59 protein-coding genes and 5 tRNA genes (1 of these 64 running past the window's edge) are annotated in these 57671 nt (G+C 39.5%); 18 read left to right on the top strand and 46 right to left on the bottom strand.

What is annotated here, in order from left to right:
* Window positions 1-140: 140 nt before the first annotated feature.
* The 7 genes from LW139_RS01470 to rlmE form a co-directional block, all read right to left on the bottom strand.
* Window positions 141-217, bottom strand: a tRNA-Met gene (locus LW139_RS01470).
* 60 nt (window positions 218-277) lie between these two features.
* Window positions 278-367 (bottom strand) — tRNA-Leu (locus LW139_RS01465).
* A 59-nt stretch (window positions 368-426) separates the two neighbouring features.
* Window positions 427-771, bottom strand: coding sequence for a preprotein translocase subunit SecG (gene secG, locus LW139_RS01460; RefSeq protein WP_036914692.1), 345 nt, complete (start codon window positions 769-771; stop codon window positions 427-429).
* Window positions 772-936: 165 nt separating this feature from the next.
* Window positions 937-2274 carry a phosphoglucosamine mutase gene (glmM, locus tag LW139_RS01455; protein ID WP_109408500.1) on the bottom strand — a complete coding sequence of 446 codons (1338 nt, stop codon included), beginning with the start codon at window positions 2272-2274 and terminating at the stop codon, window positions 937-939.
* Window positions 2271-3113, bottom strand: coding sequence for a dihydropteroate synthase (gene folP / locus LW139_RS01450; RefSeq protein ID WP_166540298.1), 843 nt, complete (start codon window positions 3111-3113; stop codon window positions 2271-2273). The genes glmM and folP overlap by 4 nt, the downstream gene beginning before the upstream one ends.
* 82 nt (window positions 3114-3195) lie before the next feature.
* A complete protein-coding gene (gene ftsH / locus LW139_RS01445; RefSeq protein ID WP_109408498.1) occupies window positions 3196-5142 on the bottom strand; it encodes an ATP-dependent zinc metalloprotease FtsH in 1947 nt (648 codons plus the stop codon).
* A gap of 47 nt (window positions 5143-5189) precedes the next feature.
* Window positions 5190-5819 carry a 23S rRNA (uridine(2552)-2'-O)-methyltransferase RlmE gene (gene rlmE / locus LW139_RS01440; protein WP_036939360.1) on the bottom strand — a complete coding sequence of 210 codons (630 nt, stop codon included), beginning with the start codon at window positions 5817-5819 and terminating at the stop codon, window positions 5190-5192.
* Window positions 5820-5964: 145 nt separating this feature from the next.
* Between rlmE and yhbY the strand changes: the two genes are divergently transcribed.
* The gene (gene yhbY / locus LW139_RS01435) at window positions 5965-6258 is read left to right on the top strand and encodes a ribosome assembly RNA-binding protein YhbY (protein WP_036914752.1); all 294 of its coding nucleotides are present in this window, start codon (window positions 5965-5967) and stop codon (window positions 6256-6258) included.
* A gap of 121 nt (window positions 6259-6379) precedes the next feature.
* Here yhbY and greA read toward each other — a convergent pair whose 3' ends face one another.
* The gene (greA, locus tag LW139_RS01430; protein ID WP_072069572.1) at window positions 6380-6856 is read right to left on the bottom strand and encodes a transcription elongation factor GreA; all 477 of its coding nucleotides are present in this window, start codon (window positions 6854-6856) and stop codon (window positions 6380-6382) included.
* A 408-nt stretch (window positions 6857-7264) separates the two neighbouring features.
* Between greA and dacB the strand changes: the two genes are divergently transcribed.
* The gene (gene dacB / locus LW139_RS01425) at window positions 7265-8707 is read left to right on the top strand and encodes a serine-type D-Ala-D-Ala carboxypeptidase (protein ID WP_247850520.1); all 1443 of its coding nucleotides are present in this window, start codon (window positions 7265-7267) and stop codon (window positions 8705-8707) included.
* Window positions 8708-8781: 74 nt separating this feature from the next.
* On the opposite strand, the gene cgtA is transcribed toward dacB, so the two are convergent.
* From cgtA to rplU, 3 genes are all read right to left on the bottom strand, one after another.
* On the bottom strand, window positions 8782-9954 hold the full coding sequence (cgtA, locus tag LW139_RS01420) for an Obg family GTPase CgtA (protein WP_166540297.1): 1173 nt from the start codon (window positions 9952-9954) through the stop codon (window positions 8782-8784).
* A 130-nt stretch (window positions 9955-10084) separates the two neighbouring features.
* Window positions 10085-10342, bottom strand: a complete 258-nt coding sequence (gene rpmA, locus LW139_RS01415; RefSeq protein WP_006535706.1) for a 50S ribosomal protein L27 — start codon at window positions 10340-10342, stop codon at window positions 10085-10087.
* A 19-nt stretch (window positions 10343-10361) separates the two neighbouring features.
* Window positions 10362-10670 (bottom strand): 50S ribosomal protein L21, encoded by a 309-nt coding sequence (rplU, locus tag LW139_RS01410; RefSeq protein WP_036939370.1) that lies wholly within the window; start codon window positions 10668-10670, stop codon window positions 10362-10364.
* Window positions 10671-10933: 263 nt separating this feature from the next.
* On the opposite strand from rplU, the gene ispB reads away from it, so the two are divergent.
* Window positions 10934-11905, top strand: coding sequence for an octaprenyl diphosphate synthase (ispB, locus tag LW139_RS01405; RefSeq protein ID WP_109408495.1), 972 nt, complete (start codon window positions 10934-10936; stop codon window positions 11903-11905).
* A 49-nt stretch (window positions 11906-11954) separates the two neighbouring features.
* Here the strand turns inward: ispB and LW139_RS01400 are convergent, their stop codons facing one another.
* Together LW139_RS01400 and LW139_RS01395 are read right to left on the bottom strand one after the other, a co-directional pair.
* Window positions 11955-12371 carry a DNA-binding protein gene (locus LW139_RS01400; RefSeq protein ID WP_036939375.1) on the bottom strand — a complete coding sequence of 139 codons (417 nt, stop codon included), beginning with the start codon at window positions 12369-12371 and terminating at the stop codon, window positions 11955-11957.
* Window positions 12372-12453: 82 nt separating this feature from the next.
* Window positions 12454-12804 carry a DNA-binding protein gene (locus LW139_RS01395; protein ID WP_072069576.1) on the bottom strand — a complete coding sequence of 117 codons (351 nt, stop codon included), beginning with the start codon at window positions 12802-12804 and terminating at the stop codon, window positions 12454-12456.
* A gap of 186 nt (window positions 12805-12990) precedes the next feature.
* On the opposite strand from LW139_RS01395, the gene LW139_RS01390 reads away from it, so the two are divergent.
* Window positions 12991-13257 carry a helix-turn-helix domain-containing protein gene (locus LW139_RS01390; protein ID WP_072069577.1) on the top strand — a complete coding sequence of 89 codons (267 nt, stop codon included), beginning with the start codon at window positions 12991-12993 and terminating at the stop codon, window positions 13255-13257.
* A 102-nt stretch (window positions 13258-13359) separates the two neighbouring features.
* On the opposite strand, the gene mdh is transcribed toward LW139_RS01390, so the two are convergent.
* Complete coding sequence (mdh, locus tag LW139_RS01385; protein ID WP_166540296.1) at window positions 13360-14298, bottom strand: malate dehydrogenase; 939 nt, start codon at window positions 14296-14298, stop codon at window positions 13360-13362.
* A 445-nt stretch (window positions 14299-14743) separates the two neighbouring features.
* Here mdh and argR point away from each other — a divergent pair, with 445 nt between their 5' ends.
* Window positions 14744-15214: a transcriptional regulator ArgR gene (gene argR / locus LW139_RS01380; RefSeq protein WP_006535714.1), complete on the top strand. Its 471-nt coding sequence runs from the start codon at window positions 14744-14746 to the stop codon at window positions 15212-15214.
* A 63-nt stretch (window positions 15215-15277) separates the two neighbouring features.
* On the opposite strand, the gene mpl is transcribed toward argR, so the two are convergent.
* Entirely contained in the window at window positions 15278-16657 is a 1380-nt protein-coding gene (gene mpl, locus LW139_RS01375; RefSeq protein ID WP_166540295.1) for a UDP-N-acetylmuramate:L-alanyl-gamma-D-glutamyl-meso-diaminopimelate ligase, read from the bottom strand.
* 164 nt (window positions 16658-16821) lie between these two features.
* Here mpl and fbp point away from each other — a divergent pair, with 164 nt between their 5' ends.
* Together fbp and ppa are read left to right on the top strand one after the other, a co-directional pair.
* On the top strand, window positions 16822-17829 hold the full coding sequence (gene fbp, locus LW139_RS01370) for a class 1 fructose-bisphosphatase (RefSeq protein ID WP_023583589.1): 1008 nt from the start codon (window positions 16822-16824) through the stop codon (window positions 17827-17829).
* Window positions 17830-18028: 199 nt separating this feature from the next.
* On the top strand, window positions 18029-18556 hold the full coding sequence (gene ppa, locus LW139_RS01365; RefSeq protein WP_166540294.1) for an inorganic diphosphatase: 528 nt from the start codon (window positions 18029-18031) through the stop codon (window positions 18554-18556).
* A 324-nt stretch (window positions 18557-18880) separates the two neighbouring features.
* On the opposite strand, the gene LW139_RS01360 is transcribed toward ppa, so the two are convergent.
* Genes LW139_RS01360 through tamA form a run of 3 tightly spaced genes read right to left on the bottom strand, consistent with a single transcriptional unit; the run spans window position 18881 to window position 24797 of the window.
* Complete coding sequence (locus LW139_RS01360) at window positions 18881-19228, bottom strand: gamma-glutamylcyclotransferase family protein (protein WP_023583593.1); 348 nt, start codon at window positions 19226-19228, stop codon at window positions 18881-18883.
* A gap of 5 nt (window positions 19229-19233) precedes the next feature.
* A complete protein-coding gene (gene tamB / locus LW139_RS01355) occupies window positions 19234-23058 on the bottom strand; it encodes an autotransporter assembly complex protein TamB (protein WP_432652199.1) in 3825 nt (1274 codons plus the stop codon).
* Window positions 23055-24797, bottom strand: coding sequence for an autotransporter assembly complex protein TamA (tamA, locus tag LW139_RS01350; protein WP_166540293.1), 1743 nt, complete (start codon window positions 24795-24797; stop codon window positions 23055-23057). The genes tamB and tamA overlap by 4 nt, the downstream gene beginning before the upstream one ends.
* Window positions 24798-24923: 126 nt before the next feature.
* Between tamA and msrA the strand changes: the two genes are divergently transcribed.
* Window positions 24924-25562, top strand: coding sequence for a peptide-methionine (S)-S-oxide reductase MsrA (msrA, locus tag LW139_RS01345; RefSeq protein WP_166540292.1), 639 nt, complete (start codon window positions 24924-24926; stop codon window positions 25560-25562).
* A gap of 150 nt (window positions 25563-25712) precedes the next feature.
* The gene (locus LW139_RS01340; RefSeq protein WP_166540291.1) at window positions 25713-27095 is read left to right on the top strand and encodes a hemolysin family protein; all 1383 of its coding nucleotides are present in this window, start codon (window positions 25713-25715) and stop codon (window positions 27093-27095) included.
* A 75-nt stretch (window positions 27096-27170) separates the two neighbouring features.
* Here the strand turns inward: LW139_RS01340 and LW139_RS01335 are convergent, their stop codons facing one another.
* Window positions 27171-27377, bottom strand: a complete 207-nt coding sequence (locus tag LW139_RS01335; protein ID WP_036939412.1) for a DUF1107 domain-containing protein — start codon at window positions 27375-27377, stop codon at window positions 27171-27173.
* A gap of 282 nt (window positions 27378-27659) precedes the next feature.
* Here LW139_RS01335 and LW139_RS01330 point away from each other — a divergent pair, with 282 nt between their 5' ends.
* Window positions 27660-28220 carry a YtfJ family protein gene (locus tag LW139_RS01330; protein WP_247850519.1) on the top strand — a complete coding sequence of 187 codons (561 nt, stop codon included), beginning with the start codon at window positions 27660-27662 and terminating at the stop codon, window positions 28218-28220.
* Between the two features lie 54 nt (window positions 28221-28274).
* Here the strand turns inward: LW139_RS01330 and cysQ are convergent, their stop codons facing one another.
* Both cysQ and LW139_RS01320 read right to left on the bottom strand, forming a co-directional pair.
* Window positions 28275-29015, bottom strand: a complete 741-nt coding sequence (gene cysQ, locus LW139_RS01325; RefSeq protein WP_166540290.1) for a 3'(2'),5'-bisphosphate nucleotidase CysQ — start codon at window positions 29013-29015, stop codon at window positions 28275-28277.
* Window positions 29016-29157: 142 nt separating this feature from the next.
* Window positions 29158-29778: a peptidylprolyl isomerase gene (locus LW139_RS01320; RefSeq protein ID WP_036939421.1), complete on the bottom strand. Its 621-nt coding sequence runs from the start codon at window positions 29776-29778 to the stop codon at window positions 29158-29160.
* 260 nt (window positions 29779-30038) lie between these two features.
* Between LW139_RS01320 and LW139_RS01315 the strand changes: the two genes are divergently transcribed.
* From LW139_RS01315 to LW139_RS01295, 5 genes are all read left to right on the top strand, one after another.
* A complete protein-coding gene (locus LW139_RS01315; protein ID WP_247850518.1) occupies window positions 30039-31487 on the top strand; it encodes an NAD-dependent succinate-semialdehyde dehydrogenase in 1449 nt (482 codons plus the stop codon).
* Window positions 31488-31864: 377 nt separating this feature from the next.
* Window positions 31865-32701, top strand: coding sequence for a hypothetical protein (locus LW139_RS01310; RefSeq protein ID WP_193015654.1), 837 nt, complete (start codon window positions 31865-31867; stop codon window positions 32699-32701).
* A gap of 100 nt (window positions 32702-32801) precedes the next feature.
* Window positions 32802-33095 (top strand): DUF1240 domain-containing protein, encoded by a 294-nt coding sequence (locus LW139_RS01305; protein ID WP_166540367.1) that lies wholly within the window; start codon window positions 32802-32804, stop codon window positions 33093-33095.
* A 136-nt stretch (window positions 33096-33231) separates the two neighbouring features.
* Entirely contained in the window at window positions 33232-33393 is a 162-nt protein-coding gene (locus LW139_RS01300; protein WP_208105164.1) for a hypothetical protein, read from the top strand.
* 115 nt (window positions 33394-33508) lie between these two features.
* Window positions 33509-33799 carry a DUF1240 domain-containing protein gene (locus LW139_RS01295; RefSeq protein WP_247851196.1) on the top strand — a complete coding sequence of 97 codons (291 nt, stop codon included), beginning with the start codon at window positions 33509-33511 and terminating at the stop codon, window positions 33797-33799.
* Between the two features lie 35 nt (window positions 33800-33834).
* Here LW139_RS01295 and LW139_RS01290 read toward each other — a convergent pair whose 3' ends face one another.
* From LW139_RS01290 to LW139_RS01275, 4 genes are all read right to left on the bottom strand, one after another.
* On the bottom strand, window positions 33835-34311 hold the full coding sequence (locus tag LW139_RS01290; RefSeq protein ID WP_109408484.1) for an Hcp family type VI secretion system effector: 477 nt from the start codon (window positions 34309-34311) through the stop codon (window positions 33835-33837).
* 242 nt (window positions 34312-34553) lie between these two features.
* Entirely contained in the window at window positions 34554-35201 is a 648-nt protein-coding gene (gene zinT / locus LW139_RS01285) for a metal-binding protein ZinT (protein ID WP_247850517.1), read from the bottom strand.
* Between the two features lie 4 nt (window positions 35202-35205).
* A complete protein-coding gene (ykgO, locus tag LW139_RS01280) occupies window positions 35206-35331 on the bottom strand; it encodes a type B 50S ribosomal protein L36 (RefSeq protein ID WP_006535739.1) in 126 nt (41 codons plus the stop codon).
* A 10-nt stretch (window positions 35332-35341) separates the two neighbouring features.
* A complete protein-coding gene (locus LW139_RS01275; RefSeq protein WP_023583603.1) occupies window positions 35342-35590 on the bottom strand; it encodes a type B 50S ribosomal protein L31 in 249 nt (82 codons plus the stop codon).
* 236 nt (window positions 35591-35826) lie between these two features.
* On the opposite strand from LW139_RS01275, the gene LW139_RS01270 reads away from it, so the two are divergent.
* Window positions 35827-37521, top strand: a complete 1695-nt coding sequence (locus LW139_RS01270) for a hypothetical protein (RefSeq protein WP_109408481.1) — start codon at window positions 35827-35829, stop codon at window positions 37519-37521.
* Window positions 37522-37574: 53 nt separating this feature from the next.
* Window positions 37575-38243 carry a LysM-like peptidoglycan-binding domain-containing protein gene (locus LW139_RS01265; RefSeq protein WP_247850516.1) on the top strand — a complete coding sequence of 223 codons (669 nt, stop codon included), beginning with the start codon at window positions 37575-37577 and terminating at the stop codon, window positions 38241-38243.
* Between the two features lie 89 nt (window positions 38244-38332).
* Here the strand turns inward: LW139_RS01265 and rplI are convergent, their stop codons facing one another.
* The 17 genes from rplI to tsaE all read right to left on the bottom strand — a co-directional run bounded on the left by rplI (window position 38333) and on the right by tsaE (window position 54807).
* Window positions 38333-38782 (bottom strand): 50S ribosomal protein L9, encoded by a 450-nt coding sequence (rplI, locus tag LW139_RS01260; protein ID WP_023583606.1) that lies wholly within the window; start codon window positions 38780-38782, stop codon window positions 38333-38335.
* Between the two features lie 40 nt (window positions 38783-38822).
* On the bottom strand, window positions 38823-39050 hold the full coding sequence (gene rpsR, locus LW139_RS01255) for a 30S ribosomal protein S18 (protein WP_000135199.1): 228 nt from the start codon (window positions 39048-39050) through the stop codon (window positions 38823-38825).
* 4 nt (window positions 39051-39054) lie between these two features.
* A complete protein-coding gene (gene priB, locus LW139_RS01250) occupies window positions 39055-39375 on the bottom strand; it encodes a primosomal replication protein N (RefSeq protein WP_166540286.1) in 321 nt (106 codons plus the stop codon).
* Between the two features lie 8 nt (window positions 39376-39383).
* Complete coding sequence (gene rpsF / locus LW139_RS01245) at window positions 39384-39782, bottom strand: 30S ribosomal protein S6 (RefSeq protein WP_072069598.1); 399 nt, start codon at window positions 39780-39782, stop codon at window positions 39384-39386.
* Between the two features lie 163 nt (window positions 39783-39945).
* Window positions 39946-40689 carry a 23S rRNA (guanosine(2251)-2'-O)-methyltransferase RlmB gene (rlmB, locus tag LW139_RS01240; protein WP_166540285.1) on the bottom strand — a complete coding sequence of 248 codons (744 nt, stop codon included), beginning with the start codon at window positions 40687-40689 and terminating at the stop codon, window positions 39946-39948.
* 90 nt (window positions 40690-40779) lie between these two features.
* Complete coding sequence (rnr, locus tag LW139_RS01235) at window positions 40780-43269, bottom strand: ribonuclease R (protein WP_166540284.1); 2490 nt, start codon at window positions 43267-43269, stop codon at window positions 40780-40782.
* Window positions 43270-43308: 39 nt separating this feature from the next.
* Window positions 43309-43737 carry a nitric oxide-sensing transcriptional repressor NsrR gene (gene nsrR / locus LW139_RS01230; protein ID WP_166540283.1) on the bottom strand — a complete coding sequence of 143 codons (429 nt, stop codon included), beginning with the start codon at window positions 43735-43737 and terminating at the stop codon, window positions 43309-43311.
* A 426-nt stretch (window positions 43738-44163) separates the two neighbouring features.
* Window positions 44164-45462 (bottom strand): adenylosuccinate synthase, encoded by a 1299-nt coding sequence (locus tag LW139_RS01225; protein WP_109408525.1) that lies wholly within the window; start codon window positions 45460-45462, stop codon window positions 44164-44166.
* A 102-nt stretch (window positions 45463-45564) separates the two neighbouring features.
* Window positions 45565-45735, bottom strand: a complete 171-nt coding sequence (locus LW139_RS01220; protein WP_164525857.1) for a hypothetical protein — start codon at window positions 45733-45735, stop codon at window positions 45565-45567.
* A gap of 182 nt (window positions 45736-45917) precedes the next feature.
* On the bottom strand, window positions 45918-46922 hold the full coding sequence (gene hflC, locus LW139_RS01215; RefSeq protein ID WP_166540282.1) for a protease modulator HflC: 1005 nt from the start codon (window positions 46920-46922) through the stop codon (window positions 45918-45920).
* Window positions 46923-46924: 2 nt separating this feature from the next.
* Window positions 46925-48199, bottom strand: coding sequence for an FtsH protease activity modulator HflK (gene hflK, locus LW139_RS01210; RefSeq protein WP_166540281.1), 1275 nt, complete (start codon window positions 48197-48199; stop codon window positions 46925-46927).
* Window positions 48200-48291: 92 nt separating this feature from the next.
* Entirely contained in the window at window positions 48292-49575 is a 1284-nt protein-coding gene (gene hflX, locus LW139_RS01205) for a ribosome rescue GTPase HflX (RefSeq protein WP_109408475.1), read from the bottom strand.
* Window positions 49576-49669: 94 nt separating this feature from the next.
* Window positions 49670-49957, bottom strand: a complete 288-nt coding sequence (gene hfq / locus LW139_RS01200; RefSeq protein WP_072069604.1) for an RNA chaperone Hfq — start codon at window positions 49955-49957, stop codon at window positions 49670-49672.
* Between the two features lie 109 nt (window positions 49958-50066).
* On the bottom strand, window positions 50067-51008 hold the full coding sequence (gene miaA / locus LW139_RS01195) for a tRNA (adenosine(37)-N6)-dimethylallyltransferase MiaA (RefSeq protein WP_247850515.1): 942 nt from the start codon (window positions 51006-51008) through the stop codon (window positions 50067-50069).
* Window positions 51001-52977 carry a DNA mismatch repair endonuclease MutL gene (mutL, locus tag LW139_RS01190; RefSeq protein WP_247850514.1) on the bottom strand — a complete coding sequence of 659 codons (1977 nt, stop codon included), beginning with the start codon at window positions 52975-52977 and terminating at the stop codon, window positions 51001-51003. Before mutL ends, miaA begins: the two co-directional genes overlap by 8 nt.
* 23 nt (window positions 52978-53000) lie before the next feature.
* Entirely contained in the window at window positions 53001-54326 is a 1326-nt protein-coding gene (locus LW139_RS01185; protein ID WP_247850513.1) for an N-acetylmuramoyl-L-alanine amidase, read from the bottom strand.
* 13 nt (window positions 54327-54339) lie between these two features.
* Window positions 54340-54807, bottom strand: a complete 468-nt coding sequence (tsaE, locus tag LW139_RS01180; protein WP_072069608.1) for a tRNA (adenosine(37)-N6)-threonylcarbamoyltransferase complex ATPase subunit type 1 TsaE — start codon at window positions 54805-54807, stop codon at window positions 54340-54342.
* 224 nt (window positions 54808-55031) lie between these two features.
* Here tsaE and queG point away from each other — a divergent pair, with 224 nt between their 5' ends.
* Window positions 55032-56186, top strand: coding sequence for a tRNA epoxyqueuosine(34) reductase QueG (gene queG, locus LW139_RS01175; RefSeq protein WP_109408470.1), 1155 nt, complete (start codon window positions 55032-55034; stop codon window positions 56184-56186).
* Between the two features lie 719 nt (window positions 56187-56905).
* On the opposite strand, the gene LW139_RS01170 is transcribed toward queG, so the two are convergent.
* The 4 genes from LW139_RS01170 to orn form a co-directional block, all read right to left on the bottom strand.
* Window positions 56906-56981 (bottom strand) — tRNA-Gly (locus LW139_RS01170).
* A 35-nt stretch (window positions 56982-57016) separates the two neighbouring features.
* A tRNA-Gly gene (locus LW139_RS01165) sits at window positions 57017-57092 on the bottom strand.
* A 36-nt stretch (window positions 57093-57128) separates the two neighbouring features.
* Window positions 57129-57204: transfer RNA gene (locus tag LW139_RS01160), tRNA-Gly, on the bottom strand.
* 166 nt (window positions 57205-57370) lie between these two features.
* Window positions 57371-57671: the 3' portion of an oligoribonuclease gene (gene orn, locus LW139_RS01155; RefSeq protein ID WP_166540276.1), read on the bottom strand. The gene runs 245 nt beyond the window's last position; 301 of the gene's 546 nt are visible here — the last part of the coding sequence; its start codon lies off the right edge, out of view — the gene reads right to left on this strand; it ends in the stop codon at window positions 57371-57373.

Raw genomic sequence — 57671 nt, 5'->3', positions numbered from 1 at the left:
AACCCCGAAATTCGGGGCTTTATGCAACTGGACCCTGTAACTTGCCATTCGAGAATAACCTCTTCTTACGGCACATTCCACTCAGGATCATAATCGGTTCAAAAAGATGATTAATGAGAAAAGTGCTGTATTGTTAGAAGTGGTTGCGGGGGCCGGATTTGAACCGACGACCTTCGGGTTATGAGCCCGACGAGCTACCAAGCTGCTCCACCCCGCGTTCGAAAAACGTGGCAAATTTTACGCTGATAACAAGCAAAACGCAAGCTATCTGGAATAATGGTGCCGAGAACGGGACTTGAACCCGTACGCCCGTTTTATAGGCACTACCACCTCAAGGTAGCGTGTATACCAATTTCACCACCTCGGCACTTTAATGAGACTGTTATTGCGTAAATATTAACAATCTCATTTAAATCTTTACTTAGTTTACTGCGGAATATCTGTATTTGCTGGCGCTACAGGCGCTGCTAATTGCTCAGCTTTTTTTGCTTCTTCTGTAGTCTGCTCGATAGACATCCATTTGCTGTCTTCACGCACAGTTTTATTGGCACTTAGATTACCTAAAATAAGGGCAAGTACAATAAAAGCTGTTGCTAAAACAGCGGTCATACGGGTCATAAAGTTAGCTGAACCGCTTGAACCAAATACTGTACCGGAAGCACCTGCACCAAAAGAAGCGCCCATATCAGCACCTTTACCCTGCTGTAACAGGATCAGACCAACTAGCCCTGTTGCTACAATGATAAGAATAACAATGAGTGCCGTATACATTTGCGTTACCTTTTCTATGGAACTTATCGTCTTAACGATAACCTTCGATTGCTTCACCCGCTTTAGTTCAAGACCTTACTAAGCGGGTGTGAATACTAACCAAAGCTGAACTGACAAGCAAGGTTATTTTGCGACAAAGTGATTGATTGAAGAAAAAAGCATCAATTAACCTACGTGCTTCACAGCGTCAGCAATACGATTAGCCATCGCTGTAACTTGTTCTTCATTTTCGCCTTCAACCATCACTCGAATTAAAGGCTCTGTGCCTGATTTACGTAACAGTACACGCCCTTTACCTGCAAGTTCTTCTTCAACCGCTTTAGCGACTTTCTGAACTTCAGGCGTTTGTAATGGATCATGACTTCCTGTGAAGCGAACATTCACTAAAATTTGAGGTAATAGTTTCATGCCACTGCATAAATCATGCAAACTCATATGATTACGAACCATTGCACTTAAAACTTGTAAGCCTGCAACAATGCCATCACCAGTGGTTGTTTTATCTAATAAAATAATGTGGCCTGAGTTTTCAGCACCTAAACGCCAGCCTTTCTCTTGTAATTTTTCAAGCACATAGCGGTCACCCACTTTAGCTCGTACAAAAGGAATACCTAGTTGCTTAAGTGCAATTTCCAATCCCATATTACTCATCAGTGTACCAACAGCACCACCACGTAATTGCCCTTGGCGCAACGCTTCTCTCGCAATAATATAGAGAATCTGGTCACCATCAACTTTTAAGCCTTGATGGTCAACCATAATAATACGGTCACCGTCACCATCGAATGCTAAACCAACGTCTGCACCTTCTTCAAGTACACGTTGTTGCAACATACGAACATCGGTTGCGCCACATTCAGCATTTATATTAATCCCCGTTGGTTCACAACCAATCGTAATAACTTCCGCGCCTAATTCACGAAATACATTAGGTGCAATGTGGTATGTTGCACCATGTGCACAATCAACAACCACTTTTAAGCCATTAAGATTGTTTTCGTTAGGGAATGTGCCTTTACAAAATTCAATATAACGACCTGCTGCATCCACGATACGATTTGCTCGACCCAGCTCTGCTGATTCAACACAAGTAATCGGCTTTTCCATTTCTGCTTCAATGGCTTCTTCTACTTCATCTGGTAATTTTGTACCGTCAATAGAGAAAAATTTGATCCCATTATCGTAATAAGGGTTATGAGAAGCTGAAATCACAATCCCTGCTTCAGCGCGAAATGTGCGAGTTAAATAAGCAACCGCAGGTGTTGGCATTGGCCCTGTAAATGAGGCTGATAATCCCGCAGCCGCTAAACCGGCTTCTAATGCAGACTCCAGCATATAGCCTGAAATTCGTGTGTCTTTACCAATAATGATTTTACGAGAGCCATGACGTGCTAATACTTTGCCCGCAGCCCAACCCAGTTTTAATACAAAATCAGGTGTAATTGGACTATCACCTACTTTTCCACGGATACCATCTGTTCCAAAGTATTTACGTTCGCTCATTCATTATTTTCCTTTGCAGAAAGAGTCGCTTGTACGACTTTCATCGCATCAACTGTCTCTTTAACATCGTGTACACGAATAATTTGTGCGCCTTGCATTGCCGCAATGACAGCACAGGCCACGCTACCAGCAACACGCTCTTGTGGTGGCACATTCAATAGTTGTCCAACCATTGATTTGCGTGACATCCCAGCAAGTATAGGTAGACCAAAGTGATGAAGTTCACTTAAGTGCGCTAATAATTGGTAATTATGCGCTAAATTTTTACCAAAGCCGAACCCTGGATCAAGAATAATTTGATTTTTTTCAATACCAGCATCAACGCAACGTTGAATATTTTCTCGTAAAAAACAATCCACATCTATCATCACATTCTCATAATGTGGTGATTGTTGCATAGTTTTAGGGTCACCTTGCATATGCATAATACACACAGGTAAACCCGTTTTAGCTGCGGCTTCAAGCGCTCCTGGTTCTTGTAAAGAGCGAATATCATTGATAATTGAAGCCCCTACATTTGCCGATTCAGTAATCACTTGAGCTTTAGATGTATCAACAGAAATCCAAACATCAAAACGCTTACGAATAGCTTCAACAACAGGAACAACACGTTGTAACTCTTCATCTATAGAGACATCATTTGCACCAGGTCTTGTCGATTCACCACCTATATCGATGATAGAAGCCCCTTCAGTAATTAATTTTGCTGCGTGGTTAACCGCATCATTAAGTGAATTATGAGTGCCACCATCAGAGAAAGAATCCGGAGTGACATTCAAAATCCCCATAACTTGAGGTGTTGATAAATTAAGTTCTCTTCCTCTAGCAATTAATTTCATTTCATTGATACCTTCATAAAAAAACCCCAGAAGCCTGGGGTTTGTATTTATAGCTTACTCAATATGTATAACCCAATAAGGATTAGTGAGTATTTTTATCAGAAGGCGTATCACTTTCTGACTCAGACTTATCTTTTGGCTCACTTGCCACATGCGTTTGTGTCGGCTGGGCAGTAGTTGTTGCATTACTATTGCCATTACTGCCTTCCCAACCTGCAGGTGGGCGAACATCACGACGATTCATTAAATCATCAATTTGAGGTGCATCGATAGTTTCATAAGTCATCAGCGCATCTTTCATTGAATGAAGAATATCAAGATTATCCATCAAGATCTGACGAGCACGAACGTAGTTACGATCAACGATAGCTTTAATTTCTTCATCAATAGTACGAGCAGTTTCATCAGACATATGTTGCGCTTTCGCAACAGAACGACCTAAGAATACTTCGCCGTCTTCTTCTGCATACAGTAATGGCCCTAATTTTTCAGAGAAACCCCACTGTGTCACCATGTTACGTGCAATATTTGTTGCTACTTTAATGTCGTTAGAGGCACCTGTAGAAACATGCTCAACACCATAAATAATTTCTTCTGCTAAGCGTCCACCATACAGTGTTGAAATTTGGCTCTCTAATTTCTGACGGCTAGCACTGATTTGGTCACCTTCAGGTAAGAAGAAAGTCACACCTAATGCACGTCCGCGAGGAATAATCGTCACTTTATGCACAGGATCATGTTCTGGTACTAAACGTCCAATAATCGCGTGACCGGCTTCATGATAAGCTGTTGATGCTTTTTGTTCTTCCGTCATCACCATCGAACGACGTTCCGCACCCATCATTATCTTATCTTTTGCTTTTTCAAACTCGACCATTGAAACAACACGTTTATTACCACGAGCAGCAAATAAAGCAGCCTCATTAACTAAGTTAGCTAAGTCTGCACCAGAGAAACCCGGTGTACCGCGTGCTAGAATTGCAGGATCAACATCTGGTGATAAAGGTACGCGACGCATATGGACTTTAAGAATTTGTTCACGTCCACGGACATCAGGTAAACCTACAACCACTTGACGGTCAAAACGGCCAGGACGGAGTAACGCAGGGTCTAAAACGTCAGGGCGGTTAGTTGCCGCAATAACGATAATTCCTTCATTTCCTTCAAAACCATCCATTTCAACAAGCATTTGGTTCAATGTTTGTTCACGTTCATCATGACCACCACCTAAACCAGCACCACGTTGACGCCCTACGGCATCTATTTCATCGATAAAGATAATACAAGGCGCGGTTTTTTTAGCTTGTTCGAACATGTCACGAACACGTGAAGCACCAACACCCACAAACATTTCAACGAAATCAGAACCTGAAATGGTGAAGAATGGTACTTTTGCTTCGCCTGCAATGGCTTTCGCTAATAACGTTTTACCTGTACCAGGAGGCCCTACCATCAGAATACCTTTAGGGATTTTACCCCCTAATTTCTGGAAGCGACCCGGATCACGTAAATATTCAACTAATTCGCTTACTTCTTCTTTTGCTTCATCACAACCTGCAACATCAGCAAAGGTTGTTTTGATTTGGTCTTCTGTCAACATGCGAGCCTTGCTTTTACCGAAAGACATCGCACCTTTACCGCCACCACCTTGCATTTGGCGCATAAAGAAAATCCAAAGACCAATAAGTAATAGCATTGGGAACCAAGACACAAAAATTTGAGTCAGAAGGCTTTGGCCTTCAAGTGGTTCACCTGTTACTTTTACATTACGGTTCATTAAAGTGGTCAGCAGGTTGTCATCACGCATAGGCATATACGTGCTGTACTTTGAGTTATCTGTTTTAGTTACATTAATATCATAACCACTTATGCTGACCTCGCGTAATTGGTTATTAGTTAACTCATTGATAAAGGTAGAGTAATCCACCTTACGACTATTCGAATCGCTGGGTCCGAAGCTCTGGAATAATGACATCAAAACGACTGCAATAACTAGCCAGAGGATCAGGTTTTTCGCCATGTCACTCAAGGGATTAACCTCATATTACAACTGTGTTAACAAATAGCTTTAGGGTACTAAAGTTTACGCCCTGTGGCTACAATATATACCTCACGAGAACGAGACCGCGAAGCGTCTGGTTTACGAACTTTCACTTTCGTAAACAGGGAGCGTATTTGCCCCAGGTACTCATCAAAGCCTTCTCCCTGAAACACCTTGACAATAAAACTTCCCCCGGGAGCCAGTACATCACGACACATATCAAGCGCTAACTCTACTAAATACATGGATCGAGGGATATCGACCGCGGGTGTACCGCTCATGTTTGGAGCCATGTCAGACATGACAACCTGGACTTTATTTTCACCTACTCTATCAAGCAATGCCTTCAACACAAGTTCATCACGAAAATCGCCTTGAAGGAAATCGACTCCGACGATAGGATCCATAGGCAAAAGGTCACATGCGATGATTCGACCTTTACTTCCTAACTGCTGTACAACATATTGAGACCACCCACCTGGGGCTGCCCCTAAATCGACAACGGTCATACCTGGTTTAAAGATATTGTCACTTTGCTGAATTTCTTCCAGTTTAAACCAAGCACGAGAGCGAAACCCTTTTTTCTTTGCTTGCTGAACATATTTATCACTAAAATGTTCTTGTAACCAGCGGCTAGAGCTTGCAGAACGTTTCTTATTGGCCATTGCGTTTTCCAACTATCATACACTTAGCTATCAAAATTTTTACTCTTTCACTCATTTAACCTCGTCTTAACGACATTTTATGGTGATAAGTGAGAGATGGCGTTAGAATAGTGTGTTTTCAATCCCAACAAAGCAAAAATTAATGATGACTCTTAACAAAAAACAAATTCAACACCTGAAAGGGCTCGCTCATCACCTGAATCCAGTCGTTATGATTGGTAACAACGGGTTGACTGAAGGCGTTCTTGCAGAAATTGAACTCGCTCTGGCACACCATGAGCTTATCAAAGTCAAAATCGCAGGCGAAGATCGAGATGTTAAAAACTTGATCGTGGCAGCGATTGTACGCGAAAGCGGTGCACAGAATGTACAAGTAATCGGAAAAATTCTTGTTCTTTATCGTCCTTCAGAAGCACGCAAGATTATTTTACCGAAATAATACTTGTATCTTTATATAAAAATGCCATAAGTAACTCTATGGCAAAAAAGGCCTTTTAAGGCCTTTTTTATATTACCACAGGATAGCAGCCTAGTTTTCTATAGAAACGTAAAATTATAAATTAAATGTATTCTACGTTTAAAACTTCGTACTCAACTTGTCCACCCGGTGTTGTGATAACAACAACATCATCTAACTCTTTACCAATTAACCCACGCGCAATCGGTGAATTTACAGAGATTAAGTTAACTTTAATGTTTGCTTCATCATCACCCACAATGCGGTAGGTCTGCTCTTCTTCAGTTTCAACATTTAACAGAGTCACTGTTGAACCAAAAATAATACGGCCATTGTTATTCATCTTAGTAATATCAATGACCTGAGCATTTGATAATTTTGCTTCAATTTCTTGTACTCGCCCTTCACAGAAACCTTGTTGCTCTCTTGCTGCATGATATTCTGCGTTTTCTTTTAAGTCTCCGTGCTCACGCGCTTCTGCAATAGCCGCGATAATTTCGGGACGACGAACACTTTTTAAATATTCCAGCTCTTCGCGTAGTTTTTCCGCACCAAGAACGGTCATAGGGATCTGATTCATGTGTTAATACCTCAATACTATTCCTAATAAAAAATAGGTATCATCCTGATTTTTTATACTAACAACACAGAGAAAAGGATCTATTTACTCTTCTCAAGACAAAAAAAGACACAGGCAACCTTAAATTGGGCCTGTCTCTACATATGTTCGGTGAATAAGGAAAGACGTTTATTCCCTTATTCATGCTGTTGGGAAGCAAACTTAGCCCCCAGACCTAAAACTAAATCTAACACAACAGACGCATTGCTTCACGCCTTATCTTTCTTTATAAATCAATAAACAGATATTTTCTGATAATGCAGTAATCGCTCGTTATATCGTTTACTTTTGCCCTCATTGCCCTTTAGTATTAGCCTCTGGCAATCAATACTGTAACGTTAGTACGCTATAGTCACGGACAGAGAAATTATGCGCTTATTATCAACATTTCGACGGATACTTTACACATTAAGTATCATCAGTTTTTCAACCCAAGCAATACCCGTTGAAAACTATACATCCCTTCTTCCTGAAGGAACACAAGTGGGTTTGATTACCCAGCCTGTGGGCGCAGCTTCTCCTAATCTCAATTATCATGCAGATCAATTAGCTCTTCCTGCCAGTACTCAAAAAGTGGTCACCGCCTTGGCGGCATTACTTCAATTAGGGGGTGATTACCAATTCACCACAACAATGGAGACGGAAGGCAAAATAAAGAATGATCAACTCAACGGAGATTTGATCTTTCGTTTCAGTGGTGATCCAACATTAACTCGCCAACAGTTAAGAGGAATGGTCGCGGTATTAAAACAATCCGGCATCACTAAAGTCCGTGGCGATTTGCTGATTGATACTTCTGCTTTTTCGAGTCATGACAAAGCACCTGGTTGGGTTTGGAATGATATGACTCAATGTTTTAGTGCGCCACCTAGTGCCGCAATTGTTGATAAAAACTGTTTTTCTGTCTTATTGCAAAGTGGCAATAAAGATGGCGATATTGCCACAATACGCAAAGCTTCATTTTACCCAGTTACCGTTTTAAGCGAAGTTGAAACTTATGAGAAAGGCTCAACACGTACTCGTTTTTGCGAATTAGATGTCACTGTCCGTGATTTAAATACCTATGTAATAACAGGATGTATTCCTAAACGTGACGATGCAGTGCCTTTAATGTTTTCTATTCAAGATGGTGCGCATTGGGCTGGCACAATTTTAAAAGAAGAGTTACAAAGAGCCAATATTGAACTTGATGGCTATATAAAACGTCGCTCTTACGTTAAAGCACCGGTTACTGTATTAGCACAAACACAATCTAAGCCTCTACATAACTTGCTTACTACAATGTTAAAAGAGTCTGACAATATGATTGCAGACACTGTATTTAGAACCATTGGACGTGAATATTATGGTGTTGCTGGAACGTGGCGTTCAGGCGCGGAAGCAACTCGTGCGATTTTAAAACAAAAAGCAGGAATTGACTTAGGTAATACAGTAATGGTTGATGGTTCAGGTCTTTCTCGCCATAACCTCATTTCACCTGCAACAATGATGCAAGTCCTTCAATATATTGGGCAACACGAAAATGAACTCAACTTTATTACTATGCTTCCCCTCTCTGGACACGATGGAACATTACAATACCGAGGCGGTTTTCATGAAGCAGGTGTCGATGGCAAAGTTTCTGCCAAAACGGGTTCACTAAAAGGGGTCTATAATCTTGCTGGCTTTATGACGACAGCTAATGGACAAAAAGTTGCTTTTGTTCAGTACGTCTCTGCATATTCACCACCAACGCAAAATCGTAATGCAGGGCGCGCCTATTTAGTACGTTTTGAAACTAACCTGTATAAAGATATGTACAATAACCGCTAAGTTTACGATATCGAGATAAAAGAAAACGCCTGATAAATCAGGCGTTTTTTATTTTTTCATGATAAGAATGATAATTAACGTTGGTAGATAAACTCTATACCATCATCATCTTCTTCATCCCAATCATCATCGTCATCTTCTTCAAAATCAGGATTTTCAAGCTGTTCTTTGTGGTAATCATCCCACATAAAGTCAACTTTTCCTGGCTCTGCAACTGTCGCCACTAAATCTTGCTCACGTGGTGTTACATTCAGGAATTCCATGATATTCCAGCAAAGTTTTTTCACACCTTCTTGGTTGATGGCCGCTATCATGTAATAGTTTTCATCCCAACCCAGTGCTTCAACAATCGCTTTTGCCTTCTCTTTTGCTTCTTCAGCATCAAGAAGATCCACTTTATTGAATACTAACCAACGTGGTTTTTGTGCTAATTTTTCGCTGTATTTCTCTAATTCAGAGACAATAATTTGTGCGTTCTCAACAGGATCTGATCCATCAATAGGATCGATGTCGATCAAGTGCAATAACACACGACAGCGTTCTAAGTGTTTTAAGAATTGGATCCCAAGACCTGCACCATCAGCAGCGCCTTCGATTAATCCAGGAATATCAGCAACAACAAAGCTCTGATGATTATCCATACGTACCACACCTAAGCTCGGTACTAAGGTGGTAAACGGATAATCGGCAACTTTAGGTTTTGCTGCCGATACTGCACGAATAAACGTTGATTTACCCGCATTCGGCATACCTAACATACCTACATCGGCTAATAACATTAGCTCTAAGAGAACATCACGAGATTCACCCGGAGTACCCATAGTACGTTGGCGTGGAGCACGGTTAACCGAAGATTTAAAGCGAGTATTACCTAAACCGTGAAAGCCGCCTTTAGCGACCATTTGTTTTTGTCCGTGAACAGTTAAGTCAGCAATAATTTCATTGGTGGCTAAATCACGGACTCGTGTTCCAACAGGAACACTAATTGTAATGTCTTGACCACGCTTACCGGTGCAGTCACGGCTGTGACCATTTTCACCACGTTCTGCGCGATAAGATTTTGTAAAACGGTAATCAATTAGAGTGTTGAGGTTTTCGTCTGCAATCATGTAGACATCACCACCATCACCGCCATCACCACCGTCTGGTCCCCCATTTGGGATATATTTTTCGCGACGAAAGCTCACACAGCCGTTACCACCATCGCCCGCGACGATCAGGATCTTGGCCTCATCAACAAATTTCATGATTTTACTCCGTATAGTAGCCATTAACGTGCTGGATGGCCGAAATTACCCAGAGATGGCCTTTTTTAAATATAAAAAGCCCCGCAACAGACTTGCAGGGCTTTTGACTCGGTGCTTAAAGGACCAGTAATTATTCAGCTTCGATGCTGATAAATTTACGGTTGTTTGGACCTTTAACTTCGAACTTAATTTTTCCGTCAGCTAATGCAAACAGGGTGTGGTCACGACCACAACCAACGTTAGTACCTGCATGGAACTTAGTACCACGTTGACGAACGATGATGCTACCTGCTAATACAGCTTCACCACCGAAACGTTTAACACCCAGACGTTTTGCTTCGGAATCACGACCGTTACGAGTCGAGCCGCCAGCCTTTTTATGTGCCATTGAACTACTCTCCTAAACCTTAAGCGATACCAGTGATTTTAACATCAGTAAACCACTGACGGTGGCCCTGTTGTTTACGGCTATGTTTACGACGACGGAACTTAACAATCTTAACTTTCTCGCCGCGACCGTGAGCAACCACTTCCGCTTTAACTTTAACGCCCGCAAGGATTGGAGCGCCAATTTGAATATCATCGCCATTAGCGACCATCATTACAGTGTCAAACTCGATTGTTTCGCCAGTAGCTACTTCAAGTTTCTCTAAACGAATAGTTTGACCTTCGCTGACTCGGTGTTGTTTACCACCACTTTGGAAAACCGCGTACATATAAACTCCGCTTTCCGCACACTCCCAATATGTATAATTTGAGTGCACAATTAAAATATTCACATAGGGCGCGAATTCTACGCAAATTTAGTGCCGATGACAAGTACAGATCGCAAACTAGCATTAAAAAAAAGAGTTTTTTATGCGATATTTATTTCAGCCATTTTTAAAGTACAATCTAAATTATAAGAGAGTAAAATCTATGGCATGATCATTTTTTATTAATAATAACGCGCTCATTGGCGAGCCAAAGTCGAAAAAACATGAATTTAGAATCTATTATAAAACTAACATCCGCTGATATGGCTGCGGTAAATGAGGCAATCCTTTACCAGCTTAATTCAGATGTTTCTTTGATAAACCAACTTGGTTACTACATCATTAGTGGTGGTGGTAAAAGGATCCGACCAATGATCGCAGTGCTCACTGGACGAGCATTGGACTATCAAGGTGACAAACATATCTCGGTCGCAGCGCTTATCGAGTTTATTCATACTGCAACGTTGTTACATGATGATGTTGTTGATGAATCTGATATGCGTAGAGGAAAACAAACGGCAAATGCCGTCTTTGGAAATGCAGCAAGTGTGCTTGTTGGCGACTTTATTTATACACGATCTTTTCAGATGATGACGGATCTTGATTCAATGCGTGTATTAAAATTAATGTCTAGCGCCACCAATGTGATCGCCGAAGGTGAAGTCTTACAATTAATGAATTGTAACGATCCTAATATTTCTGAAGATGACTATATGCAAGTTATTTACAGTAAAACAGCGCGTCTATTTGAAGCGGCTTCTCATGCGTCAGCCATTCTTTCTGGTGCCACACCTGAGCAAGAAAAAGCATTCCAAGATTATGGACGTTATCTTGGTACTGCTTTCCAGCTCATTGACGATCTGCTTGATTATGATGCTGACAACAGTCAGTTGGGTAAAAACACAGGCGATGATCTTGATGAAGGCAAACCTACGTTGCCATTACTTCATGCCATGCATAATGGTAATGAAGAAGAATCTCAATTAATTCGCCAAGCTATTGAGCAAGGTAATGGTCGCCATTTATTGGATACCGTTTTAAATACCATGAAACAAAGTGGATCTTTGGAATATACCCGCCAAAAAGCAGAAGAAGAAGCAGACAAAGCAATTGAAGCTTTATCTATCATACCTGATTCACCTTATAAAGAAGCGCTTATTGGGCTTGCTCACGTTGCTGTACAACGTCAATCGTAATCCTAATAATACTACCCCATTAATGGTATAGAAAAGCCTGCCAGAGCGACTATGTCGACTCTGGTGGGTTTTTTAATTTATTGAGTACTTCTTCATTTTCTCGCTCAATTGCGTCTTGATTATCAGCATCAATATAACTAATGAGCTTTGCTAACCCTTCTCGAAGCACAAACTTCACAATTTTTTCACGTTCTGATTTGGTTAATTGATAATACGCTTCCACCCAGATCAAAAAAGCATCCTGACGCTTTGATAAATACTCTGCGGGAGGTTCATGTGCAGCTAATACCCCAATGACCTCATCAGGTAGACTTTTCACTGAATACTCGACAGCTTTCCCCTGCACACCACGTTTACGGCGATTTTCCCACCCTTCACGACGCGCCATCAAGTTCACTCCCTGCGGTGAGTTAGGTAACCCCGCAAGCCCCACTAATTCTTTCGCTGTATACCATTCTTTTTTCATGATCTCATCTCACATTCAACTAAGAGGTTAGTCAGATAGATATCTGTTGCGGATAACGCAATAATAGATTCTTTAAACTCGCCTAATCATTGACGAGTTTTTCTAAAAAACTTCTAATACCATCCCGCAATATCAGCTCTGTTAATGTTTTTTGTTCACCATCATTTAGTTGTTGGAATGCTTTCACCCAGATAACGAGTGGCTCCTCTTTTTTATTTAGTTTGTAATGTGCTAATGGTTCATAAAGTTCCAGAGCAATTAAAGTTTTATCTGGTAAACAAGAATAATGATATTCAACACCATTACCTTGCTTATTCTTTATCTTTTGTTTTTGCCAAAATTCACGTTTAGCTTTTGCATTTACACCTTGTGGTGATTTAGGTAATCCACCTATACCCGTCAATTCCTTTGCCGTATACCACTCTTTTTTCATTATGTTTCTCTAAAATTGTTATCAACTTCAAAAAAGAAATTATTAAGAAAAAAATCAGAAATCTTTTTAGAAAAATAATGTTATTTTATTTTCTAAATAATCAGTTTAAATGCTTTAGGACATTTCTAATAAACTGTTATTTATACCACTAACACAGCAATTAATTTTATAGAAAAAGGATTAAAAATGATTTCAAGGAAATCTGATTGGCATCCTGCCGATATTATTGCCGCACTTAGAAAACGAGGAACAACACTTGCTGCCATCTCTCGCCAAGCAGGGTTAAGCTCTTCAACACTCGCTAATGCACTGTCACGCCCTTGGCCTAAAGGAGAAAAAATCATTGCTGATTATCTTGGTGTTGCTCCTTCTGAAATTTGGCCAAGCCGTTATTTTCATCCTGAAACAGGAGAATTACTTGAACGAAAGATTCGTGACAAAACTAATAATTAACTAATAATTACATACATTATAATTAATAAAAAAAACCGCTGATACTATATCAGCGGTTTTTATTTAATTTTGCATTATTTTTATAGCAAAAAAAGTATTTCTTTATTTATTAATAAATTCTTCACCAAGAATTATATCTTTTTTCAATACGTCTAACATGCCATTAAGAGATTGTTTTTCAAAATCACTTAATTTACCAATAGATAAATATTCCTCTACACCGTTTTTACCTAAAAGAATAGGTTGTGCAAAGAAACGGGCATATTCTCCGTCACCTTCTGTATAGGTACATTCAATAACATTTTTCTCGCCATTTAAAGCGCGAATTAATGAAAGACCAAAACGAGCCGCAGCTTGTCCCATTGATAATGTTGCTGATCCACCACCAGCTTTCGCTTCTACAACTTCAGTACCTGCATTTTGGATACGTTTTGTCAGTGCTGCGATTTCATCATCTGTAAATGATACGTCAGCAACTTGAGAAAGTAGAGGAAGAATGGTGACACCAGAATGCCCACCAATAACAGGAACATTGGTTTTCAGAGGATCTTGGCCTTTTAATTCAGCAACAAAAGTATTAGCACGAATGATATCAAGTGTGGTGATACCGAAAAGACGTTTTTTATCGTAAACACCTGCTTTTTTAAGTACTTCAGCAGCAATAGCAACTGTCGTATTTACAGGGTTAGTAATGATACCGATAAGTGCTTTAGGGCAATTTTGTGCTACCTTTTCAATTAAGTTGCGCACAATGCCTGCGTTAACGTTGAAAAGATCTGAACGATCCATACCAGGTTTACGAGCAACACCCGCAGAAATCAGAACAACATCAGCGTCTTTTAATGCAGGAGATGGATCTTCGCCGGCAAAACCTTTTACAGTCACTTGAGTTGGGATATGGCTTAAGTCAGCTGCGACGCCCGGTGTGACGGGAGCGATATCATATAAAGAGAGTTCACTACCAGCTGGAAGCTGATTTTTAAGAAGAAGTGCCAGTGCCTGACCAATACCACCCGCTGCACCGAGAACTGCTACTTTCATTCTGATACTCCTTAGTTACGAGATAGTGGAACGCCTTAGAGAGACTCACTATTACGCAATACACCTTTTGAAAAACAATTATTTAACAGCAATATTGCATAATAAGGCATTTATAGTGGAAAATAATACTTTGGTTATTCTAAACAAATTGCTTATCTGTTAATGAGATAGTGGGCACTCTTTTGATAAATAATTCCAATAAATTGGGTAAAATGTTAAGTGGCACTATCTCCTTATGATAATCATTTAAGCTTATCATTTATTTAACAAATATTTTACTTCCTTAAATTATCACATTCAAAGTCGATAAATAAAACTTTTTTGCAGTACATTCTACTTTACAATTTTCAGTAGATTACCTCTCACCTTTCATCGTCTTTTGTTGCATAAAAATTCACTTCTCTGCATAATACGCAGGTTATTGATAACTCACTAAAGGTGAACTATGCGCGTTCCTTCTAAGCAAGAAGACTTGGTTAAAGCGTTTAAAGCCCTGCTGAAAGAAGAAAAATTCAGTTCACAAGGCGAGATTGTGACGGCATTACAAGAGGCCGGATTTGATAATATTAATCAATCCAAAATCTCTCGTATGCTAACAAAATTTGGTGCAGTAAGAACCCGAAACGCCAAAATGGAAATGGTATATTGCCTTCCAACTGAACTTGGCGTACCAACAGCAAGTAGCCCATTAAAAAATTTGGTACTCGATATCGACCATAACCATTCGGTTGTGGTGATAAGAACGAGCCCAGGTGCGGCACAACTTATTGCACGTTTATTAGATTCATTAGGCAAAGCAGAAGGGATCCTTGGCAGTATTGCAGGTGATGACACTATTTTCTCAACACCAGCGCCAGGATTTTCAACAGAAGAGTTGCGAGATGCAATCCTAAACCTGTTTGATCAGGAATTATAATCGCTTTACTCTAACGTCCTAAAATAAGCCACTAAACATTCAGTGGCTTATTTTTATTTATTATTAATACTGATTCTCTGATCCTTTAGGCTGAGCTAATTTTTTAAGCAGCTTTTCATGTATCCCACCAAAGCCACCATTACTCATAATTAAAATATGATCGCCCGCTTGTGCTTCTTTCGCAATCATATCCACTAATGTATCAAGATCGGTACTCCAACGAGCGGGTTGTACGCAATGCTCTGCAATATCACTCACTAACCATTGAATATTCGGTGGCTGGAATAAAAATACTTCATCAGCTCGACCTAATGCTGGGGCGATATCATCCTTGCTAATTCCCATTTTCATGGTATTTGAACGAGGCTCTAACACCGCAATAATACGCGCGGTTCCACCGACTTTACTGCGTAACGCTTCAAGCGTTGCTAAAATCGCCGTAGGATGGTGTGCAAAATCATCATAAACACTGACCTGATTAACTTCACCACGTAACTCTAAGCGACGACGCGCATTAACAAACTTATCTAATGCTTCACAAGCGTCATCAGGTAAAACACCAACATGGTGTGCAGCAACTATTGCCATTAAGCCATTTTGCATGTTGTGTTCACCAGAAAGCCCCCAACACACTTCTCCGACTCGCTCACCTTTATGAAACACCTCAAAATGACTACTGTCATTAGTGAGTTTTTTAGCTTGCCAATCGCCTGTTTCACCCGTGAATTCTTGTTCGCTCCAACATCCCATTCCAATGGTCTGTTTTAAATTTATATCGTTGTCAGGCATGATGATTTTTCCGCTGCCTGGAACAATACGAACTAAATGATGGAATTGTTTTTGAATTGCCGCTAAATCGTCAAAAATATCGGCATGATCAAATTCAAGGTTATTTAAAATCAGTGTGCGAGGTGAGTAATGTACAAATTTAGAACGTTTATCGAAGAAAGCGCTATCATACTCGTCGGCTTCAATCACAAAGAAAGGACTTTCACCTAATTGTGCTGAAACTTGGAAATTACCAGGCACACCCCCAATCAAAAAACCCGGCTTATAGCCACAATCTTCTAAAACCCAAGCTAACATACCTGCCGTTGTTGTTTTACCATGAGTTCCTGCAACCGCTAATACCCAACGTTCAGGTAAAATATAATCATGTAGCCATTGAGGGCCTGAAGTATAAGGCAGACCTTTTTCAAGTACAGCTTCAACACAAGGATTTCCTCGTGTCATTGCATTACCAATAATCACCATGTCAGGAACAGGTTCTAATTGTTTAGGGTCATATCCCTCAATCAGTTCAATTCCCTGATTTTCTAATAAGGTACTCATTGGTGGATAGACATTAGCATCAGAGCCTGTGACTTTATGTCCCTTAGCTCGAGCTAAAATGGCAAGACTTCCCATAAAGGTGCCACAAATACCAAGAATATGAATGTGCATGAATTTCTGTCCAATAGCATGAAGTTGGTCACTATTCTAACGATCAAAAAGCAGATAAGGAACGGATTAACCTTTGAATCATTCGATTCTTTGGCTAAACTTGCCACCACCAAGGAGATTTTCCTCCTTTTTTACTTTACCCACTCACATTCAGGACCTGCGTCATGAAAACATTAGGCGAATTTATCGTCGAGAAACAACAAGATTTTCCCCATGCAACTGGCGAACTTACTGCATTACTTTCGGCAATTAAGCTTGGGGCTAAAATTATCCACCGTGATATTAATAAAGCAGGGTTAGTCGATATTCTGGGTACTAACGGTGTTTCTAATGTTCAAGGTGAAGCCCAGATGAAACTGGATCTTTACGCGAATGAGAAACTAAAAGCGGCATTAAAAGCACGTGGTGAAGTTGCGGGTATCGGATCAGAAGAAGAAGATGATATTGTAATCTTTGAAGGTGATCGTGCTGAGAATGCTAAGTATGTTGTACTAATGGATCCTTTAGACGGTTCGTCGAATATTGATGTAAACGTTTCCGTCGGGACAATTTTCTCTATTTACCACCGTATTACGCCTATTGGCCAATCTGTAACATTAGATGACTTCTTACAACCTGGTCATCGTCAAGTTGCAGCAGGCTATGTCGTTTATGGCTCATCAACCATGTTAGTTTATACAACAGGTTGTGGTGTTCACGCCTTTACTTATGACCCTTCTTTAGGTGTGTTCTGCCTATCTCATGAAAGTGTGCATTTCCCACCAACAGGAAATATGTACTCTATCAATGAAGGTAACTACATCAAATTCCCATTAGGTGTCAAAAAATACATTAAGTATTGCCAAGAACAAGATGCAGCCACTAATCGCCCTTATACCACTCGTTATATCGGTTCTTTAGTCGCTGATTTTCACCGTAACTTACTGAAAGGTGGCATTTATATCTATCCAAGCACTGCAAGCCACCCTACTGGTAAATTACGTTTACTCTATGAATGTAACCCAATGGCGTTTTTAGCAGAACAAGCTGGCGGTAAAGCGAGTAATGGTAAAGAACGTATTCTTGATATCGAACCTAAAGAGCTTCACCAACGTATGCCTTTCTTTGTAGGTACTAAATCGATGGTTGAGCAAGCTGAAAGCTTTATGGCGCAATATCCAGACGAAGAATAATTCATTGGTCTAGCTCCGACATAGATAAACCGGGCTTCTTTTTCGTCCGGTTTTTTCATCTTTGGAAATAGAACTTCCTTTTATTTACTGCTTATTTTTACGTCATAACGCAACATGTTCGGCAAAAAACGGGTATTGTTAAAAACTTTTCGCTATACTACAGGCCACGTAAAATTAATTTTTTTATAGGAAATTTTTTATGAGCCTGAATCATGTTCCTGCTGGTAAAGAACTACCAGAAGATATTTATGTTGTTATTGAAATCCCAGCAAATGCTGATCCTATCAAATACGAAGTTGATAAAGAAAGTGGTGCACTGTTTGTTGACCGTTTTATGTCAACTGCAATGTTCTACCCATGCAACTACGGTTACATCAACAACACATTATCTTTAGATGGTGACCCAGTAGACGTTCTGGTTCCAACTCCATACCCATTACAACCAGGTTCAGTTATTCGTTGCCGCCCTGTTGGCGTACTGAAAATGACTGACGAATCAGGTGAAGATGCGAAACTGGTTGCAGTACCACACACTAAACTGAGCAAAGAATACGATCACATTAAAGATGTGACTGATCTACCAGAACTGTTAAAAGCACAGATCAAACATTTCTTTGAGCACTACAAAGATTTAGAAGCGGGCAAATGGGTTAAAGTTGACGGTTGGGAAGACGTAGAAGCCGCTAAAGCTGAAATTCTGTCTTCTTTCGAACGTGCTAAAAAATAATTCTGACGCTATCAGAATAACTAACTAAGTAAGTTATTATTTTATAATTTACTGATGAATAAGCTCTTCTTATTGAAGAGCTTTTTTATAATGGTACTACTCTTTTCTTCAAACACATTATACGTAATCTACCGCTTATCAATGTAATCGCAATACCGACTATCATTAATGTATAACCCACTAATTTATTTTATTAGATTAAACAACGATTAATTATAAATACTATTTTCGATTAAAATTATTCCCCTTTTATAAAAATAAAAACGGCTCAATATTCCTATCAAGCCGTTTTTGCATAATATTGAGTAAAAGGGTAATAACCGGTTACTCTTCTTCGTGGCGCTTTAACCAATCACCACATTTTATTTCACGTAAACCATCCACAGGCTTTTGATAAAGGTAGATCCAAGCACTGCCATAAGGCGTTGAAATCAGTTGTCGCTTGTAATCCTGATCATTCTTTTTCAATTCATCAAGCTCTGTCAAGATAGAAGGGGTTATCCGATAAACTTCGCACTCTATCTCTCCTTCACCTTCAATAACCGCAGGGTAAAACCCTAAATCATAGAGTTTGTACCCCACTAACTTATGCTCACCTAAAAGTTGCGCATACGTCATCCAGTGATGGTTACCTTGGTTTTGCCGTAAACTTCCATAAACAATAATTCGCATATAATTTAAAACTCAAATTGATAAAGCAGATCTATTGCCTGATTCATACCAGACACTGCTTGTAAATACAACCTGGGCATCAAGCGATAACGTAAGGTTAACGTCGCTAGCGAATCAAATATACCCACTCCATACTTCACTTGTAGATCGTTCGTTATCTTACCGCTGACCACAACTTGTGAGTTATCCCCCACACCTTGTGTATCAAGCGCTAAATCCGAAACACCAAAGGTTTCACCTATGCGCCCTACAAGCTGACCACTCTGACCAACGCCTAATCCTATCAGCATTGCTGTCATTTGTGATGAATCAGCATCACCACTGTCTAGACCTTCGCCTCTTAACAAGTAAGATAATGCTTCTTGTTGTGTTTTAGCCGGCTCAGAGAAAATTTCCACTTTAGGCTGGTCAGCAAGTCCTGTTACCCGAACCCCTGCAATGACATTATCTGCGGTATTATCTGGATTACGAATAGCCTCGATATTTAAGTAAGGTTGATCAACAGGTCCCGAGAACAAGATTTGGCCCTTACGTACTTGTAAGTCTTGTCCATAGGCTTTGAATGCCCCTCTTGGAATATCAACTTGCCCATTTAAACCTAGCCCTTGTTTATTCTGATTGACTTTAAGTGTTCCCGTCAATCGGGCGCTAAGTCCAAATGCGTCCAGCGTCACATCATCACCAATATTAATCGCTAAATTACTTTGAATTGGAATCGATGTCTCTTTTGGTGCTATAGGTTGCAAGTTTTTATCTAGCATCACTTCATCAGAAGATGCCGATACCGCTGATTCTGGTAATTCTTGAACCACAATACGAGCCCAAGGGATATCAATACGACCATCTAATTTCAGTAAATGAGGGCCAGCCTCAAAGACGAGATCAGGATTAACATCAATACGCACCATTGGAGGCAATGACACTCGTAGCTTATTACCATTAGCGGCGACCACTGCCCGCCATTCATCTAACTTACGCCAATCGGCATTCCCAGTAAGATTCAAATAACCTTCTGGCGTTTCAATTCTGCCGCCTAAGTCCGATGTTGCTCCATTGAATCGAACATCAACATTACCTTTCGTAATATCAAATGGGATCCAATGCCCAACCACTTTTAATTGATTAATCCCGAATTGACCAAATAACAGTGGCGATTGAGCACTTCCTCCTAAACGTAATTGAGCGCCAATATTCCCTTGAGCAATTTCACCTTTACCTAAGAACGGTTTAATTAAATCTAATGTCAAATTATCAATATCAACCGTACCTGATAGTTGGCGCTTTTTCTCAAGATCGGCAACATGTACATTACCTTTAAAGTCACCATTACCTGCAATGCTAATCAGCCATTGCAATGTTGCTTTACCATTATTCATACCTGCATTTAAGGTAATAGCATCGAAATCAATAGGTAAAATCGTTCCTTCAATATTCTGTTTTACCGCAACACCTTGCCCTTTTAGATTGACAGATGCTTTCGGTAATCCACCTTTTGAGTTCCATGTTGCAGTGGCATCCCCTGTAAATACACCTCGAACAGAAGTTTCAGGTGGCAAGAACGGCTTTATCATTGCTAAATCAAAACGTGTTAGCGTTATTGCAGCAGTTCCACTTTCACCCACTGTTATCGCTTTAGGAACACAAACTTGCGCATTTGGGTTCACCCAGCAATGAGAGCCAATCGTGATCTCTTGCTTTTCTGCCAACAAATTCAGCGCCATTGCTTTATTTAAACGCCATTCACCCACAGGGGTATCAAAAGCTGTATTATTTAGTGTTCCTTTCCACTGTTGTTTCTCTTTATCAAATGATCCAGCTAATGTCAGCCCACCAGAAACAGGCTCACCATCCATTTTCAACGTGAGTTTATGTTGTTTTTCTGTGCCTGCTGCATCTAACGTTAAATTACGGATAATTAAATCAGCTTGTTTTAACTGACGTGCAGTAATAGCCAGTTTGCCACCAATCTCTTTATCAGACTGAACATCGCCTTTAATCGTAATAGATTCAACACTCACTTGATCTTGCCATTTAATACCTTGAGCGTTGATATCAGCAATAATCTTCGGTGCATTAATATCACCTCGAATATTCACCTTACCTTTTACAACACCAGCAAGTCCTGGCACTAAACCATTTAATCCTGGCGCATTAATATTGGCATCTAATGCCCACTTGTCACCTAGATGTCCTTCGATATCGAGTTTATTCTTACCCAGTATCAGATTTAATTGAGGAATATTCCATTGCCCAGAATCATTACCATAGGCATTCCCTCTCGCCTTGATAAGATTATTTTTGATATTGCCATCTAAAGTGATTTCAGGAACACGTAATTGCCAACTTCCACCATACAGGCTTCCCGTTGTAGCAATACGCCCATCTAATTTGGCTGGCATATCAGGATACTGTTTTGCGGTATTAATTCCTGAAATAGTGAGCAATGCATTCCAACTAATGGCTTTACTCCAATCAGCAACACCTGTGATATCAGCATGACCTTGTAATGCTGCTAAACGCAGACGTGTTAACTCTATTTTTTCTTCATTACCCTTTGCATCCAACATTAATTTAGCCGGTGGGATCTCCTGACCTTGGATATCAGAACGCAATGAAAGATCGTAATTATCCGTCTGGCCATTGAGACGTAGTCGAGTGTCATTAAGTTGATATTGTGCATCACCAGTTAATGGCCAACGTACTTTTTGACTCTCTAAAGTCAGTTTTAATGGAAGATGTGGCTTGGCTAACTCAGCCTGAGCATCAAGTGTAGCGGTTACTGTTCCAGTTAAAGAAAGTGCTAATTTAAGCTCTTCGAGTAACGCACCTTGTAAAGAAAGTGTCGCTTTTTGATCTTTAAAATCTTCAAGCCCCACAACATCACGAATGGTTGCGTTGATATCTAAATTAACAGGCCATTGTTTATCAAGCGTGATCCCCCCATTTAAACTGACCTCACCTTCAGGCGCATCAACACGTAATTTAGTGAGATTAACTTGCTTACCTTGAATATTTGCCTCAAAAGATAATTGATTGATAGTAACTGGAGTATCCCCACTCACTTGTAATTGCTTACCTTCAATACCTTCAATATTGATATCCACAGGAATAATAATTTCAGGTAATTCAGCCAATAATGGCTTAGCAAAGATCGTTTTAATTGTGTCTGCTAATGCTTGTTCTTTTTCTTCTGGTGTTTTAGGCTCAGCTTTAGGTTTTGCAGTTACGACTTCTTTTACATCTCGGGCAACCGCTTCAACACTACCGTCTTCTGGCGTTTTGGGTAACGCCACCAGCAAATCATTAATAACGGTTGGATTTAATGTAACTAGGCGACCTTCCCACTGAGCACCTGTTTTAAACTCATCCAGCGAGATTGCCATATCGTCAATCTTCACATGCGTATTTTCTAATGAGAGCGAGTTTAAATAGATAGGTAACGGAGCATTGAGCTCAGTTAAAGGTTCTGATGGTGGTGTTTCTTCAGAGGGTGGGAAAGCACTAGTATCAACATTAACAACCACATCGCGTGTCGCCAATGTATCAACGCAAACTTGTTTATCCGTCAGGCACGCTAAACGTAATCCTAATGATAACTCACCTACGTTCACATCAACTCCGGGCATTTGATACTCAACACCCGTTAAACGCAGATCTTTCCAGTCACCATTAACATCCTTGATAACTAAGCCTGGAACCCAGCGAGCAGCACTATTAATGGCAAAATGCAAACCTGATTGTGTTCCTAAGATCCAAGCTACAGCACCAAATGTAAGCAAAATAATGATAAGGAGTGTTAACGCAATCCATTTCAACCACTTTTTTATCATAACTCTGCTCCTAACCCGATATAAAACTGGAGTCTACGTTTATCAACGTCACTCACAGGTAGTGCTAAATCAAATTTAATTGGCCCAACAGGTGATGCCCAGCGCACACCGGCACCGGCACCTGTTTTAAAATCACTGCGAGTAAAATCATTAACCGCTTCGCCACTATCAATAAAGACAGCACTCCACCAATTACCTGTAACGTTATATTGATATTCTGCCGATCCAACAAGCATCCTTGATGCCCCTGTTAAATTACCTTTACTATCTTCTGGTGAAATACTTTGGTATTTAAAGCCTCGAACACTCCTATCACCCCCTGCAAAGAAACGTAGCTCTGGAGGAACTTGTTCAAAAGCATTCGTTTCAATCCAGCCCAAATTACCTCTTACCACAAAACGATGCCCTTCCCATGGTGTACGGATCCAAACCTGTTGCGCTTGGAACGCTGCAAACTCGACATCCGAACCCCACATTTTATTAGAGTAGTCTAATGAGTAACGTTGGCTGTCTCCCCAAGAAGGCATCATCCCACCACGTTGACGTACACGGCTGGCAGTAACACCGGGATAAAGCAACATGGTGGTATTTGTAACTTCACCTTGGGTAAAGTGGCTAAGACTCCAACGTGTATTCACACTGTATTGCCAGCCCGTAGACATATCCCAGTTACGAGACACATTTAACGTTGTGGTATCAGAACGAGTATCATTTAAATCGGTACGTTTAAAACCACCTTGAACACCATAATATTGCTCCAATGGGTTAACCTTAAGTGGAATTTTATAGTTCGCGCCAATAGATTGTTCAGGCTGAGAAACGCTAATGTTGGAGGTTAGACTATGACCACGCGAGTTCATCCATGGTTTATCCCACTGCATATTAAGGCGAGGACCAACATCGGTGGCATAACCACCACCAAGCTCTACGTAGTTACGAGAACGCGGAGTGACAACCGCACTCATTGGTAAAAGATGTGAACCTTCGGCTCGTGCTTTTGCAATATCAGGAGTAACAACCGCAGAGTTAAACCACCCTGTTGCGGCTAAACGACGATTAAATTCAGCAAGATCTTCAGACGCGTAATATTGCCCTTCTTTAAAGGGAACAATATTTTGTAAATAGTCTTCACGAATTTGAGAACCAGTATAATTTACTTTGCCAAAGCGATAACGTTCACCACTATTAAAGACAAAATCCCAATATGATGCATGGTTATCTAACGAGACACCTAGCTGACTTTTATCCATTTCTGCATCAAAGTAACCACGACGGATAGCAAGCCCTGTTAATGAACCTTTGAGCTTTTCATAATCACCATGGTTTAAAACACTATCAAGAGGAGGAGTATTTTCTTTAATTACCTTTGCATATTGTTCGTCGGTTTTAGCACCACCTTCAAGAACAATATCGACTCCTTTAAGTAAGATAGGAATACCGGGCTCAACTTTAGCGGTTAATACAGAGCGCGTTGGCGGTGTATTTTCTTGATAAGAAAATGTCACACTAGGCTGATAATAGCCTAAAGGGCGAAGTCCTTCTTGAATTGCTTTTTCAACACGCGCACGAAAACGCCCGTCAGGTGCAACTTCTTCTGTTGTAATGTTTGATAGCTGGACTCGCGCATTTTTTTCGAGTTGCCCTTCTAAACCTTCTACTTTTAAACGCAAACTTGCCCCATAGGCAACCGGTGCGATAAAAGACAGACAGAGAACGTAGATAACGGAGTATCTCGGCACGTTTTCTCCTCAATATGATTTAATCCATGTGATGAATTGACGACAAACTGTTTTAAGCTTTATTGTAGATTTAGTTTATAACAATATTAAGCCTTTACCATAGTAAAGCATTTACAAATATAAAAAATGGAGTCTACCTTGCAACATAAAGCTTACCAACCAGAGAATGCCTTAAGGGGTACCTCGACACCATTAGAAATATCTGCTAATCATGCAGTAAATGGGCATTCTATAAATGATACTCCTGAAAAGATGAGTATCGCTTATTTTGCCATGGGTTGTTTTTGGGGAGTTGAACGTCTGTTTTGGCAACAACCAGGTGTTTACTCAACAAGTGCGGGTTATAGCGGTGGTGTAACAGAAAATCCAACCTACCAACAAGTTTGCCAAGGTTTAACTGGCCATAGTGAAGTGGTGAGAGTTGTTTTTGATCCTGCAATAATTAGCTACCAACAACTTCTGGCTCTTTTTTGGGAAAATCATAATCCATCACAAGGTATGCGCCAAGGTAATGATATTGGCAGCCAATATCGTTCTGCCATTTATACTGTTAACGCAGAGCAATATGAACAAGCTATTGAGTCAAAAAAGCGTTATCAACAAGCAATGAATGCTCAAGGCGCAACAACGGAAATTACGACAGAAATACAGCCAACAGGCCCTTTTTATTTTGCTGAAGATTACCACCAGCAATATTTACACAAAAACCCACAAGGCTATTGTGGATTAGGCGGGATAGGTGTCTGTTTTCCACCTGAAAAGTAATACTAGCAGAAAATAGCAGGGCGATGATATAATTGCGCCCTCTTATCTATCTTTGTGAATAAATCCATCACAATATATTGATTTATCTTCTATTTTTAACACTCTAGTATTGCCCTTTGGATTAAATACTTGGGGTGATGTGAGCCTTATATGCTTAATAGTTTACTCATTGTGCTTTTGCTTTGTGCTATCAGCGCCTTTTTTTCGCTGTCTGAAATTTCTCTTGCCGCCTCTCGTCGAATTAAACTCAAACAACTCGTTGATGAAGGTAATATTAACGCTGCCCGCGTCTTAAAAATGCAAGAAATGCCAGGCATGTTTTTTACTGTCGTTCAAATTGGATTAAATGCAGTTGCCATTTTGGCGGGTATCGTTGGTGAGTCTGCATTCTCCCCTTCACTAAAAAGTTTCTATCTACAATTTTTTGAAGAGCCTCTAGCTCAACAGCTTGGATCTATCTGCTCTTTTATTATTGTCACATCAATGTTTATTTTACTGGCTGACTTAACCCCAAAACGTATTGGTATGATTAAGCCTGAAGCTATCGCATTAAGAATTGTGAATCCAATGCGTTTCTGCCTTGCTTTTTTCCGCCCTTTAGTATGGTTATTTAATGGCATGGCTGATCTCATCTTCAAGCTGTTTAAAATTCCGATGGTCAGAAATGAAGATATTACTTCTGATGATATTTTCGCCATAGTGGAAGCCGGAGCTGTTGCAGGGGTTTTACGTAAACAAGAACATGAACTCATTGAAAATGTCTTTGAATTAGAATCACGCACCGTGCCTTCTGCAATGACGCCTCGGGAAGATGTGGTTTATTTTGATCGCGAAGAAACTGAAAACGACATTAAAGAAAAAATTGCCACCCAGCCTCACTCTAAATTTTTAGTTTGTGAAGGTGATATCGACCATATTATTGGTTATGTGGATTCTAAAGAGCTTCTTAATCGCGTTATTAATGGACAAAGCCTAAATCTCAATGAAGGTGTTCATATCCGTAAAGCGCTCATTATTCCTGATACATTAACACTTTCAGATATGTTAGAAAGTTTTAAAACATCAGGTGAAGATTTTGCCATTATCCTCAATGAATACGCCATGGTAATGGGTGTTATTACGTTAAATGACGTGATGACAACATTGATGGGCGATTTAATTGGGCCAGGACAAGAAGAGCAAATTGTCAGTCGTGATGAGCATTCATGGTTAGTTGAAGGTGGTACACCAATTGATGATGTGATGCGCGCACTTGATATTGATGATTTCCCTGATTCAAGTAATTACGAAACTATTGCTGGTTTTATGATGTTTCGCTTACGCAAGATCCCAAAACGCACAGATTATGTGAAGTTCTCAGGGTATAAGTTTGAAGTTGTCGATATTGATAATTATAAAATTGATCAATTACTTGTGACAAAAATTGATGATATTCCTCCCGTTAAACCCGTCTTACAGGAGCATGTTCCTGTTACACAGACAACAACAACGGAAGTAGAAATCAAAAAAGATGAAAATAAAATTGCTGATTAGTAACTAAATGAAATTAATAACTGAGTCTTATCTGAAAACTCAAAGAGAAAGACTCAGTTATCTATCAGATAAAAGTTAACCCATTTCAGCTTTAAGTAAAATAACCTGCTGGTTTACTTCACTCATAACATTAAAATGTAGCTTATCTTTTATTTTAGGCAGTAAAATTTTGCCGTAATCAAATTCAAATGCACCCATTCCTTTGATGTAAAACCGTCCACGAAATAACGTCTTAACGTAGAGAGCAATTTTTTCAGGGTTATAGCGATTGAAGATTTTCATCTTTCAGTTAGTCTCCCATGCTCGTTGTTGAGTTTAATAAGTCATAAAAACTTATCTTTATATATCAAATTTAAAGACCTAATTATAAGTACTAGGTTCAACTTATTTAAATTTCTTATCTATTTTTACATTTATTGACAGTAAAGAATATAAATCAAGATAACGTAAGCAATATCTTACCCTCTGAATGTTAAATAAATGTATCAAGAATGCGGTATTATTCTTCACTAGCTTCTATGCTTAAATAGAATCTAACGTCATCTCAATAATAGGACAATGGCTATGCACAAACTCACCTTAGCTGCACTTTTACTTAGCACATCAACATGGGTATTTGCTCATAACATCACTGAGAATACCGTACTCCCAGCAGTCACCATCAATGACAAAGGTGAACTGCTTTATGACACAACTAAAGATAAGTTTAGCTACCAAAATTGGAACAGTGGTCTGCTTAGTGGAAAAGTACGTACAGTTCAGCATATAGCGGGACGTAGTAAGGCTAAGGAGATGAATGCACCGTTTATTGAAGCGGTTAAATTGGCCAAATTCCCGCAAGCGAGCTATCAAACAACGACAATTATTAATACAGATGATGCAGTATTTGGGACAGGCCCCTTTGTACGTGGCAGTGTTGAAGACAGTAAAAAAGAGTTTCCTTGGTCACAATTTATTGTTGATGCCGATGGCGCAACATTAAAAGGCTGGGGATTAGAAAAAGAGAATTCAGCGATTGTTGTACTTGATAAACAAGGCAAAGTACGTTTTGTGAAAGAAGGCGTATTAAGTGGTGCTGAGATAACCACAGCTATCAATCTTATCAATGATTTAATTAAAGAATGATGTGAGATATCGGAGCCTTTATTAAACAAAAGGCTCCGACCGCCTCTCTACATACTAAAATATAGAAACTCTAAATCCTGGGTTTATCAGCGATTCTTTAGGAGAATAATCTAACGTTATCCCTTTCCAATCTGTGACATGTGCGCCAGCAGCAATCGCTATGGCATGACCTGCCGCCGTATCCCACGTATGCGTGGGTCCAAAACGAGGATAAAGCTGGGCTTTACCTTCTGCAACAAGACAAAATTTTAGAGATGAGCCGACGGCAACCGTTTGATGTTCACCTAGCTGTGATAAATATTCTTTTAATTCATCATCTTGATGAGAACGGCTGATCACTATCACAGGGGGTTCTGCCCGACTTGCATGAATAGGTAATCGCTGGCCACACTCCTCTTTCCACGCTTTTTTATTGGCAGCCGCATATAACACATTTTGCACTGGTGCATAAACGACCCCTAAAATCGGAATACCCTTTTCGATTAAGGCTATATTTACCGTAAACTCACCATTCTTACTGATAAATTCTTTAGTACCATCTAATGGGTCAATTAGCCAATAACGATCCCAATGGCGGCGAACTTCCCATTCAGGTGGATCTTCTTCAGATAATTGAGGTATATCAGGAGCAATAGAAGCAAGTCCTTGTTTGATAATTTGATGAGCGGCTAAATCTGCTTCTGTAACAGGTGAATTATCACTTTTTTCCTGCACTTGGATCGGCTCGGATTGCTGATAAATCTGCATTATCGCCATACCGGCTTGGCGAGCTAATTTGCTGACTTGTTCTAACATAATGCACCTCTCTTATTTCTATAAGCATGATCACTTCTCTTATAAAAATCAATTACCCTACTATCTCTTTATTTTAGTATAGAGACAACAATAGCCGGCAAAACCGGCTATTTTTTACTCTGATTTACCGCAGAATAAGAAATTATAAAATTTCTAATAATTCTACTTCAAATACTAATGTTGCGAATGGAGGAATAGCCGCACCAGCTCCGCGTTCGCCATAAGCTAATTGATAAGGGATATATAATTCCCATTTAGAGCCTACTGGCATTAATGTTAATGCTTCAATCCAACCTGCGATAACACCATTTACAGGGAATTCTGCTGGCTGACCGCGTTGAACAGAACTGTCAAATACAGTGCCATCAATTAAACGCCCCGTGTAGTGAACACGAACATGATCAGTACGTGCAGGGATAGCACCTTCACCCGCTGTCAGTACTTTATACTGTAAACCTGATTCTGTAACTTGAACGCCTTCATTTTTCACATTTTCTTCTAAGAAAATTTTACCCGCATCAGCAAGCTCAGCTTGGCGTTCTTGGCGAACAGCTTCAGCACGCTCATGCATAGTACGTAAGGCATTGTGTAATGTTTCAACAGGTACAGAAGGCGCATTACCTTCTAATGCATCGGTCAAGCCAGCTAACAGTGCTGCGGGCTCTAATCCTTGAAGACCTGATTCAGTCAGTTGTTGACCGACTTGCAGACCAATACCGTAACTTGCCTGTGATTCGATAGAATCAAATGATGGTTTTGACATGAAAAATACCTGTTTTTTATGAAAGTTAAACCCAAGAATAACAGTGGTAAGGTACAGCGTAAACCTTCTGTCTTGTGTTATGGGAATTATTCATTAAAAACCTAAACAATTGACTCTATTTATCCTGTTTTTAGCACTTTTTAGTGTGATTTTTCATACTTATTTTCACAACATCGTAACGCAGGCATATACTTATAAACAGGCACAGAACTGCCTAGCTTTATAAATATCAATATATAATGTGTTCAGAGAGGTATTAAGTGAAGATAACGACAAATCCCTATTTCCGCGAACAAGGCTATATTGATGGTCTTTGGTGTAATGCTAAAAACAACGAAACTGTTGATGTTATCGATCCTGCCACAGGTACTTTACTGGGTACTGTACCCAATATGGCAACACAAGAAGCAATAATGGCTGTTGATGCTGCACAAAAAGCCTTACCAAAATGGCGCGCACTCACAGCACATCAGCGCGGAGCATTATTGCAAAATTGGTTTAAATTAATCACTGAAAATAAAAGAAAACTTGCTGAATTAATGACATTTGAGCAAGGTAAACCCGTTGCTGAAGCTGAAGGTGAAATTACTTATGCAGCTTCTTTTATTGAATGGTTCGCAGAGCAAGGTAAGAGAACCAACGGTGAAATTATTCCCTCCCCTTCCGCTGATAAACGCTTGATGGTGATCAAACAAGGTATTGGTGTCTGTGCTGCTATTACACCTTGGAACTTCCCGGCTGCTATGATCACCCGTAAAGCAGCTCCTGCATTAGCGGCAGGTTGTACGATGGTGATTAAACCGGCCAATGAAACACCTTATACCGCATTGGCCTTAGCAGAATTAGCGGCTCAAGCCGGTATTCCCGCTGGTGTTATTAATATTGTCACTGGTGATGCCATTAAAATTGGCGAAGTCTTTACCTCCGATAACCGTGTTCGCAAGTTAAGTTTTACAGGCTCTACGGGTGTTGGACGTTTATTAATGCGCCAGTGTTCAGATAGCGTAAAAAAAGTCTCTTTAGAATTAGGCGGTAACGCACCATTTATCGTGTTTAACGATGCCGATATTGATAAAGCGGTCGAAGGTGCTATGGGGGCAAAATTCCGTAATGCAGGACAAACCTGTGTTTGCGCTAACCGTTTTTATATTCATAAAGATGTTTATCAACAATTTAGCGAACGCTTTGTTGCTGCTGTTCAAAAGCTCAAAGTAGGGAATGGCTTTGAAGAAGGTGTCACTATTGGGCCTCTCATTAACCGTAAAGCTGTTGAAAAATCACAATCATTGCTTGCTGATACATTAAAACGCGGTGCAACACTGCTTTGTGGTGGAGAAAGTGATAAAGCAGGTGAAAACTTTTTCCAGCCTACTGTTGTGGGTAATGTGCCTGCCGATAGCCATATCCTTGAAGAAGAGATCTTTGGCCCTGTAGCACCTTTAGTTATCTTTGAAAATGAAGATGAAGTGGTGCATTTAGCCAATAACACCATTTATGGTTTAGCGGCTTATTTTTATAGTGAAAATCCACAGCGTATTTGGCGTGTTGCTGAAAATTTAGAATATGGCATGGTGGGGATTAATACAGGTTTAATTTCCAATGAAGTTGCACCATTTGGTGGTATTAAACAATCAGGTTTAGGTCGTGAGGGCTCTGAACACGGTATTGAAGATTATATGGAGATGAAATATCTCTGCCAAGGATTATAAATAACCTTTAACCCAACTTATAAAAGTAAGTCAGCATGGATGCTACTGCTTTTTCCCTTACTATTTTCTCCTATTATCAAAAAATATTAAAAATTATATTTTTAACATAAAGATATAAAATTAGATTTATATATTCTCAGTTTATTTATTACTTATATAAGAAATATAAAAATAACTTCTTTTATAGTGAAGGATACTATCCACTTAAAAGAAATAATAAAAACAATAAAAATAGAATTTTACATAATAAAAAATAAAAGCACACTTGTTGTTAAGCTAACTTTTAATTAATTAATCTAACAGCAGATATTTTTAATTGCATAAAATCATAAATTTTATTAATCTAATTTAAATTTATAAAAAAAGGATCTTTTTATATGGGCTATATATACGATACCACCGTTATTGATTGGGACAGAGAAGAACAATACAACAATAAGAAAAGAATTGAGCGGATCCTTAATGATACCGAAGATGATGAAAATGTTGCGGCACTGATCACCCTTGAAGAAGCTGATTATGTTCTAAAAAACTTATCCACCCCAACACCTTACAAATCATCGAAAGATACTTTATTTAGTATTGGTGATATCGCTTCATCATATTCTGGAAATATCTATGAATCATATAGAGTCGAAAGAATTGTTAATGAGTTTAGAAATATCAATATCACAGCGACTGAGTATGTAGGTAAAAATGGAAATGTTTATATAAGAATTTCAGGTCATGCAGGCGTTAGAGCTTATTTAAATGCAACTCGTTACCTAGCAAATAATCCTCGTATTATATATATGGGAGTAGGAACCCAAGGAATGAATTCCGTTTCAGCAGGAGGTGTACGTTTTGCAATTGTATTTTCAGCAGCTTATAGAATTGTAGAACTCATATTTAGAGATGAATATGATCTCACTAATTTTTTCGTAAATATCACTATGGATATGGCAAAATTGGCTATTGCAACACAAGTAAGTGCAACTATAGTCGGTGTTATAACAACATTAGGGATAATTTCAGGAGGAAGTATCATTGTTGTATCTGTAGGAATATTTTTACTGGGTCTTGCAATTTCATATTTTCTCTATAAGTTAGATGATGAATTTAAGATCAGTGAAACCATAATTAAAAATCTAAAATCTTATCGGGAAAAGAAACCTGAAACACCTTATCACCCTGATCAATTTTTCACACAATGGGGAAGACTTAGCCGTGGATAAAATAAGCCCACTGAAATTATTTTTAACTTCTTTATTTGTTTTTTTATTATCTATTTTTTGTTTTTATTTTTCAATATCATATTACATTGAATATTTTTCAATGAAAGAACGTATATTATTCTCTTTCCAGACAGCATTATTGTGTTTTGGTTCTCCCCTATTAATATATTTTTCTTATTTGATTTTTATTTGTGCATATAAGAAAAAAACACAAAAAATGAATAATAAAATAGCTGGTTACCTCGCAATTATGGCAATAGCAGGTATTATTTTCAGTTTCTTTTTTTCATTTTATGTCAGATATGATTTAGTCTCTAAGGGGTATTATATTTGTTATAAACAATCAATTTTTGCACCAAGTGAATATGTTATATCAAAAGATATGTGTAAATAGCACATATCTTTTGATAATGAACTAAAGCTTATTAAATCATATCACTGTTAATACTATATTACTAACTGGTAGTATCGTAACAGCAGCATTAACGGCAGGAACAAGTGTTATAGTCGTTGTTTTAGGTGTATTTGTTGTGGGGTTAGTGATAGCAGTTGCCCTATATAAATTAGATGATGAATTTAAGATCAGTGAAACCATAATTAAAAATCTAAAATCTTATCGAGAAAATAAACCTGAAACACCTTATCACCCTGATCAATTTTTCACACAATGGGGAATACTTAGCCGTGGATAAAATAAAAAAAATAGAGATAAAACTGGTTAATTTAATACTATCTTCTATCTGTATCTTACTTCTATCAATTTTTGGATTTTATTACTCAATAATTTATTACATAGATTACTTCTTAATGAAAGACAAAATAATATTCTCGTTTCAAACTGGATTACTCTGCTTTGGAGTTCCTTTAACTTTTTATTTTTCCTATTATGGTTTTCTTTGTGCATATAAGAAAAAAACACAAAAAATGAATAATAAAATAGCTGGTTACCTCGCAATTATGGCAATAGCAGGTATTATTTTCAGTTTCTTTTTTTCATTTTATGTCAGATATGATTTAGTCTCTAAGGGGTATTATATTTGTTATAAACAATCAATTTTTGCACCAAGTGCAATATGTTATATCAAAAGATATGTGTAAATAGCACATATCTTTTGATAATGAACTAAAGCTTATTAAATCATATCACTGTTAATACTATAACTTGATGTATTAGCAACCAAATGAACCCTGGATATTGAGGTGTATTTCATTTGAATACGTTGATATGGCATTGATTCATTATCATTTATTGAATCAGGAAAAATATCAGAAACCTCAATTAGAGAAACTTCAGTCAATTTAATTTCATAATATTTTTCAAGTTGCCCATGTTGGCTTGTTCTATAAAAAGTGAATATTGCTTCTAAGACTTCGTTATTATCTAAAGCTGTTGAAAGTAATGGTGATGATTTATCTATAGGCTTAGTAAATATAACTGGTTGATAAGATGCATTTTGTGCACGAACAGAACTATTATTTAAACTAATAACTTGAATTTCATCCTCATGATTAAGTTGGTAACGGTTTCCTATCGAATCAAGAGATGAACAACCTACAGAAATTAACCCTTGGACTTTTCCTTTTAAAGTTAGATAAATAGGATATGCCATAAAAATTCCTTTTAAAAAAATTAATCAATAATTAATTACATATATTAGATAATAAAAATGAAGAAACTTAATTTGATATAATTTATTTTATCACCAAATAAACATAAGTATAGTTACTAATCAAATGGCTTTCACATGAATTCTTTTATTGTTCTTTTTATATCAAATAATTAATTAAAAAAAATCTAGCACTCCTTTGCTAAAGATTTTTATTACTTTATTTTCTATTTATTCCACTTAAATCAGTGATAAAGCATTTCGTGAACAATATCATCTGCTTTCATCGAATAAGGGTAATATGTTGGCCAATTACTTAATTCTTTAAGTAATTCATCTTGCGATGTATTGCCCATATATAAATGGAAGTGCCCTGCTTTCTCTGGTGCAATAATGTGGTCGCTAAATTGAATAAATTTGGGCGCTTGGCTTTTGGCATCATCACAGCGGAAAAGATAACGTACCCCTTTTTTACCCGACTCATAATGTAGAATACGATAACCATCATAGTGATATTCACAGCTATCGACTTTCTCTCCACGGTGGAACTCAATGATATTGTTTTCAATACCAATCATATCCACATCAGTTTTATAGCCTTGTGTATAGTAAGCTCGGTACTCTTCAACCGTTTTATCTTTTTTTGTTTCCGCTTTCTTTTGCAACACCTCATCTAATTCACCGCTGAGAAGATAAGGCTCTACAGATTGCCATACACCATCCCAATCACTGAGTTGGCGATCAAGAACATCCTTACCTTCAAAAATTCCATTAGCGGCATCTCGTTGAGCTTGTGTTTGTACTTTTTCATGATGGTGCCCATGTGCTAAAACTGACATTGCACTACCCAATAGCCCCATAATTAAAACACAAGAAAGGACTGGTTTTTGCATAATCTTACCCCTGAACGGCTTTAAAACGTGGATTTGACTTACAAATTACATAAAGACGACCACGGCGACGCACCACTTTGCAATCTGGATGGCGTTGTTTAGCGCTTTTCAACGAACTTAATACCTGCATTTTTTCTTCCTTACTTAATAAATTGACCAAAACGTTTATTAAAGCGTGCCACATTACCCTCTTGAGAATGCGTCTTTTGTTTACCGGTATAAAATGGGTGTGATTGAGAGGAAACATCTAGTGTTACATAAGGATATGTTTGCCCTTCATACTCTATTGTTTTTTCCGTTTGGATGGTCGAACCCACTTTAAAATAAGCATCTGCACTAGTGTCATGGAAAATCACTGTTCGATATTGAGGATGAATACCCAGTTTCATAATAAACCCCACCTTGTTTGTGATGTTATAATATAACAATATTGAATTGCAGTAATGTAGCGCTTTTTAATTTCCTTGACTAGTTTTTTTTAATCTGTTTTCAATCTTAGAAAAAAGGAGGCTGTTTTAGGTGTGACTTTTTAAGTGATATAAGTGGGTTTTCTGGCCTTTTTTTATCCAGTTTATCTATTTTCCGCTAGAGTTATACTAAGACGGCAAAACAAATAGGACATATTATGACTAATTGGCGCGATAAGCTTTTCAGTAAGTCACCTCTGTCTATTGATCTTAATATAGACTTTCCTAATGTTTTTCCTACTTCTACTCCTTCGCTTTTTTCACTGTTAATTCCTTATGAAATAGGCGATGAGCCTTTACCTGATGAATTAAATCTATTGTCAGAAAGCCACTTAAAAGAAAAATCAAATAATGAATCTATTCCTTTCAGTTGGTCAGCTGGCGCTCGTGAAGGCATTATTCTGCATCAACGGATAGGTCGCGCGATCGAACAGCAACCTTCGCAGCAATCATGTGAGGAATTTGTCCTATCACTCTATAACGCAATCAAACATGTTGTGCTGTTACCCGATAAAGATCATATCACTTCTTTTTATGCAATAGCCTGTCAGGATAAACTCGCCCCAATAACTTATCTTTCCCAGTTGATCGAGCAAATAGAACAAGATGAAGCATTGTTTAAAAATGAGATCTATTTTCAGTTGATCTTATGGATCTTAAAACTGAGCCCTGATAAGAATCCCGTTAAAATCGCTTTAGGGTTGTTAAGATCATTTCGTGATAATACTTCTCAACGTTTGCTTTTATTGTTTGCTCTTCATCCTGAATTTACACTCTATGCTATTCGTTCACTAAAACAACGCCTTTCCTGTGAAGAATTTGAGCCTTTTTTATATCCACTTGGTCAACGTACTAAGGGTTGGGGACGTATTCAATTTATTGAATATCTGCCAACAGCACTTTCGGTAAATAACCGTTATTGGTTACTCACTGAAGGTTATAAAAATAATGTAATGACAGAATATGTCGCCTATGACTGTGTAACGAAAGGCAAACTATTAGAGATGCTCCATACGCATCCTTTAGATAACACACTGCTACTGGGTTGTAGTGATTTATTGCGTTCATTGCTTAATGGCGGCCCAGCAAAAGATATTTATGATTACATTGAGGGTGTTCAAGTTTGCAAAGCATTTATTTCACAGGTCGATGCACTGCCACCAAAAGAGCTAAAATTGCTTCATTGCGTTTGTGAAATCGCTGATTTTGTACAAAATAGTGGTGAGGATTGGTTATTACTCGAAACTTTAGGATGGGATGACCATATCCAACAGCAAATTATGTCTGTTTCACAAAATATTATTCAAAAACCAGAGTGGTCAACACTCATTATTGAAGCATTACAACACCCCTCTCGCTCAAAAAATTACCAAGCAAGTTTGGTAGCAAAATCTCTTCGTCTTGATATCTGGGAATTGCTTTTTTCACTGCAAAAAGATAATCCCAATGCAGACTGGTGGCATCAGTTAATGCAAACAGATGCTTCTCATAAAATAGAAAGGGTAGTCAAACTTGCAGAACAACAAATTGCATTAACACAATTAGGTAGCACAGATGATCCATTAATAACTACTGACTCTGAATATCAGCCTCATCATGCCGTTGAATACATTATGCAAGATCTTGGTGGTTTTCCCGGTATCGGCTGGTCACTCATCAAACGGCAGTTACGTAGCCCGACATTGCGTGATAGAAATATGGCGCTGAATGTTCTTTCAACTTGGTCTGATACATTATTGCCTCATGATCTTTATGGTGAATTAACACAAGCCTTAACCATAGAAACCGATAAAAATGCTTATCAACGTATAAAGCTATTTTTAGTTAACCATCAAGGAAATGAAGAACATTAATGGTTAGAGCGAATAGATAATTCTGAAAAGAATTCAGGGAGCAGGTTAGGATCATGGTTCGTGCTAGTATGGCAACAAGGAATAAAAAAGATGTTACAGCAATTCATAATACTGATTCACAGATCAATAATGAGGTGAATATGGGCAAATTCCCTGGCTTACATCGTCGAGCAATACTGATTATTGCCGTGGTTTTGTTGGTCGTATTTTTTTGGCCAACAAGTGAAAATAACGGTGAGCCACCTCAACCGTCATCATCGACACAAGATCTTCCTGTGCCCATTGCACCATCAGTCACTAACGAAGATCCAATTTATCAAGCACCGATCCCTCAAGCACAAGATAGCTTAGATGCTGATCAAGGAACGGGACTTCCTAGTGAGAATTCAACGACAAACAATATAGATGAAGGTGTTGATCAAACAATACAACCACAAGGATCCGCTTCAACATCCTCACAAAAATGGCAAACATATACCATTAAAGAAGGACAAACCTTAGCGCAGCTCTTTAGAGATAATCAACTTCCAGTAAATGATGCTTTTTCTATGGCAAAATCTGAAGATCAACAAAAATCATTGAGCCAACTGCGTTCAGGGCAGGAAATTCGATTACAACGCAATCCACAAGGTGATATCAGTATGCTGGAAGTGACAAACAGCGCAGGTACGGTCATTACTTACACACGTTTAAGTGATGGAAGTTATTACCGCACACCATAGAAATAGTGGTAAGAAGATTAAATTTATTCAAAAAAAAACGCCAGCTAAGCTGGCGTTTTTTTTATCAACATTAACTGTTTAATCAAAGATTATTCAGCAACGATGATAACATTCAGTTCAGCGAATACGTCACTGTGAACTTGGAAGTGAACTTCGTGGTCACCAGTAGTACGCAGAACGCCATTTGGCAGGCGAACTTCGCTCTTACACATTTCAACGCCAGCTGCAGTTACTGCATCAGCGATGTCACGAGTACCGATTGAACCAAACAGTTTACCTTCGTCACCCGCTTTAGAGCTGATAGTGACAGAACCCAGTGCATTGATCTTCGCTGCACGAGCTTCAGCTGCTGCTAAAGTTTCAGCTAATTTAGCTTCTAACTCAGCACGACGCGCTTCGAAAAACTCGATGTTTTTCTTAGTCGCAGAAACAGCTTTACCCTGTGGGATTAAATAGTTACGAGCATAGCCCGATTTTACGTTAACCTGATCACCCAGGCTACCCAGATTCGCTACTTTATCAAGCAGAATAATTTGCATTACCTTATCCTCTACAAGTCATTAATGGACTATATACCTATTACTGATGACGATCAGTATAAGGTAATAAAGACAGGTAGCGTGCGCGCTTGATAGCACGAGCCAGCTGACGCTGGTATTTTGCACGAGTACCGGTGATACGACTTGGTACAATTTTACCACTTTCAGTGATATAGTTTTTCAGCGTAGCGATATCTTTATAATCGATCTCTTGTACGCCTTCTGCTGTGAAACGGCAGAACTTACGACGACGGAAATAACGTGCCATATGGCTAGTCTCCAGAATCTATCAATTCAATCTGCTCGGCATGAAGCACCAATTTAAACAATCCATTTCGCGCCTGATGGCTACTAATGAATCCTGAAACGGTGATTTGGCTGCCGACCGTTATACTGTGAGTAATTGCTTGTAACGCTTTCCCGCTGGCAATAATGGGCATTCGACACCATGATTGTCTTTTTAATCCCGCCTCTTCTTGCATTGAACGATGTTCAATAACAAATTGACAGTGCGGGATCCCGGCGGGGCTAACTTTTCGTATTAATGCTTTGCACACTGTGCCAGTTAGCACTAAATGATTATTAGCCGTCACAGCACTAATTACTCTTCAGAATCCTCTGCTACATCATCAACTTCATCTTCTTCATCGAGGTCATCAGCGATATCACGACGGCGTTCGTCTTTTGCTTTAACCATTGGAGAAGCTTCAGTTACTGCGTGTTTAGTACGCATGATCATGTTGCGGAGAACGGCATCGTTGAAACGGAAAGTAGTTTCCAGTTCATCAATCACTTCCTGCGGAGCTTCAACGTTCATCAGAACGTAGTGTGCTTTGTGCAGTTTGTTGATTGGATAAGCTAATTGACGACGACCCCAGTCTTCTAGACGGTGGATCTGACCATTTGCATTAGTGATAGCGGTTTTATAACGCTCGATCATGCCCGGAACTTGTTCGCTCTGGTCAGGATGAACCATAAAAACGATTTCGTAATGACGCATTTGATATTGCTCCTTACGGATTTATCAGCCTCCTGTCAGGGTCAGTCACCACCCATGGAGGCAAGGAACTTGTTTAAGTTGTGACTGAAAAAATTGACGCGTAACTATACCCCCGCGGTCAATAAAACTCAAGGGAGTATCGAGAATAAAATAAATTAAGCGATTATTTCACAATAATACGCTGGCGCATTGCTTCAAATAAGCAAACACCTGTTGCAACAGAAACGTTGAGCGAAGACACTGTACCCGCCATTGGGATACTGATAAGTTCATCACAATGCTCACGCGTTAAACGGCGCATTCCTTCACCTTCAGCGCCCATCACCAAAGCCATAGGACCGGTAAGTTTGCTTTGATATAAAGTATGGTCTGCTTCCCCTGCTGTGCCGACAATCCAAACGTTCTCTTCTTGCAAAAAGCGCAATGTACGAGCAAGGTTAGTCACTTTAATCAAAGGAACACTTTCCGCTGCACCACACGCAACTTTTTTCGCTGTAGCATTTAATTGTGCGGAACGATCTTTAGGGACGATAACAGCGTGTACACCAGCAGCATCTGCGCTACGTAAACATGCACCTAAATTATGCGGATCTGTTACACCATCTAGCACTAATAAGAAAGGTGTACCGACTTTAGCTAATAAATCGGGTAAATCTTGTTCTTGGTACTGACGACCAGGTTTCACTTTTGCAATGATACCTTGGTGAACAGCACCTTCCGTTTGAGTATCTAACCATTGACGATTAGCCACTTGAACTAAAATCCCTTGGGCTTCTAATTCGTGGATGACGGGAGTTAAACGGCGATCTTCACGCCCTTTTAATACATAAACTTCTTTAAAACGTGCAGGATCACGCTCAAGCAATGCTTTTACTGCGTGAATACCATAAATAATTTCTTCGCTCATAGCGGTGCTTACTCATTAAAAAATAAAAGGCACAAAACAGATAAAAGGCGGAGTCTCCGCCTTTTAAAAAAGAACCAGAAGAATAAAACGTTATGCGTTATCGCGTTTGGCTGCGCGTTTAGCTTTAAGTTTTGCTTCTATCTTTTTGGTTTGTGATGATGCTTTCTTGCGTTTACTACTTGCTTTATCTTTAGCAACTTGGTCTTTTACAGCTCTGTCTTTGTTTGCATTGCCTTTAGCTGATTTTCCTTTTTTAAAGGCGCTATCTGGCTCAAAGTTTTTATCTTTGCTTGCATCACGACGTCGAGACTTACTAGAACTTGCGTTTTTCTTGTCTTTTTCGCCCTTTAACCCGCGAACTCGTGCTGTTTTACCCGGGTTACGCGCTGTGCGTGTTGTTGAAATTAAGGAAAAATCGATAGTACGTTCATCCATACTGACTGCTTCAACTTTAACTTCAACTTCATCACCAAGGCGATAGACTTGTCCTGAAGACTCACCAATTAAACGCTGCCCAACGTTATCGTATTGATAGTAATCATTATTTAATGTAGAAACATGCACTAAACCATCGATAAACAGATCGTTTAAGCGAACAAAGAAACCAAAGCCCGTTACACTGGTGATAATACCGGTAAATTGTTGACCAATTTGATCCAGCATAAAGTCACATTTCAGCCAATCAGCCACATCTCTTGTTGCTTCATCAGCACGGCGCTCCGTTAAAGAACAGTGCTCACCTAATTGCAACATGGTATCCATATCACTATGGTAACCACCTGTCGGTGTCCAACGTTGTGAACCGTGGCCTTCTTCCTTCGCAATCTGATATTTAATTGCACGATGCAAGGCTAAATCAGGATAACGACGAATTGGTGAGGTAAAGTGTGCATAAGACTTCAGTGCTAAACCAAAGTGTCCACGGTTTTCAGGATCGTAAATCGCCTGTTTCATGGAACGCAAAATCATAGTTTGTAGCATTTCACGATCAGGCCTGTCTTCAACCTCTTTCATGACACGCGCATAATCTGCTGGCTCTGGTGTCAAGCCACCAGGTAGCGTTAAACCTAATTCATTAAAGACAGAACGTAAATTCAGTACGCTTTCTTCTTTTGGTTTATCATGAATACGGTATAACGCAGGCTCTTCATTCTTCTCAACAAAACGAGCTGCAGCGATATTCGCTAAGATCATGCACTCTTCAATCAATTTGTGTGCATCATTACGAACAACCGGTTCAATACGCTCAATACGACGCTCAGCATTAAAGATAAACTTCGCTTCTTCTGATTCAAAACCAATTGCACCGCGCTGTTCGCGTGCTTTATCTAACGCTTGGTATAACTCATACAGATGCTCAATATCCTTAACGATAGGCTTATAGTGTTCACGTAGTTCTTCATCACCTTGAATGATCTTCCACACTTTGGTGTAGGTCATTCGAGCATGAGAACTCATCACCGCTTCATAGAATCGATAAGAAGAAAGACGTCCTTGCTCAGAAACAGTCATCTCACAGACCATACATAGACGGTCAACTTGTGGATTTAATGAACACAATCCATTAGACAGAACTTCTGGCAACATCGGTACAACTTGAGAAGGGAAATAAACGGAGTTTCCTCGGCTACGTGCTTCTGTATCTAACGCTGTTTGTGGGCGTACATAATAGCTAACATCGGCAATCGCAACCCATAAACGCCAACCGCCACCTTTTTTACGTTGACAATAAACAGCGTCATCAAAGTCTCGCGCATCTTCACCGTCAATAGTAATTAAAGGTAAGTCACGTAAATCAACACGTCCTTCTTTAGCTGACTCAGGCACTTCTTCTTTTAAATCAGCAACTTCTTTTGTCACTTTTGCAGGCCATGTATAAGGGATTTCATGAGTACGTAATGCGATTTCTACCGCAATACCAGTTCCCATGGTTTCACCTAAAATTTCAACAATACGGCCTACTGCTTGTGTGCGTCGAGTTGGTCTTGTTGTGACTTCAACCACCACCACATTACCCATACGCGCACCCATGATATCTTCTTTAGGGATAAGAATATCAAAACTTAAGCGGCTATCATCCGGTACAACAAACCCCATACCAGATTCAATAAAATAGCGACCAACAATTTGGTTATTTCTTGGTTCAATAACACGCACTACGCGACCTTCACGACGACCTTTTCTATCCATACCTAAAGGTTGGGCTAAAATAACGTCACCATGCATGGTTTTTTTCATTTCATCTTGTGAAAGGTAAAGATCATCTTTTTGACCTTCTGCGCGTAAAAAACCATAACCATCACGGTGACCGATTACCTTACCTTTCCATAAATCAAGACGCTCAGGTAACGCATAACATTGGCGGCGAGTAAAAACTAACTGCCCATCACGCTCCATCGCTCTTAAACGACGACGTAACGCTTCTAGGTCTTCTTCTCCAGAAATTTTTAACGCCTGCGCTAAATCTTCACGACTCATAGGGGCCGTGCGCTTTTTCATTTCTTCTAAAATATATTCGCGACTAGCAATTGGAGAGGCGTATTTCTCTGCTTCTCTATCTTGAAAAGGATCTTTTGACATTATGACCTCCAAGCTATCAGATTTGATGAAATAGTAGACTCAAACATCTTCTAATAACAATTTATATAAGGAGCTATTGTTTTCAACTAGCTCTGCGAGTGTGTGACGGTCTAACTCTTTCAAAAACTGCTCAATCGCCTGATTTAACACCAGTTTTAATCGACAAGCTGGGGTAATGTGGCAAAACTCAGCACTACAGTTTACTAATGAAAGTGGCTCTAAAGCACGGACAACATCACCGACAATGATGTCTGCAGCAGGCTTGCCTAAACGGATCCCTCCATTTTTACCGCGAATAGCCTCAACAAACCCCAAATGGCTCAGTTGATTAATAATTTTCACCATATGATTACGTGAGACACCATAAACTTGCGTCACTTCTGTGATGCTCGTCATTTTGCCTTCTGGCAATGAAGCCATATATATCAATGCTCGCAATCCATAATCTGTAAAACTGGTTAATTGCACAATGACCTCTGAAAAGTGGTTTTCCCTATTAAAGTTGTTTAGGGATAAGTAATTAGTAATGAGAATATCATTTTATTAAGCAATATTATGTTTAATTTTTGGACATTTAGCAAAGATATGCTCAAAAGTGAGTTATTTCCGTCTCTCACTTGACTACTAACAAAATAATAGCGACATCACAGGCAAAGAAAAAGCGATACTGTCGATTTTCAACAGATCGCTTTTCTATTTCTGGCATTACAACAATAACATTGTCTTATTGTTTTTACTCGTTACAGATAAAACAGAAGCAAAACCGAGTGTAAAGCTGTCTTATCTTATTATGTAACGCGCATTTTTATCTTTAATTCACCTACAAACAGATACGAAAAAATCGCCCCTGTCATTTTCAGGGACGATTTTCACATCAAGCCTATTTAATGCGAATTAAGCATCAAATGGATGACGGAGAATAATAGTCTCTGAGCGATCTGGGCCTGTAGAAACGATATCAACAGGAACACCAGTTAACTCTTCTACACGTTTGATGTAGTTTAGTGCTGCTTGTGGCAATTGGGCGTGATCTTTCACACCAAATGTCGTTTCGTTCCAACCCGGCATTGATTCATAGATAGGCTCGATACCTTCCCAATCATCAGCAGCTAAAGGTGTAGTATCAATCACTTCACCGTTTGGTAAACGATAGCCTACGCACAATTTCACTTCTTTCAGACCATCTAATACATCCAGCTTAGTCATGCAGAAGCCAGACAGTGAGTTGATTTGAACAGCGCGACGAATAGCAACGATATCTAACCAACCAGTACGACGGCTACGACCAGTGGTTGCACCAAATTCTTGGCCTTTCTCACGCAGGAAGTCACCCACTTCATCAAACAGTTCAGTTGGGAATGGACCTGCACCGACACGAGTAGAATACGCTTTGATGATCCCTAATACGTAGCCAACATAGCGAGGGCCTAAACCTGAGCCTGTTGCCACGCCACCAGCGGTGGTGTTTGAAGAGGTTACATATGGATAAGTACCATGGTCGATGTCTAATAAAGTACCTTGTGCACCTTCAAACATCACTAACTCACCGTTTTGTGTTGCTTTGTACAGTAAGTCAGAAACATCAACAACCATACCTGTCAGAATATCAGCGATTGCCATGATATCGTCTAAGGTTTTTTGGTAATCAACAGGTTCAACTTTGTAGTAGTTAACCAGTTGGAAGTTATGGTATTCGATGATTTCTTTGAGTTTTTGTGCAAATGCTTTTTTATCAAACAGATCGCCAACACGTAAACCACGACGAGCAACTTTATCTTCGTAAGCAGGGCCAATACCGCGACCTGTTGTACCGATAGCTTTCTCGCCACGCGCTTTCTCACGCGCATTATCTAATGCGATATGATAAGGAAGGATTAATGGGCAAGCTTCAGACAGAAGTAAACGAGAGCGAACAGGAATGCCACGATCTTCAAGTTGGGTCATTTCCTTCATCAGCGCTTCTGGTGATAAAACGACACCGTTTGCTATGATGCTAACAACATTTTCACGGAGAATGCCTGATGGGATTAAATGAAGAACGGTTTTTTCACCGTCGATGACTAGAGTGTGACCCGCGTTATGGCCACCTTGGTAGCGAACAACATACTTAGCGCGTTCTGTCAGCAAATCGACTATCTTGCCTTTGCCTTCGTCACCCCACTGGGTGCCCAATACGACAACGTTATTACTCATTTCAAAATACACTCGGTTGCTTAAAAAAGGATTCTACCATCTCAAATCAAGAGTTACAGTAGATTTTATCTAATTATGTCATCCCCGCTTTTAAGCAATAGATTATCTTGCCATTGTCAATATTTTTGCCCGAAAAATCCGCACCACAAACATATTGTGACTTTCATCAACAGTTTTGATCGCAAAAATAGGAAGCAGAGTGACATAAAAGTGAAAATGGCGAAGAAGACGCTTCGGAATTGCCGAAGGTTTATCTTGAAATGCAATTTTCACTTTATACTATCCCAGCTAAAGCCATTTTGGAAACCATTAAGGATAATTTTTCATCTTAATAAGCACAATTATTTATTTTGCTACTAAGTAATTCTTTTTATCTTATTGATATCAAAAAAAATCCCCCACTTATTAAGGTGGAGGATTTTTATTATTTATTCAGTCAATCTAACGCGTTTTAATTACTCTTCAATCGCACGCGCTTTGGTTGGTGCTTTCATATAGCGTAAGAAATCGCTATCTGGGCTTAACACCATGACGTCATTGCCGTCTTGATTAAAGCTCTTCTCATAAGCACGTAAGCTACGAATGAAAGCATAGAAGTCAGGATCTTGGTTGAATGCATCAGCAAACAGTTTTGTTGCTTGTGCATCACCTTCACCACGAAGACGTAAAGATTCACGCTCAGATTCAGCTAATGTTTCTGTTACTGTCTTATCCGCCGCTGCACGAATTTTCACCGCTTGCTCTTGACCTTGTGAACGGTGACGACGAGCAACTGCTTCACGTTCTGCACGCATACGCTGATAAATCGCCTCAGAAACTTCCATAGGTAGGTTGATTTGCTTGATTCGAACGTCAATCACTTCAATACCTAATGCTGCCATACTGTTCATATTGATAGCAGGAGCTTGGCCTTTAGTTTCTTCAGCTACTTTCTTCGCTGCAATAGCAATAGCATCATCAGCAGCACTTGTATCACGAGAAGGTGTACCTTCATTCAGTGCATTACGAACATCAATGGTTAAACGACCACGAGAATCCGTAATAATTTGGTTTACGCTCATACGACCAATTTCAGAACGTAAACGGTCACTAAATTTACGACGTAGTAAAGTTTCAGCTTGCGTTGTATTACCACCACCTGTTGCCAGATAGTAAGTACTGAAATCACTGATACGCCATTTTAGATAAGAATCGACTAATAAGTCTTTGTTCTCACCTGATAAGAAACGGTCTTGCTGGATATTCATAGTTTGAATACGCGCATCCAGTTTTTTCACATTCTCAATGAATGGAATTTTAAAATGAATACCTGGCTCATAAACAACAGGTTTATTTTCAGCATCACGCACAACTTTCGCAAAGCGTAAAATGATACCACGCTCATATTGTTGAACGACAAATACAGAGGAGTACAACAACGCTAAAATAATAACTGCAACAACAGCGATAACTTTACGCATGATTATTGTCCTCCTTGATTATTGCCGTAAGGCTGACCATAACCGCCATTATTACTACCATATCCACCATTACCATAAGTCGTTGTTGCTGGTTTTTGTGTCGGTGTTGGATTTACAGTTGGAGCTGGTGCGGGCATACGAGCCGACGCCTCAAGGGTATTTGATGCTCCCGATTGAGATGGCTGACGTAGCATTTGCTCTAAAGGTAGCACTAACATGCTGTTACCTTTATCATTTGCAATGATTTTACGTGTTTTCGATAGCACTTTTTCCATCGTTTCAATGTAAAGACGCTCGCGAGTAATTTCAGGAGCTGCACGATACTCAGGTAAGATTTTAGCAAAGCTAGCTACCTCACCCTCTGCTCTCATCACCACACTGGTTTTATACGCTGTTGCTTCTTCAATCATACGTTGTGCGTTACCTTTAGCTAACGGTAACACTTCGTTTTTATAAGCCTCAGCTTGACGAATTGTTTTTTGTTCTTCTTCACGAGCCGCAATTACGTCATCGAATGCTGCTTTTACAGCTTCTGGTGGGCGCGCAACTTGGAAGTTGACGTCCACAATAGAGATACCCATATTATAAGGGCGGATAGTCTCTTCTAATTCTTGACGCGTCTGGTCACGAATTTCTGAACGGTTTGAAGTCAGAATTTTTTCCATTTCTGAACGACCAATAACACCACGTACAGCACTGTCAGTTGCTTGACCTAAACTGTTAATAGGTGTTGTGAGGTTAAACAGAAATGTTTCTGGATCAGAGACAACGTACTGTACGTTTATCTCAACTTGAACCATATTTTCATCTGACGTTAACATCATGCCACCCGTGGTTAAATCACGGATAGTTTTCACGTTAACAGGCTGAACTTCATCAACAAAAGTCGGTTTCCAGTTCAGACCGGGTTCAACGATTTGGTAAAATTTACCAAAACGCGTCACGACACCCTGTTCTGCTTCTTTAATGGTATAAAAACCACTTGCAGCCCAAACTACGACAACCGCACCTAATGCAAGAGAAATCAAAAGATTTCCAGCATTACCACGAGGCCCGCCATTTTGCCCAGAAGAGGAGTTTCCACCTTTTTTACCGCCGAAACCACCAAGTTTTTCACTCAGTTTACGGAACATATCATCGAGATCTGATGCTCCACGATTCCGACCTCCTTGATTGCCGTTGGAGTTACCGTTACCATCGCCATTATTATTGCCGCTGTTACGGTTACCCCACGGGTCGCGGTCTTGTCCGTTGTTACCGGGCTGATTCCACGCCATGTTCTAGCTCCATTATTATGATTAGATTTATCAGGCTTAAGAGCCGATTTCGTCGCCAGCTCTCAGTTAATGTTCTTTTTTATGGCCGAATATCAGACCACGTAATCCAATAAATTGGGTTCCTGCTTGCAAAGGCGATGCCAGTCTACCATAGGCATACGTATGATTAGCCCAACTTTACCGTCTTTTTCAATCCATTCACGCTCTATTGACTGTAATTGATAAAAACGACTACGCAAGCGCCCTGTATCTTCTGGCGGTAAACGTAATTCAAAGTGTGCGATCTCACCTGAAAGACGTTCTGTCAACGCCTGATATAACAGAGGAATACCTTCGCCTGTTTGTGCTGAAACCCAAACCCTAACGGGTAAGTTTTCTTCATTTCGATCAATTCTTGGTGTGAAGTCTTCAAGAAGATCAATTTTGTTCATGACATGCAGTGTTGGTATTTCTTGAGCATCTATCTCTTCTAATACACTTTCAACTGCATGAATATTCTCCTCAAAACGACTATCTGCTGCATCAATAACATGAAGAAGCAAGGTTGCTTCTCGTGTTTCTTGCAAAGTCGCTTTAAAAGCAGCAACAAGATCATGAGGTAAATGTCGAATAAATCCAACGGTATCAGCCAATACAACCGTTCCCACATCATCAACTTGAATACGTCTTAATGTAGGATCCAATGTTGCAAACAACTGATCTGCCGCATACACATCAGAACAGGTAATATGATTAAATAAACTCGATTTTCCTGCATTCGTGTAACCAACAAGGGATAATGTTGGAATATCAGCTTTACTCCGCGCTTGTCTTCCTTGTTCACGCTGACGCTCAACCCTACCCAATCGCATTAGAATTTGACTAATTTTACCTCGGAGTAAGCGGCGGTCCGTTTCTAGCTGAGTTTCACCTGGTCCTCGTAACCCAATCCCCCCTTTTTGTCTTTCAAGGTGAGTCCACCCTCTGACTAAACGAGTTGATAAGTGACGTAACTGGGCGAGTTCTACCTGTAGCTTTCCTTCATGAGTTCTTGCTCTTTGAGCAAAAATATCAAGGATAACTCCCGTGCGATCAACAACACGGCATTCACAAAGTCTTTCCAGATTTCGTTCTTGTGCCGGTGTCAGTGCATGATTAAATAAAACAACATCTGCACCACTTGCTTTTACAGCCTCGGCAATTTCTTCTGCCTTACCTTCACCCACATAATATTTGGGATGAGGCGCTTTACGATTTCCTGTAATAATCTGAACTGGCTTAACACCCGCAGATGTCACCAAGGATTCAAATTCTTGCAAATCATCAACATCCTTTTCCTGAGAAAAGAAGACGTGCACTAAGACGGCGAGTTCGCCACCTTCATAACGATCAAACAAAGGCGAAACCTCTTGGACTTTATAAAAACAGGAAAAAACATAGGTAAAGTCTCCCTACCTATGTTTTTCTTATATCAAGAATAATAATGGATAATTATTCTGCAACATCATCCTGCTGAGTAGCGCTACCGCTATAACCTGTACCAGTTTGATTCGTACCTGTGTTGCTATGATGAGAAACAGGACGCGAAGGTACCACGGTAGAGATAGCATGTTTATATACCATCTGGCTTACTGTGTTTTTCAGCAAAATAACAAATTGGTCAAAAGATTCGATCTGACCCTGCAATTTAATACCGTTTACCAAATAGATAGAAACGGGAACCCTTTCACGACGTAATGCGTTCAGGAAAGGATCTTGCAAAGATTGCCCCTTAGCCATTCTATGTTTTCCTTATTTTGTTGTTTTATATTAGAACCCAATTGGTTCGAAAAATGAACTACTCAAAAATTGCGCTTTGGCAACTATCAATTTTACACAAACCTACCATCTATGCACTAACTACCTGCAAAACAGTGTCAAGAGATTGTTTCGGATCTTCACTATCAAGCCAGTGAATATCATTCCAGCCTCTTAACCAGGTGATTTGTCGTTTCGCTAATTGCCGGGTAGCACAGATCCCTCGATAAACCATCTCATCATAATCTATTTCGCCTGATAAATATGACCACATCTGGCGATAACCGACACAACGTACAGAAGGTAAATCTTCATGCAAATCACCCCGTTCATATAATAATTTTACTTCATCTTCAAATCCACACGTTAACATCTGTTTAAAACGTGCTTCAATGCGTTGGTGAAGAACATTTCTATCTTTCGGAGCAATCGCAAATTGATAAACATCATAGGGCAAAGATTCGCCTGATATTTTTGTCAACTCTGTCATTGTTTTACCTGAAATCAGGTAAACTTCTAGCGCACGAGAAAGCCGTTGAGGATCATTAGGATGTATTCGTTGCGCAGCAACGGGGTCAACTAATGCAAGCTCTTTATGTATCGCCTCCCATCCTTTCTCCGTTGCTCTTTTCTCTATTTCAGCACGAACCTCTGGATTGGCACTAGGTAAAGGCGATAGGCCATCAAGTAACGCTTTAAAATATAGCATAGTCCCACCCACTAATAGTGGAATTCGCCCAGCAGCTGTAATTTCTTCCATTGCACTTAATGCATCTCGGCGAAAATCTGCTGCTGAGTAAGGTAATGCTGGGTCTAGAATATCAATTAACCGGTGTGGCGCAAGCGATTGCTCTGTCGCATCTGGCTTAGCTGTTCCAATATCCATCCCACGATAGATAAGAGCAGAATCCACACTAATAATATCTACAGGTAGTTTTTGTCTTAGTGCTATTGCTAATGCTGTTTTACCTGACGCTGTAGGCCCCATTAAAAAAATAGCTTTAGGTTTTATTTGTGTGTTTACATCACTCATTATTTAATGCCGCTACCACCGATTGTAATTCTATTAATTGTAATAAGTTTTTTGCTGGCTGTCTGACATATTGAGGACAAAGTCTTTCAATATCTGCCAATAACCCGACAGCTTGAGCTTGTGACCATGTTGCTTGCTCTGCGCTTATCTGTTTTGCAAACCACTGCCCAAGCTGTTGTTTTGTGCATGATTTTTCAATCGATAAATACGCCAATAATGCGGCCAGTAACACAGGTAAATTTTGCTGACGCAAAGGCAACGGTACTGCATATATTGTTGCTTTACCCTGTAAAATTTCAATAGTAATACCAAAATCACTGATTAATGCGTGAAACTGATTGAATACATTAATTTCTTCTTTACTTAATGCTAATTTTAAAGGCACTAACAAAGGTTGGGGCTTCAATATTTCATCTTTAGGCAATAATTGCGCACATTTTAACAGAAAATCAGCTTGTTCCAATGATAACAGCCCAAGACCTTGTGAAGATTCTATTAACGCATATTTCTGCTGATAAATTGCCAATACTCGCCCAAAAGTATAATCAGTTTGCCCTTCTTTCGCATTGACAGAACGAGGCATCACCGAAATCACATCGTCTTCAATATTATTAGTTGTATGAACGATTTCATCTAAATTCAATGGGGCACGTTCAGGAAATAACGGTATTTTTTCTTTATCGTTTGATGTAGAAGCACTTTCTTGCATCATTTTTTGATAAAGCGCACCTTGTGTGCGTTGATAGCTTTCACCAAACTGACGATTTTCACCGAATTGGCGAGGTTGTTTTTGATGATGAGTATCCCGTTCATTAACTTGATGTGACTGAACTCTATTAGAGGCGTTTTGACTAGTGGGTGTTTGATAAGGCTGTGAAAATACGTTTTCACCTGCTACTTGACGATTTTCAGGAAAACTCAACGCAATTTCATTATCTTCTTCATCTAAAGTCTGTGATAAAGGCGTCTGTGTGGCTTGTCGTAAAACACTCAACACCCCCTGATAAATAAAATCATGCACTAAACGTGATTCATGAAAGCGGACTTCATGTTTAGCTGGATGAACATTAACGTCCACTTGATGAGGATCAACGCTCAAATAGAGGATATAAGAAGGCTGTTGTTCTCCTTGCAAATACCCATCATAAGCCTGACGAATAGCATGATTAATCAACCTATCACGCATCATTCGTCCATTCACATAACAATATTGAATGTCACTGCATTGCACTGATGACAAGGGGTGTTCTACCCAACCTTTTATCGCTAAATCACCATGTTCCCACGATAAATGCATCGATTGATTGACAAAGTTATTACCGCAAATCGCACTCAGACGGCGATTTTGCTGGCTTTCATCTTTTACTGCACGGTATTGGCGAACACGTTTGCCATTATGGGTAAGATTAATAGAGACATCAAAGCGTGATAACGCAATTCTGCGAACCACTTCATCAATATGTGCAAATTCTGTTTTTTCAGTGCGTAAAAATTTACGTCTTGCCGGCGTATTATAAAACAGATCAAGGACTTCAACCGTACTCCCCACAGGATGAGCTGCGGGTTTAACGGTAACGGCCATATCTCGGCCTTCTGCATAAGCTTGCCACGCTTCATCTTGAGATTGTGTGCGTGAGGTCAGCGTTAGACGAGAAACAGAGCTAATACTGGCTAATGCTTCTCCACGAAATCCCATACTTATTATGGCTTCAAGATCATCAAGACTTGATATTTTACTAGTTGCATGGCGAGCAAGTGCTAACTTCAAATCATCGTGATTGATGCCACATCCATTATCACGAATACGGATAAGTTTGGCGCCACCTTTATCGATATCAATATCAATTGTAGTCGCCCCTGCATCTAAACTATTTTCGAGTAACTCTTTGACCACAGATGCAGGTCTTTCAACAACTTCCCCTGCGGCAATTTGATTTGCAAGCTGAGGAGGTAATAAATTTATCGCCATTACCTTTATTCCCTTTTACTCAATCAATTGGGTGCATTTTGTAAAGGATGAGCCAGAAAATAATTTCTTAAACCCGCATGAATAGAAGCGGCAAGTTTTTCTTGATAAGCATCAGAAATCAGTAACTGTTCTTCAGCTGCATGACTAATAAAACCCGTTTCAACTAAAATTGAAGGGATATCCGGTGAACGTAACACGCCTAAACTCGCATGTTCTGGTGTCTTTTTATGCAAAGACCCAACTTTTCTCAACTCAGATAACACAGCAACAGCAACGTCATAACCCACACGCTGTGAATTACCAAATTGCAAATCAAGTACCGTTTGACTTAAATAAGGATCAGCCCCATCAGATAAAGCATCACCTGCACCACCAAGTAATTCAGATTGCTTTTCACTTTGTTCAAGCCATTTACCTAATTCACTGTTTGCTCGACGATTAGAAAGCACCCACACAGAAGCGCCTCTTGCACTGCGATTAGGGGCCGAGTCTGCATGGATAGAAACTAACATATTCGCATTTTGCTTACGGGCAACTTCCGAACGTCCAGCAACGGAAATAAAATAGTCACCATTACGAGTTAATACCGGTTTAAACATCGGATCGTTATGTAAACGAGTTTCTAATTTTCTTGCCACACTTAAAGTGACATCTTTTTCACGATTACCTTTCTGGCCTATCGCACCAGGATCTTGCCCACCATGACCTGCATCTATCGCAATAATAATTTGACGAGAGCCCGCTTGTGGTTTTGATGGAGTGGTACGTGGTTTCACAATAGGAGCAACTGGGGCAATCTCTGCTTTGGGTGTCATGGTTAAAGGCGCCATTTCTCTATTTATATTTGAGGCTGACGCCGTCATTGTTGTCGGCGCTAAAGCGACCACATTCACGGTGGGTTGAGAGTGATTATTTTGTCGAGCATTCATTGCTTTGATAGTAAGCACTAACTTATAATCACCGCTTACATTCATTAGACTTTCAGTCACAACAATTGGCTGGGCAAGTTCCACGACCATACTTTGATATTGGCTATCTTTTGATTGCGTTGCACGAATTTTATGAACTAACTGCCCATTGCCTAATGTTGCAGGCAACCCTGTAATTTTTGTGCTCTGTTTAAAATCCATCACCAAACGGTCAGGATTTTTTAATGAATAATATCGATAGCTAGGCTTCCCACCACTAAAAGAGAATGTGAGGGTTGTTGCTGAAATACCGTTTTCTGCTTTTACTTCTGTCACAGTAGCGGCTTGTGCTATTTGCACAAAAAATAAAGACAAAACAACCAACAGAAAGGCAACAACATAGCGCTGACTTTGACTCACAATGGTGATGAGACTCGACATAATCAATATTCCTTTATGCAGACTGAATATGGGATAAAACAGTATTCCCTCTTTGTGAAAGGGCAACAAAACGCGCTTTTCGACCTTCATCTTCATAGCTTAAATGAAGTTCTAAATCGGCGTTAGGTAAAAAGCCTTCGCCTTGTGATGGCCATTCAATAAGACATAACGCGTCTTGCTCAAAATAGTCGCGTATTCCCATAAATTCCAGCTCCTCCGCCGATGCTAAACGATAAAGATCGAAATGATAAACAGGATTCGGCGAAAGCATATAAGGCTCAACTAATGTATATGTTGGGCTTTTAACATGCCCTTGATGACCAAGCGCTTGCAAAAAGCCTCGGCTAAAGGTTGTTTTTCCAGCACCAAGATCGCCATATAAATAAATGATCAATCCGCTATGATTAGTCGCCATTGCAACAGTACGCCCTAGTTCAACTGTTGCCGCTTCATCTTCTAATGTAACAACCCATTCTTTCATATTAATATAATCTATTGTTAAGTTATAACGGCTTAATAAAGAGAGATCGTTGGATAACCTCAAATACCAAGCTTTATATGTTCTCTTAAGGCAAATAGTTATCGAAATAACTATCAAATAACCATACCATAAATCTATTTATTGCGAGGATTTTTCCTACTGGCTCACTATGATACACTGCGCGCTCTTAGGACTCACCTCTTACCTATTGATTCGGTTTATTCATGTCATCACTCGATCTTAATCTTCTCGCTCAAAACATTAAATTATGGGGTTCTGAGCTAGGTTTTCAACAAACTGGGATATGTGATACTGACTTATCACTTGAAGAGCCTCGCTTACAAGCTTGGTTAGATAAACAATATCATGGCGAAATGGCATGGATGGCGAAATATGGTATGACGCGTGCAAGACCTCATGAACTTGTGCCTGGCACATTGCGGGTTATTAGCGTGAGAATGAATTACCTTCCCACAGATGCCGCTTTCGCACGAACATTAAATAATCCAGAACAAGGCTATATTAGTCGCTATGCACTAGGTCGGGATTATCACAAAGTATTAAGGCAGCGTCTTAAAAAGCTCGGCGAAAAAATTACTCAATATTGCCAACAATATGAATATCAAGGGATCGTCAATTTTCGTCCTTTCGTTGATTCAGCACCTATAATGGAACGCCCTTTAGCGGTTAAAGCTGGACTTGGCTGGGTTGGTAAACACTCACTTGTTATCAACAACCAAGCTGGCTCTTGGTTCTTTCTAGGTGAGTTACTTATCGATTTGCCTTTACCCACAGATAGCCCTGTCGAAGAACAATGTGGTAAATGTGTCGCTTGCATGACAACGTGCCCGACTGGCGCCATTGTCGAGCCTTATACTATCGATGCACGGCGGTGTATTTCGTATCTTACAATTGAGCTTGATGGCGCGATCCCTGAAGAATTTCGCCCATTAATGGGTAACCGCATCTATGGTTGTGATGATTGTCAGCTTATTTGTCCTTGGAATCGCTTCTCATCATTGACAGATGAAGAGGATTTCTCTCCCCGCCGAGCACTTCATACACCTGAATTACTCGATCTTTTTCAATGGAGTGAAGAAAAATTTCTTCGTATAACAGAAGGTTCGCCGATCCGTCGTATTGGTTACTTACGCTGGCTTAGAAATATTAGCGTGGCGTTAGGAAATGCGCCTTATCAAGATAAAATTATACTTGCCTTGAAAGAGCGCTTTGGATTAAGTGATGTTTTAGATGAACATTTGAATTGGGCAATTGCCCAGCAGACAGCAAAACGAAATGAAAAAGAGGTAAAAATACAGACTTCACAACAAAAACGTCTAGTAAGAGCAATAACTAAAGGCTTACCGAGAGATGCTTAGTTTTTAACATAATAAACATATAACGAGTAATCTTTAATTTCACCTGTGAATAAAATAAAAATCCCTTGCCTATCAACATGAAAAAAAAATTCAAGCGAACTAAGACTCAATTTTCAAAAAAAATAAAATAAACTGAATTATCAAATAGATATAAAATCCAATTGATTTATTGAAGAGAATAATATCCTTATCACTTAATGATAGGTATCTGTGGATAACTCTGTGCAGTAAAAAAATAAATAGTGCTTAGATGCGGTGGTTATTAGCATCTCACTGTGGATAAATCAATTTGGGAAGATTTTAAGAATAGTAGAATATTTATTACATTTTTTTAAAGAAAAGCGCCTAAAACCCTTTCTTTTTTCTAAAATACTATTCAATGCATGTTTAACAGAATAAAGGCCTAAAACCGAAAAAATGATCTTGCCTTTTATTTCCCCCTTAAATGAGGAAAGGCGCACATTCTAGTGCCGTCAAAATAGAAAAGCAAGCAAAGATCAAAGATAGATCACAAAAAAATAGCTTGATCTTACATGCATTAACGACATTTCTTTTTTTGCACAATAATCACTCACACTCTCTTTACGTGTATTAAGTAAAATTCCCTAATTTATGATCCTAAAACAGTGTAGTCGATATTTAAAAAAGCGAGAGGAAAAACTTAAAATTTTCTTTATGGGGATTAAAAATAAGATTTGTTGAAACAGAAGAGAAAAACTTGGAGCGGGAAACGAGACTCGAACTCGCGACCCCAACCTTGGCAAGGTTGTGCTCTACCAACTGAGCTATTCCCGCATTTGGTAAGTTTTGACAATAGTTAGTAAAAGATTTGGAGCGGGAAACGAGACTCGAACTCGCGACCCCAACCTTGGCAAGGTTGTGCTCTACCAACTGAGCTATTCCCGCATCACATAACACTACTAACAATCGTCTAAGAAAGATTGGAGCGGGAAACGAGACTCGAACTCGCGACCCCAACCTTGGCAAGGTTGTGCTCTACCAACTGAGCTATTCCCGCATCTTTCTTACACCCGTACAAATAAAATTCTTCATCGGTACGGGAAGCGCATTATACGAGAAAAATGCTTAACCGCAAGCCCTTATCAACAAAAAAATGCGTTTTTTTGATTGCATGCTGATAAAATCATCACAATGATGCAATATCAATCATGAGTGCACATTTTTCACTCTTTAATAAAGGTCTTACGATAATAGTCTAGCTCTGCAATAGATTCACGAATATCATCTAATGCTTGATGAGTATTCTTTTTCTTAAAACCGTCTAAAATTTCAGGCTTCCAACGACGCGCCAACTCTTTTAATGTACTGACATCAAGATAGCGGTAGTGAAAATATTGCTCTAGCTCTGGCATATAACGGTACAAAAAACGTCGGTCTTGGCCCACACTATTGCCACAAATAGGTGATACCCCTTTAGGCACCCATTTTTCTAGGAATTCAATTGTCGCTTTTTGTGCTGAATTA

It is taken from the genome of Proteus vulgaris (genome assembly GCF_023100685.1).
Classification (GTDB): Bacteria; Pseudomonadota; Gammaproteobacteria; order Enterobacterales; family Enterobacteriaceae; genus Proteus.
Note: the sequence above shows the minus strand (reverse complement) of the source record. Positions and strands in the feature narration are given on the sequence as shown.

Excerpts from the sequence above, each read along its gene's own strand:
- secG (WP_036914692.1), bottom strand. The coding sequence starts at position 771 with ATGTATACGGCACTCATTGTTATTCTTATCATTGTAGCAACAGGGCTA.
- glmM (WP_109408500.1), bottom strand. The coding sequence starts at position 2,274 with ATGAGCGAACGTAAATACTTTGGAACAGATGGTATCCGTGGAAAAGTA.
- folP (WP_166540298.1), bottom strand. The coding sequence starts at position 3,113 with ATGAAATTAATTGCTAGAGGAAGAGAACTTAATTTATCAACACCTCAA.
- rlmE (WP_036939360.1), bottom strand. The coding sequence starts at position 5,819 with ATGGCCAATAAGAAACGTTCTGCAAGCTCTAGCCGCTGGTTACAAGAA.
- yhbY (WP_036914752.1), top strand. The coding sequence starts at position 5,965 with ATGACTCTTAACAAAAAACAAATTCAACACCTGAAAGGGCTCGCTCAT.
- greA (WP_072069572.1), bottom strand. The coding sequence starts at position 6,856 with ATGAATCAGATCCCTATGACCGTTCTTGGTGCGGAAAAACTACGCGAA.
- dacB (WP_247850520.1), top strand. The coding sequence starts at position 7,265 with ATGCGCTTATTATCAACATTTCGACGGATACTTTACACATTAAGTATC.
- cgtA (WP_166540297.1), bottom strand. The coding sequence starts at position 9,954 with ATGAAATTTGTTGATGAGGCCAAGATCCTGATCGTCGCGGGCGATGGT.
- rpmA (WP_006535706.1), bottom strand. The coding sequence starts at position 10,342 with ATGGCACATAAAAAGGCTGGCGGCTCGACTCGTAACGGTCGTGATTCC.
- rplU (WP_036939370.1), bottom strand. The coding sequence starts at position 10,670 with ATGTACGCGGTTTTCCAAAGTGGTGGTAAACAACACCGAGTCAGCGAA.
- ispB (WP_109408495.1), top strand. The coding sequence starts at position 10,934 with ATGAATTTAGAATCTATTATAAAACTAACATCCGCTGATATGGCTGCG.
- LW139_RS01400 (WP_036939375.1), bottom strand. The coding sequence starts at position 12,371 with ATGAAAAAAGAATGGTATACAGCGAAAGAATTAGTGGGGCTTGCGGGG.
- LW139_RS01395 (WP_072069576.1), bottom strand. The coding sequence starts at position 12,804 with ATGAAAAAAGAGTGGTATACGGCAAAGGAATTGACGGGTATAGGTGGA.
- LW139_RS01390 (WP_072069577.1), top strand. The coding sequence starts at position 12,991 with ATGATTTCAAGGAAATCTGATTGGCATCCTGCCGATATTATTGCCGCA.
- mdh (WP_166540296.1), bottom strand. The coding sequence starts at position 14,298 with ATGAAAGTAGCAGTTCTCGGTGCAGCGGGTGGTATTGGTCAGGCACTG.
- argR (WP_006535714.1), top strand. The coding sequence starts at position 14,744 with ATGCGCGTTCCTTCTAAGCAAGAAGACTTGGTTAAAGCGTTTAAAGCC.
- mpl (WP_166540295.1), bottom strand. The coding sequence starts at position 16,657 with ATGCACATTCATATTCTTGGTATTTGTGGCACCTTTATGGGAAGTCTT.
- fbp (WP_023583589.1), top strand. The coding sequence starts at position 16,822 with ATGAAAACATTAGGCGAATTTATCGTCGAGAAACAACAAGATTTTCCC.
- ppa (WP_166540294.1), top strand. The coding sequence starts at position 18,029 with ATGAGCCTGAATCATGTTCCTGCTGGTAAAGAACTACCAGAAGATATT.
- LW139_RS01360 (WP_023583593.1), bottom strand. The coding sequence starts at position 19,228 with ATGCGAATTATTGTTTATGGAAGTTTACGGCAAAACCAAGGTAACCAT.
- tamB (WP_432652199.1), bottom strand. The coding sequence starts at position 23,058 with ATGATAAAAAAGTGGTTGAAATGGATTGCGTTAACACTCCTTATCATT.
- msrA (WP_166540292.1), top strand. The coding sequence starts at position 24,924 with ATGGAGTCTACCTTGCAACATAAAGCTTACCAACCAGAGAATGCCTTA.
- LW139_RS01340 (WP_166540291.1), top strand. The coding sequence starts at position 25,713 with ATGCTTAATAGTTTACTCATTGTGCTTTTGCTTTGTGCTATCAGCGCC.
- LW139_RS01335 (WP_036939412.1), bottom strand. The coding sequence starts at position 27,377 with ATGAAAATCTTCAATCGCTATAACCCTGAAAAAATTGCTCTCTACGTT.
- LW139_RS01330 (WP_247850519.1), top strand. The coding sequence starts at position 27,660 with ATGCACAAACTCACCTTAGCTGCACTTTTACTTAGCACATCAACATGG.
- cysQ (WP_166540290.1), bottom strand. The coding sequence starts at position 29,015 with ATGTTAGAACAAGTCAGCAAATTAGCTCGCCAAGCCGGTATGGCGATA.
- LW139_RS01320 (WP_036939421.1), bottom strand. The coding sequence starts at position 29,778 with ATGTCAAAACCATCATTTGATTCTATCGAATCACAGGCAAGTTACGGT.
- LW139_RS01310 (WP_193015654.1), top strand. The coding sequence starts at position 31,865 with ATGGGCTATATATACGATACCACCGTTATTGATTGGGACAGAGAAGAA.
- LW139_RS01305 (WP_166540367.1), top strand. The coding sequence starts at position 32,802 with ATGAAAGAACGTATATTATTCTCTTTCCAGACAGCATTATTGTGTTTT.
- LW139_RS01295 (WP_247851196.1), top strand. The coding sequence starts at position 33,509 with ATGAAAGACAAAATAATATTCTCGTTTCAAACTGGATTACTCTGCTTT.
- LW139_RS01290 (WP_109408484.1), bottom strand. The coding sequence starts at position 34,311 with ATGGCATATCCTATTTATCTAACTTTAAAAGGAAAAGTCCAAGGGTTA.
- zinT (WP_247850517.1), bottom strand. The coding sequence starts at position 35,201 with ATGCAAAAACCAGTCCTTTCTTGTGTTTTAATTATGGGGCTATTGGGT.
- ykgO (WP_006535739.1), bottom strand. The coding sequence starts at position 35,331 with ATGCAGGTATTAAGTTCGTTGAAAAGCGCTAAACAACGCCATCCAGAT.
- LW139_RS01275 (WP_023583603.1), bottom strand. The coding sequence starts at position 35,590 with ATGAAACTGGGTATTCATCCTCAATATCGAACAGTGATTTTCCATGAC.
- LW139_RS01270 (WP_109408481.1), top strand. The coding sequence starts at position 35,827 with ATGACTAATTGGCGCGATAAGCTTTTCAGTAAGTCACCTCTGTCTATT.
- LW139_RS01265 (WP_247850516.1), top strand. The coding sequence starts at position 37,575 with ATGGTTCGTGCTAGTATGGCAACAAGGAATAAAAAAGATGTTACAGCA.
- rplI (WP_023583606.1), bottom strand. The coding sequence starts at position 38,782 with ATGCAAATTATTCTGCTTGATAAAGTAGCGAATCTGGGTAGCCTGGGT.
- rpsR (WP_000135199.1), bottom strand. The coding sequence starts at position 39,050 with ATGGCACGTTATTTCCGTCGTCGTAAGTTCTGCCGTTTCACAGCAGAA.
- rpsF (WP_072069598.1), bottom strand. The coding sequence starts at position 39,782 with ATGCGTCATTACGAAATCGTTTTTATGGTTCATCCTGACCAGAGCGAA.
- rlmB (WP_166540285.1), bottom strand. The coding sequence starts at position 40,689 with ATGAGCGAAGAAATTATTTATGGTATTCACGCAGTAAAAGCATTGCTT.
- rnr (WP_166540284.1), bottom strand. The coding sequence starts at position 43,269 with ATGTCAAAAGATCCTTTTCAAGATAGAGAAGCAGAGAAATACGCCTCT.
- LW139_RS01225 (WP_109408525.1), bottom strand. The coding sequence starts at position 45,462 with ATGAGTAATAACGTTGTCGTATTGGGCACCCAGTGGGGTGACGAAGGC.
- hflC (WP_166540282.1), bottom strand. The coding sequence starts at position 46,922 with ATGCGTAAAGTTATCGCTGTTGTTGCAGTTATTATTTTAGCGTTGTTG.
- hflK (WP_166540281.1), bottom strand. The coding sequence starts at position 48,199 with ATGGCGTGGAATCAGCCCGGTAACAACGGACAAGACCGCGACCCGTGG.
- hfq (WP_072069604.1), bottom strand. The coding sequence starts at position 49,957 with ATGGCTAAGGGGCAATCTTTGCAAGATCCTTTCCTGAACGCATTACGT.
- miaA (WP_247850515.1), bottom strand. The coding sequence starts at position 51,008 with ATGAGTGATGTAAACACACAAATAAAACCTAAAGCTATTTTTTTAATG.
- mutL (WP_247850514.1), bottom strand. The coding sequence starts at position 52,977 with ATGGCGATAAATTTATTACCTCCTCAGCTTGCAAATCAAATTGCCGCA.
- LW139_RS01185 (WP_247850513.1), bottom strand. The coding sequence starts at position 54,326 with ATGTCGAGTCTCATCACCATTGTGAGTCAAAGTCAGCGCTATGTTGTT.
- tsaE (WP_072069608.1), bottom strand. The coding sequence starts at position 54,807 with ATGAAAGAATGGGTTGTTACATTAGAAGATGAAGCGGCAACAGTTGAA.
- queG (WP_109408470.1), top strand. The coding sequence starts at position 55,032 with ATGTCATCACTCGATCTTAATCTTCTCGCTCAAAACATTAAATTATGG.